This window comes from Caballeronia glathei (assembly GCF_000698595.1).
In the GTDB taxonomy this organism is placed as follows: domain Bacteria; phylum Pseudomonadota; class Gammaproteobacteria; order Burkholderiales; family Burkholderiaceae; genus Caballeronia; species Caballeronia glathei.
Genome location: NZ_JFHC01000013.1, coordinates 1 through 57,671, shown reverse-complemented (window position 1 = coordinate 57,671; position 57,671 = coordinate 1). Strand labels below are relative to the sequence as shown.

At 60.8% G+C, this 57,671-nt stretch carries 54 protein-coding genes and 3 pseudogenes (1 of these 57 running past the window's edge); 20 read left to right on the top strand and 37 right to left on the bottom strand.

The genetic code is table 11. The features are described from left to right. From BG61_RS11285 to BG61_RS40005, 8 genes are all read right to left on the bottom strand, one after another. A protein-coding gene (locus tag BG61_RS11285) for a circularly permuted type 2 ATP-grasp protein (RefSeq protein WP_035938559.1) crosses the window boundary here: on the bottom strand, positions 1 to 947 show its 5' portion. It extends 526 nt beyond the left edge of the window; 947 of the gene's 1,473 nt are visible here — the first part of the coding sequence; it begins with the start codon at positions 945 to 947; its stop codon lies off the left edge, out of view. Positions 948 to 1,872: 925 nt separating this feature from the next. Further along, a complete protein-coding gene (locus tag BG61_RS11280; RefSeq protein ID WP_035938560.1) occupies positions 1,873 to 2,157 on the bottom strand; it encodes a hypothetical protein in 285 nt (94 codons plus the stop codon). A 57-nt stretch (positions 2,158 to 2,214) separates the two neighbouring features. Next, positions 2,215 to 2,433, bottom strand: coding sequence for a hypothetical protein (locus BG61_RS11275; protein ID WP_035938562.1), 219 nt, complete (start codon positions 2,431 to 2,433; stop codon positions 2,215 to 2,217). A 70-nt stretch (positions 2,434 to 2,503) separates the two neighbouring features. Further along, positions 2,504 to 2,776: a hypothetical protein gene (locus tag BG61_RS11270; RefSeq protein ID WP_035938564.1), complete on the bottom strand. Its 273-nt coding sequence runs from the start codon at positions 2,774 to 2,776 to the stop codon at positions 2,504 to 2,506. A gap of 478 nt (positions 2,777 to 3,254) precedes the next feature. Further along, a complete protein-coding gene (locus BG61_RS11265) occupies positions 3,255 to 3,458 on the bottom strand; it encodes a cold-shock protein (protein WP_035938566.1) in 204 nt (67 codons plus the stop codon). 494 nt (positions 3,459 to 3,952) lie between these two features. Beyond that, a complete protein-coding gene (locus BG61_RS11260) occupies positions 3,953 to 4,222 on the bottom strand; it encodes a DUF1488 family protein (protein ID WP_035938567.1) in 270 nt (89 codons plus the stop codon). A gap of 677 nt (positions 4,223 to 4,899) precedes the next feature. Then, the gene (locus tag BG61_RS11255) at positions 4,900 to 5,709 is read right to left on the bottom strand and encodes an alpha/beta fold hydrolase (RefSeq protein ID WP_035938693.1); all 810 of its coding nucleotides are present in this window, start codon (positions 5,707 to 5,709) and stop codon (positions 4,900 to 4,902) included. A gap of 153 nt (positions 5,710 to 5,862) precedes the next feature. Continuing rightward, positions 5,863 to 6,009 carry a DUF3563 family protein gene (locus BG61_RS40005; protein WP_129572294.1) on the bottom strand — a complete coding sequence of 49 codons (147 nt, stop codon included), beginning with the start codon at positions 6,007 to 6,009 and terminating at the stop codon, positions 5,863 to 5,865. A 646-nt stretch (positions 6,010 to 6,655) separates the two neighbouring features. Here BG61_RS40005 and BG61_RS11245 point away from each other — a divergent pair. Continuing rightward, positions 6,656 to 7,282 carry a dihydrofolate reductase family protein gene (locus BG61_RS11245; protein ID WP_035938696.1) on the top strand — a complete coding sequence of 209 codons (627 nt, stop codon included), beginning with the start codon at positions 6,656 to 6,658 and terminating at the stop codon, positions 7,280 to 7,282. 230 nt (positions 7,283 to 7,512) lie between these two features. On the opposite strand, the gene BG61_RS11240 is transcribed toward BG61_RS11245, so the two are convergent. After that, entirely contained in the window at positions 7,513 to 8,175 is a 663-nt protein-coding gene (locus BG61_RS11240; RefSeq protein ID WP_051672430.1) for a VOC family protein, read from the bottom strand. Between the two features lie 156 nt (positions 8,176 to 8,331). Here BG61_RS11240 and BG61_RS41845 point away from each other — a divergent pair, with 156 nt between their 5' ends. Next, positions 8,332 to 8,580: a hypothetical protein gene (locus tag BG61_RS41845; protein WP_129572295.1), complete on the top strand. Its 249-nt coding sequence runs from the start codon at positions 8,332 to 8,334 to the stop codon at positions 8,578 to 8,580. Positions 8,581 to 8,609: 29 nt separating this feature from the next. Here BG61_RS41845 and BG61_RS11235 read toward each other — a convergent pair whose 3' ends face one another. The 3 genes from BG61_RS11235 to BG61_RS11225 form a co-directional block, all read right to left on the bottom strand. Beyond that, positions 8,610 to 9,377 carry a bestrophin-like domain gene (locus BG61_RS11235; RefSeq protein WP_035938568.1) on the bottom strand — a complete coding sequence of 256 codons (768 nt, stop codon included), beginning with the start codon at positions 9,375 to 9,377 and terminating at the stop codon, positions 8,610 to 8,612. A 98-nt stretch (positions 9,378 to 9,475) separates the two neighbouring features. After that, a complete protein-coding gene (locus tag BG61_RS11230) occupies positions 9,476 to 9,730 on the bottom strand; it encodes a hypothetical protein (RefSeq protein ID WP_129572296.1) in 255 nt (84 codons plus the stop codon). Between the two features lie 59 nt (positions 9,731 to 9,789). Continuing rightward, positions 9,790 to 10,032, bottom strand: coding sequence for a hypothetical protein (locus tag BG61_RS11225; protein ID WP_129572297.1), 243 nt, complete (start codon positions 10,030 to 10,032; stop codon positions 9,790 to 9,792). A gap of 418 nt (positions 10,033 to 10,450) precedes the next feature. On the opposite strand from BG61_RS11225, the gene BG61_RS11220 reads away from it, so the two are divergent. After that, the gene (locus BG61_RS11220; protein WP_035938571.1) at positions 10,451 to 12,031 is read left to right on the top strand and encodes an outer membrane protein assembly factor BamB family protein; all 1,581 of its coding nucleotides are present in this window, start codon (positions 10,451 to 10,453) and stop codon (positions 12,029 to 12,031) included. Positions 12,032 to 12,147: 116 nt separating this feature from the next. Here BG61_RS11220 and BG61_RS11215 read toward each other — a convergent pair whose 3' ends face one another. Continuing rightward, complete coding sequence (locus BG61_RS11215; RefSeq protein ID WP_035938572.1) at positions 12,148 to 12,792, bottom strand: hypothetical protein; 645 nt, start codon at positions 12,790 to 12,792, stop codon at positions 12,148 to 12,150. 332 nt (positions 12,793 to 13,124) lie between these two features. Then, complete coding sequence (locus BG61_RS11210) at positions 13,125 to 14,120, bottom strand: LysR substrate-binding domain-containing protein (protein ID WP_206540584.1); 996 nt, start codon at positions 14,118 to 14,120, stop codon at positions 13,125 to 13,127. A gap of 48 nt (positions 14,121 to 14,168) precedes the next feature. Between BG61_RS11210 and BG61_RS11205 the strand changes: the two genes are divergently transcribed. Then, entirely contained in the window at positions 14,169 to 15,824 is a 1,656-nt protein-coding gene (locus BG61_RS11205; RefSeq protein WP_035938575.1) for an alpha-keto acid decarboxylase family protein, read from the top strand. A 247-nt stretch (positions 15,825 to 16,071) separates the two neighbouring features. On the opposite strand, the gene BG61_RS11200 is transcribed toward BG61_RS11205, so the two are convergent. Next, positions 16,072 to 16,359, bottom strand: a complete 288-nt coding sequence (locus BG61_RS11200) for a DUF1330 domain-containing protein (protein ID WP_035938576.1) — start codon at positions 16,357 to 16,359, stop codon at positions 16,072 to 16,074. Between the two features lie 333 nt (positions 16,360 to 16,692). Further along, positions 16,693 to 17,598 carry a LysR family transcriptional regulator gene (locus BG61_RS11195; protein WP_035938578.1) on the bottom strand — a complete coding sequence of 302 codons (906 nt, stop codon included), beginning with the start codon at positions 17,596 to 17,598 and terminating at the stop codon, positions 16,693 to 16,695. 95 nt (positions 17,599 to 17,693) lie between these two features. Between BG61_RS11195 and BG61_RS11190 the strand changes: the two genes are divergently transcribed. The 5 genes and pseudogenes from BG61_RS11190 (at position 17,694) to aroE (ending at position 21,545) form a co-directional block, all read left to right on the top strand. Continuing rightward, complete coding sequence (locus BG61_RS11190) at positions 17,694 to 18,644, top strand: ketopantoate reductase family protein (RefSeq protein WP_035938579.1); 951 nt, start codon at positions 17,694 to 17,696, stop codon at positions 18,642 to 18,644. Next, positions 18,641 to 19,033, top strand: a complete 393-nt coding sequence (locus BG61_RS11185; protein WP_035938581.1) for a VOC family protein — start codon at positions 18,641 to 18,643, stop codon at positions 19,031 to 19,033. The genes BG61_RS11190 and BG61_RS11185 overlap by 4 nt, the downstream gene beginning before the upstream one ends. A gap of 2 nt (positions 19,034 to 19,035) precedes the next feature. Beyond that, positions 19,036 to 19,494 (top strand): MaoC family dehydratase, encoded by a 459-nt coding sequence (locus BG61_RS11180; protein WP_035938583.1) that lies wholly within the window; start codon positions 19,036 to 19,038, stop codon positions 19,492 to 19,494. Next, a pseudogene (locus BG61_RS11175) lies at positions 19,494 to 20,704 on the top strand (CaiB/BaiF CoA transferase family protein). Before BG61_RS11180 ends, BG61_RS11175 begins: the two are co-directional and overlap by 1 nt. A gap of 7 nt (positions 20,705 to 20,711) precedes the next feature. Then, positions 20,712 to 21,545, top strand: coding sequence for a shikimate dehydrogenase (aroE, locus tag BG61_RS11170; protein ID WP_035938699.1), 834 nt, complete (start codon positions 20,712 to 20,714; stop codon positions 21,543 to 21,545). A 139-nt stretch (positions 21,546 to 21,684) separates the two neighbouring features. Here aroE and BG61_RS11165 read toward each other — a convergent pair whose 3' ends face one another. Beyond that, a complete protein-coding gene (locus BG61_RS11165; protein ID WP_035938584.1) occupies positions 21,685 to 22,827 on the bottom strand; it encodes an ACT domain-containing protein in 1,143 nt (380 codons plus the stop codon). After that, positions 22,824 to 22,991, bottom strand: a complete 168-nt coding sequence (locus BG61_RS42780; RefSeq protein ID WP_161783672.1) for a hypothetical protein — start codon at positions 22,989 to 22,991, stop codon at positions 22,824 to 22,826. The genes BG61_RS11165 and BG61_RS42780 overlap by 4 nt, the downstream gene beginning before the upstream one ends. 437 nt (positions 22,992 to 23,428) lie before the next feature. On the opposite strand from BG61_RS42780, the pseudogene BG61_RS43910 reads away from it, so the two are divergent. Then, positions 23,429 to 23,584: pseudogene (locus BG61_RS43910) on the top strand (DUF899 domain-containing protein); the annotation flags it as partial. Between the two features lie 174 nt (positions 23,585 to 23,758). Here BG61_RS43910 and BG61_RS11160 read toward each other — a convergent pair. Both BG61_RS11160 and BG61_RS42775 read right to left on the bottom strand, forming a co-directional pair. Further along, entirely contained in the window at positions 23,759 to 25,960 is a 2,202-nt protein-coding gene (locus BG61_RS11160; RefSeq protein ID WP_035938586.1) for a phosphocholine-specific phospholipase C, read from the bottom strand. 667 nt (positions 25,961 to 26,627) lie between these two features. Then, on the bottom strand, positions 26,628 to 26,801 hold the full coding sequence (locus BG61_RS42775; RefSeq protein WP_161783671.1) for a hypothetical protein: 174 nt from the start codon (positions 26,799 to 26,801) through the stop codon (positions 26,628 to 26,630). A 548-nt stretch (positions 26,802 to 27,349) separates the two neighbouring features. On the opposite strand from BG61_RS42775, the gene BG61_RS39995 reads away from it, so the two are divergent. From BG61_RS39995 to BG61_RS11135, 6 genes and pseudogenes are all read left to right on the top strand, one after another. Further along, positions 27,350 to 27,661: a DUF4148 domain-containing protein gene (locus BG61_RS39995; protein ID WP_075584150.1), complete on the top strand. Its 312-nt coding sequence runs from the start codon at positions 27,350 to 27,352 to the stop codon at positions 27,659 to 27,661. Between the two features lie 771 nt (positions 27,662 to 28,432). Further along, positions 28,433 to 29,704 (top strand): porin, encoded by a 1,272-nt coding sequence (locus BG61_RS11150; protein ID WP_035938588.1) that lies wholly within the window; start codon positions 28,433 to 28,435, stop codon positions 29,702 to 29,704. A 742-nt stretch (positions 29,705 to 30,446) separates the two neighbouring features. Next, positions 30,447 to 31,121, top strand: coding sequence for a response regulator transcription factor (locus BG61_RS11145; RefSeq protein ID WP_035938590.1), 675 nt, complete (start codon positions 30,447 to 30,449; stop codon positions 31,119 to 31,121). 66 nt (positions 31,122 to 31,187) lie between these two features. Then, a pseudogene (locus BG61_RS39990) lies at positions 31,188 to 31,376 on the top strand (IS5/IS1182 family transposase); the annotation flags it as partial. A gap of 68 nt (positions 31,377 to 31,444) precedes the next feature. After that, positions 31,445 to 31,594: a hypothetical protein gene (locus BG61_RS42770; protein ID WP_161783670.1), complete on the top strand. Its 150-nt coding sequence runs from the start codon at positions 31,445 to 31,447 to the stop codon at positions 31,592 to 31,594. 157 nt (positions 31,595 to 31,751) lie between these two features. Next, the gene (locus BG61_RS11135) at positions 31,752 to 32,021 is read left to right on the top strand and encodes a DUF4148 domain-containing protein (RefSeq protein WP_051672427.1); all 270 of its coding nucleotides are present in this window, start codon (positions 31,752 to 31,754) and stop codon (positions 32,019 to 32,021) included. A 430-nt stretch (positions 32,022 to 32,451) separates the two neighbouring features. Here BG61_RS11135 and BG61_RS11130 read toward each other — a convergent pair whose 3' ends face one another. Beyond that, the gene (locus BG61_RS11130) at positions 32,452 to 33,885 is read right to left on the bottom strand and encodes a sensor histidine kinase (protein WP_051672426.1); all 1,434 of its coding nucleotides are present in this window, start codon (positions 33,883 to 33,885) and stop codon (positions 32,452 to 32,454) included. A gap of 696 nt (positions 33,886 to 34,581) precedes the next feature. Here BG61_RS11130 and BG61_RS11125 point away from each other — a divergent pair. Beyond that, entirely contained in the window at positions 34,582 to 35,577 is a 996-nt protein-coding gene (locus BG61_RS11125; RefSeq protein WP_232256412.1) for a LysR family transcriptional regulator, read from the top strand. A gap of 1,303 nt (positions 35,578 to 36,880) precedes the next feature. Here BG61_RS11125 and BG61_RS11120 read toward each other — a convergent pair. From BG61_RS11120 to BG61_RS11060, 11 genes are all read right to left on the bottom strand, one after another. Continuing rightward, a complete protein-coding gene (locus BG61_RS11120; RefSeq protein ID WP_035938593.1) occupies positions 36,881 to 37,564 on the bottom strand; it encodes a response regulator transcription factor in 684 nt (227 codons plus the stop codon). 195 nt (positions 37,565 to 37,759) lie between these two features. Then, the gene (locus BG61_RS11115) at positions 37,760 to 38,440 is read right to left on the bottom strand and encodes a response regulator transcription factor (RefSeq protein ID WP_035938594.1); all 681 of its coding nucleotides are present in this window, start codon (positions 38,438 to 38,440) and stop codon (positions 37,760 to 37,762) included. A gap of 656 nt (positions 38,441 to 39,096) precedes the next feature. Then, entirely contained in the window at positions 39,097 to 40,020 is a 924-nt protein-coding gene (locus BG61_RS11110; protein WP_035938596.1) for a LysR family transcriptional regulator, read from the bottom strand. Between the two features lie 1,528 nt (positions 40,021 to 41,548). Beyond that, a complete protein-coding gene (locus tag BG61_RS11095; RefSeq protein WP_035938707.1) occupies positions 41,549 to 42,250 on the bottom strand; it encodes a pirin family protein in 702 nt (233 codons plus the stop codon). A gap of 65 nt (positions 42,251 to 42,315) precedes the next feature. Then, positions 42,316 to 43,386, bottom strand: coding sequence for a maleylacetate reductase (locus tag BG61_RS11090; protein ID WP_035938600.1), 1,071 nt, complete (start codon positions 43,384 to 43,386; stop codon positions 42,316 to 42,318). 122 nt (positions 43,387 to 43,508) lie between these two features. After that, positions 43,509 to 44,099 (bottom strand): malonic semialdehyde reductase, encoded by a 591-nt coding sequence (locus BG61_RS11085; RefSeq protein ID WP_035938602.1) that lies wholly within the window; start codon positions 44,097 to 44,099, stop codon positions 43,509 to 43,511. Between the two features lie 154 nt (positions 44,100 to 44,253). After that, a complete protein-coding gene (locus BG61_RS11080) occupies positions 44,254 to 45,807 on the bottom strand; it encodes a 4-hydroxyphenylacetate 3-hydroxylase family protein (protein ID WP_035938604.1) in 1,554 nt (517 codons plus the stop codon). Between the two features lie 31 nt (positions 45,808 to 45,838). After that, positions 45,839 to 46,423: a flavin reductase gene (locus BG61_RS11075; protein WP_081868039.1), complete on the bottom strand. Its 585-nt coding sequence runs from the start codon at positions 46,421 to 46,423 to the stop codon at positions 45,839 to 45,841. Between the two features lie 105 nt (positions 46,424 to 46,528). Next, a complete protein-coding gene (locus tag BG61_RS39205) occupies positions 46,529 to 46,975 on the bottom strand; it encodes an HPP family protein (RefSeq protein WP_052040587.1) in 447 nt (148 codons plus the stop codon). 302 nt (positions 46,976 to 47,277) lie between these two features. Beyond that, the gene (locus BG61_RS11065; RefSeq protein WP_063740973.1) at positions 47,278 to 48,201 is read right to left on the bottom strand and encodes an FAD synthetase family protein; all 924 of its coding nucleotides are present in this window, start codon (positions 48,199 to 48,201) and stop codon (positions 47,278 to 47,280) included. Between the two features lie 173 nt (positions 48,202 to 48,374). Beyond that, positions 48,375 to 49,322, bottom strand: a complete 948-nt coding sequence (locus BG61_RS11060; protein WP_035938605.1) for a LysR family transcriptional regulator — start codon at positions 49,320 to 49,322, stop codon at positions 48,375 to 48,377. A gap of 263 nt (positions 49,323 to 49,585) precedes the next feature. Between BG61_RS11060 and BG61_RS11055 the strand changes: the two genes are divergently transcribed. Further along, on the top strand, positions 49,586 to 50,416 hold the full coding sequence (locus tag BG61_RS11055) for an intradiol ring-cleavage dioxygenase (protein ID WP_035938607.1): 831 nt from the start codon (positions 49,586 to 49,588) through the stop codon (positions 50,414 to 50,416). 304 nt (positions 50,417 to 50,720) lie between these two features. Next, on the top strand, positions 50,721 to 51,713 hold the full coding sequence (locus BG61_RS11050; RefSeq protein ID WP_232256413.1) for a SphA family protein: 993 nt from the start codon (positions 50,721 to 50,723) through the stop codon (positions 51,711 to 51,713). 261 nt (positions 51,714 to 51,974) lie between these two features. Here the strand turns inward: BG61_RS11050 and BG61_RS11045 are convergent, their stop codons facing one another. From BG61_RS11045 to BG61_RS11035, 3 genes are read right to left on the bottom strand one after another with little or no spacing between them, the layout of a single operon-like run. Further along, positions 51,975 to 52,676 carry a hypothetical protein gene (locus tag BG61_RS11045; RefSeq protein ID WP_035938609.1) on the bottom strand — a complete coding sequence of 234 codons (702 nt, stop codon included), beginning with the start codon at positions 52,674 to 52,676 and terminating at the stop codon, positions 51,975 to 51,977. Then, a complete protein-coding gene (locus BG61_RS11040; RefSeq protein WP_035938611.1) occupies positions 52,676 to 53,158 on the bottom strand; it encodes a glycoside hydrolase family 108 protein in 483 nt (160 codons plus the stop codon). The genes BG61_RS11045 and BG61_RS11040 overlap by 1 nt, the downstream gene beginning before the upstream one ends. Before the next feature lie 50 nt (positions 53,159 to 53,208). Beyond that, the gene (locus tag BG61_RS11035) at positions 53,209 to 54,618 is read right to left on the bottom strand and encodes a tetratricopeptide repeat protein (RefSeq protein ID WP_035938612.1); all 1,410 of its coding nucleotides are present in this window, start codon (positions 54,616 to 54,618) and stop codon (positions 53,209 to 53,211) included. A gap of 268 nt (positions 54,619 to 54,886) precedes the next feature. Between BG61_RS11035 and BG61_RS11030 the strand changes: the two genes are divergently transcribed. Next, positions 54,887 to 55,579, top strand: a complete 693-nt coding sequence (locus BG61_RS11030) for an aspartate/glutamate racemase family protein (RefSeq protein WP_035938717.1) — start codon at positions 54,887 to 54,889, stop codon at positions 55,577 to 55,579. A gap of 536 nt (positions 55,580 to 56,115) precedes the next feature. Here the strand turns inward: BG61_RS11030 and BG61_RS39200 are convergent. Together BG61_RS39200 and BG61_RS11015 are read right to left on the bottom strand one after the other, a co-directional pair. After that, positions 56,116 to 56,958: a methyltransferase domain-containing protein gene (locus BG61_RS39200; protein WP_051672423.1), complete on the bottom strand. Its 843-nt coding sequence runs from the start codon at positions 56,956 to 56,958 to the stop codon at positions 56,116 to 56,118. Positions 56,959 to 57,203: 245 nt separating this feature from the next. Further along, a partial coding sequence (locus BG61_RS11015; RefSeq protein WP_035941656.1) for an MFS transporter occupies positions 57,204 to 57,671 on the bottom strand: 468 nt, incomplete at its 5' end.

The window sequence follows — 57,671 nt, the reverse complement described above, 5'->3', positions numbered from 1 at the left end:
GAAATCAGGCCCGGCACGCCGAGCGTCGAATCCGGGCGGAACACGAGCGGGTCGAGAAAGTCGTCGTCGAGGCGGCGATAGATCACATCCACGCGCTGCGGCCCCTGCGTGGTGCGCATGTATACGTAGTCGTTCTCGACGAAGAGGTCTTGCCCCTCCACGAGCTCCACGCCCATCTGTTGCGCGAGAAACGCATGCTCGAAGTACGCGGAGTTGTACATGCCCGGCGTGAGCACGACGATGCCCGGATTGTCGGAACCTTCGGGTGCTGCTGCGCGCAGCGCGTCGAGCAGCAGGTCCGGATAGTGCGCGACGGGCGCCACGCGGTTGCGCGAAAAGAGATCGGGGAAGAGCCGCATCATCATCTTGCGGTTCTCGAGCATGTACGACACGCCGGAGGGCACGCGCAGGTTGTCCTCCAGCACGTAGAACTCGCCCTGCCCCGCCCGCACGATATCGATGCCCGCGATGTGCGCGTAGATGTCGCGCACCACCTTCACGCCGTTCATCTCGGGCCGGTACTGTGCGTTGTCGAGGATCTGCTCGGCCGGGATGATGCCCGCGCGGATAATCTCCTGCCTGTGGTAGACGTCGTGGATGAAGCGGTTCAGCGCGTTCACCCGCTGCCGCAGCCCGCGCTCGAGCGCGGCCCATTCGACGGCGGGAAAGATGCGCGGGATCACGTCGAAGGGAATGGTCCGCTCCGGATCGACGCCCGGCTCGTCCTTCGCGCCATACACCGCGAAGGTGATCCCGACGCGCCGGAAGTTCAGGTCCGCCTCCGCGCGCTTGTTGCGGATCTGCTGGTCGCTCTGCGCGCTCAGCCAGTCGATGAACTCGCGATAATGCGTGCGCGGAGCGCCCGTACCGCGAAACGCCGCCGCCGATACGCCGGCTGCCTGCAGATCGCAGCGCTCGAACATTTCGTTGAAGAAAGCTTGCGTCATTAACCGGTCGTCCATGTGAAGTGCATCCCGGGCTGGCGGCCCGTCTTACTTTTGGTTGCACTCGCAATCGCCTCCCGGGTCACACCACCCGATTGCTCTCGCCGCGGCGGCGCACCGGCCGCGTTCCTTCCCGCGTCCTGGCGGCAAGCACCATCGCCCGATCCCCGAGGCCCTCATCACGCGCATGCGCCGTGGCCTGTTTCCCGCCATCTGGCAATTTCAAGCGTGCGATGCAAGTGCCGCGGCGCCACTCCTGGCGTGCGGCAACCAAATGCCATCGCAGCTTACGCAGCTTTCATGCCAATTCTATTTCGTGGCGTTGCGCGCCTCCATCATACGAACAATGCGTCCGCGCAGCGGGCGTAAGCGGCCGATTGACCCAAAGAGGCGCAACAGTGCGGGTGCGGCGAACGGCATGACGCCGAGACGTTTTGGCGCGAGCGCACCAATTCGGGGCGCGAACGCGCGTTCTGCGCGAGTCCGGCGTGCATGCACCGAATAATCGGACATCCATCGAATGGTCACCCGCAAACTTCGTGTGGGGATTGGCATTCTCTTCGCTATCCGCGTTCGGCAGAGCAGCCAGGTCTGTCCGGTCTGCGCATGTAGCGATGTCCGCTGAAGCGCGGATGGCATGTCCGCTCGCAAAATGACCCTACCAGCGGATCAGTTTCAATCACCGACCCGGTGATCCAGCCCGCAGCGTCGATATAGGTGAGAAATAGAGGTCAAGTCACCAGCCGGTGACGTCGGCATCAGAGACCGCTTGCAGCGCCCCGATCGCAAGGCTCATGTGCAGACGCGGTAGTGCCGGGTACTTTGGCCCGCGGTGTTCCGCGGCCAGTGTTCGCTGGCCGGGCTGCCGCTTCAATGCACTGCCGACTTCGTCAACCGATACCCGGTCTCTCCGCCATCGATCGCTTCATTAGATGGCGATGGATTCACCGTCGATCTGGCCATCAATCAAACGCTCTGCGTAACGCGCCGACGCAAGGCGCGCCTCGCCCGCTCCGCTAAATGGAACCCGTGCGGGGACACGAAAAATGCGGCTTGCCGCCGCTGCCGCGTCTTTTCCAGGCCGGGATATCCTGACCGACGCATCGAAGCCTTCGTCATAGTGGATGGTGCCGCCAGGGCTGCGAGGCGTGTGCGGGTAGACCAGCGGATAAATCTCAAGCCCCCGATAGCTCCGCGGGGTTTCGTCGTTCATGGTCGTGTCCTTCGTAAGGCCGTTTCGGAATTGCCATCGTGTCGCGACATCAATTGCTTACCTCGAATGCATCACGCCGGCGCCTGCACCCATTGATCGTCCCGGATGCGCTGTCCATCGCATCGGCACCGTTCTCTGCAATCCATACGCGCCGGCCGCGTCGTCAGGCAGGCCACGCATTCCATCGTCGGTCGCGGCGTCTGCGGCATAGCGCTGATTCTTGCGCTCAGCGAGCTCGCCCTGGCTCACCTCGCCATCGATGATGTCGATTATCATTTTCCTGCTCCAGTTTAGAGGCGGGTTTTTCCCGCCTGACTGCGGTAAGCAGCGCGCGACGGGCGCGGCGTTACAAACCGCGAGCCTGAACCTTGCCGTCGACGATGTCCTTCCCATACTGCATCGCCAGATCGAGTGCCTCGGCGGCGCTGACGGGATTGTCATTGCCGAACTGTGTGCGATAGCGTCTCGGGAGAGCACAGCCCGAGGGAATCGAGTCGATTTGGACGACAGAGGTGAACTGCTTCGGGCCCGTTGCGAACGGATTCTCCGGCGCTGGGAAGACCTGCACAGAAGAGCCACGGAGTTCGTGCCCGCGATATTGCAAAGTGCAGGTTGTCATCGTCCGCTCCTAAGCGCGGCGTCGACCGTCATGGAAATCAGAATGTCGATGCAATTCGGCGGTCAGGTGCATCGGACCTCTCCACAGTGCGCTGAATGGCTCAGGTAAGCAAGCTATATTCCCGGGGGCTTGGATTTAGCATTCGTGCTTACTCTACAACTTTGACTGACCCTCGCCGTCCCGGTTGGCGCAGTAGCGCAAGCTTTGCACCGGCCTTGAGTTTGCCGCCTTCGAACCATTTGCAGAACGGCGCGTCTGCCGCTTCGAGTAGCGTCGAGAAATGCCTTTTTCACGATACCGTCTCGCGTGCCAGGCGCCCTTCATAACAGCGCTAGCCCTCTGCGGCCCGTCCATTCCAGTGATCCTCCGCCTTGACCACCAGACCGGCGGACGGAGGAAAGATTAGTCCTTCGTGGACAATCGAAAAAAATGCCCGCATCAGCGGGCCAGAACTTTTGCAACTCGCGTGCCGCGTAGCTTAAAGCGGCTGGATATTCGATGCCTGCAGTCCCTTCGGTCCGCTTCTCGCCTCGAAACTCACCTTCTGGTTCTCTTGCAGCGACTTGAATCCTTCTGCGCGAATCTCCGAGAAATGGGCGAACAGGTCATCGCCCCCTTCGTCGGGCGTGATAAAACCGAATCCCTTCGCATCGTTGAACCACTTGACCGTACCTGTTGCCATTATCGTTCCCGTAAGTGTGTTGTATCGCATCGCATGTTCCGTTCTTAACGGGCGACCGGGATGCGATGCGCTCGGCCGACCAACGCAGGTAATGCATACAGCGAAGCCGGTCACGGAAACAGCAGTGCGTTTCGGGCAATCCATCGCGGCTTCTTGTCGGGTGCCTGTATCAGCACGATTGTGCCGGTGCTCGACGCATTGATGAGCGTGTTGCGGCGTGAGCAACGCCTACAAACAAAATAGCAACCAAAGCTGTCGACTGCGGGCTCGGCATCGGAATCCAGAACCTTCGCTTCGCATCGTATGCAAGTCCACATGACATCCCCAGTCGATTTTCCAAAGCTTAGTATGGGCCCGCTTCGACCTCTCATCCAACTCTTTCGGAAAACGATCGGCGCCTCGCCATGCCCTGGAATCGTGCAAGCAGCGGGCGAACCGAACCAGCCGCCGACGATGCGCATGCCCCGAATACCCAGTATCCCCGGTTTGCGACCTTAAACGTGAATCGCATATCTGTTCTGGGGGCCGCCGGTATAAGCGCTCTTGGCCAGCCCCAGAATTCGCTCGCGGTTTCGGTCGAACGTCGCGAGCAGCGCGGTTTCGCCCGCCCCCATATCGGGGTTCAGCTTCGTCAGCGACTCGTCGTCGACCAGAAAAGAAATCTCGCGCGAATTGTCGTAGCCCCAGAAACACACGCAATGTCTCGCGGAGTCATAGCTGCGGCTCGGGTTGGGAAAGCTGAGTGTCTCGGTGCTTTTTCTCATCTAGGTGCCCGGACAAACATAACGCCACTTGCTCGCGTTAACATCAAGGCGAGCGTCGCTGTCGAGCCGCTTCTGAGCGCGCTCACTGTCTGCTCGCTCCAGTGCAGAAGCACGCGCCTTCTGAGCAACAGCGAACTCGCTTTGCCTGACAGGCACGGATGAGGACACTTTAGTTTGCGATGACATACTGCTCCAATCCAAGAGGGAAAAATATGGCGACACCGATGCAACGCTCCTGAAGGCGCGTCGCTCTTGCGTCCTTGACTGCGACGTCGAGCATGACGATCTCAGGGCCGTGGCCCGAGGCCGGATCGAAAGAGTTCGGATCAACGCCCGGACGTTCGGGAGGCGAACTGCCAACAGATAAAGCGCTCGGTATAGACGCGCCCGCAGCTTGCAGCCGCGAAGATCGGTAACGAATTGATGTGGTGTGGTGCGCTGCGCCGTCAGCCTGACTGATCGACAAACCGCGGCAAACCAATGTAGAACGCATAGGCGACCACACCGGACCCTATGAGAATGCGCTCTATACGGTCCAGATGCAAGCTCAATCTCGAACGTCCGTTCGCGCGATGTCACCCGACGAGGCCAATTCGATGCGCTGCTCAAGCGAATGAAAGGACTTCCCCGCCCCGTGGCCGCGGCGCAAGCCGCGAGGCGGCATCACAGTGCGATGTTCAAGCCGTCGCATCCGCCTCGGCGATATGCCGCACGATGATCGCGTTGACGTCGTCGGCGTGCGTGACCGGCCCCATGTGTCCCGCACCTTCGACGATCGCAAGACGCGCCGCTGGCAGCAGCATCGGCAGCCGCTCGGCGATCGCGCGCGTTGGGACAGGTGCGTGCTGGCCGCGCATGATCAGCGCCGGCACACGCAGGCTCGTGTACGCGCTTGCGGGCGTGCGTTCGTCAAGCAATGCGCTGAAGTCGAGCGGCGCCTTCGGCGCCCAGCGCGTGAGCGCGGCCTGCACCGAGGGTCGCAGCGCGTCCCACGCGCCCCGGCCGCCCCAGTAATCAACGAACGAAGCCGCCGCGCCCCGGTAGTCGCCACGGCTCACGCCGTCGGCGGTGCGCTTCGAGATCGCCATGATCTCCGCAAGCGCGTGCGCTCCGTGCGCGCCCATCACCTTCAACAGATGAAACGCCGAGGGCTCGTAAAGCGTCAGGCTCGCAATGCGCTCCGGCCGTTCGACGGCCGCGCGCAACGCCACGCCACCGCCGTACGAGTGGCCGACGAGATGCACCTTGCCGCGCGAGGCGTCGATGATGCCGATGGTCCTTGCGGCCTCGTCGGCGAGCGTGAATGCGCGCTCGCCGCTCCACGGGCCCGTGCTGTCGCAACCGTAGTGCTCGGGCACGACGAACGCGTGGCGTGAGCCAAGCGCCTCGCCGAGCTTGCGCCATTGAGCCGCCCCCGAGCCAGAGCAATGCAATGCGATCACCGACGTTGCCGATGCGAAGGTTTGCGATGCGATAGTGCTGTTCATGTCGTTCATGGAACTCAGGAGTTTGGTGCGCGGATGCCGGACCGGGGAAGTCTCCACTATCGGCTCGGCGCGGGTAGCTGGCTATGACCGGAACGCCGGCGCGCATGCCCAGGCGTCCGGACTGATCGATCGAAGGCGCGTTGGCTTGTCACCTCAGCGATCGATCTCCATCGAATACATGCGGCGTTCGAGGTCGCCCATGTCGACGGCGGACGCGAGGTACGCGTCGCGACGGCTGTATTCAGCACGATCGAGCGCCTTTCGCAATAACGGGTACAGATAGATGAGCAAGATGAACACGACGTCCTCCGGTCGGCGACCTGGTCGATTGCGTATCGGGCCGAACGGGGCGCGACACATGGCTTCCAGGCGTGCATCCGGTGCGACGCATCCGATTTCGATGGATGGGCGGGTCGTGCTACGGCTGGGACGCGGTATAGAGCAGAGTCCATGCCATATCGCGCGAAGCCTTGTCTGGCTTGAGCTTCAGCGATTGTGAACGATGCGCAGCGAGCGAAGTGTCGTCGTCTGGCCGACAAATTTTCGAATGAAAGTTGGGCTGCGCCAAACAGGTCTTCAGCACGGTGTCGCGCTGAGCGCCACGTCTCGGAAAGGGAGTATTCGCCAGCGCCATCGTCTGACGATTCGGCCGAAGCGCGCGTTCGCGATGGACCGCTTCATGGGCCACCATCGGAAAGCGTGTTGACTAGCTAAAGGCGATCAACACGTTTTCACGCAGCCTCGACCCAAAGCGAACATCGCATAAGACGTCCGCTCAGGTGAAGGCCAAAATTCATTCAAGCCGACGCCGCTTCGATGCATGGCTTGATTCAGGGTTGGGCGTGGCGCGCCCAGCACGTGTAACCCCCTGCGCTGGTTGTCGATCCACATGCGAATCGTTCGTCGTATCTACGGACCGACTGGGTCTGTCGACTTGGAGAACATTATGCGCAAGCTCATCGTTTCCGCTTTCATCAGCCTGGATGGCGTGATTCAATCCCCTGGCGGACCTGGCGAAGATCCGGGCGGCGAATTCCGCCTTGGTGGCTGGATAGTTCCCTATGCCGACGAACACACGAACCAAGACTTGCAGGACCTGCTGTCGCAGCCGTTCGAGTTGCTGCTGGGGCGTTGCACCTACGACATATTCGCTGCGTATTGGCCGCGCGTACCGGCCGATTCAGGCAGCCGCGCCATCGCTGAGTTGTTTAACAGCGTAACCAAGCACGTGGCCACGCATCGATCCGGTAGCCTTGACTGGCAGAACAGTCATGCGCTGGAGGGCGACCTTGCCGACGCGATACGCACGCTTAAACGTCAGCACGGCGCTAACCTATTGACGTTTGGTAGCGGCGACATGGTGCGCCAACTGCTCGTAGCCGGCTTGGTGGACGAGCTTCGGCTTCTGATTTACCCCGTCATACTTGGACGCGGCAAGCGCCTGTTCGGCGACAACGCACTTGCATCCGCCTTCACTCTGGCGCACTCGACCAGCACGCCTGGCGGCGTGCTGATTACCCGCTACATGCGCAACGGTGACGTTCGCACAGGAGCGTTCGAAGAAGTCGATTAAGGCACGAATTGCAGCCTGACAAACCATTCAGGCCGAACCGGTTTCGCGGGGCGGCCAGATTCTGGCGTTCGGGCCTTGACATCCGATTCTGGCCGAACGCGAAACTTCATGGACGGCAAGCCAATTAATCGGCTTGCCGTCATGCCAGGCGTCGCTAGCTGAATCCTGGCCGCCGCCCTCTCCCCGGCGGCCTGCCCCATCTACCTGCCGCAAATGCTCATGCCGGCAATTTACCCGCCGGCCTGCTCACGCACGATGAACTCGGCATACCAGTCGGGCCAGTTTTCATCGTGCTTGCCCGTTAGTTTCTCGTGCTCGCCGTGCGCGGCCGCAGCACGGCGAAGCGCACTTGCGAGCTCCACCGACGAAGTGAATGTCGTGCCGTTCGTGTCGACTCTTCCGGGGAACCGTTCGGTCACCTCCTGGAATACCCAGCCGTTTCCGTCGGGATCGCTGAACGACGCGAAAGAACCATAGCTTTTTCGCGCCGGATGCAAGCCGCTCACGCGTCCTTCTTCACCGGCATGATGGAAGACGCCGCCGACGTCGTGGAAGATCTCGCTGACGTCGACGCCACGACTCACCAGCTCTGCGCGCGCGGCTTCCACGTCTGACACAATCAGATGGAGTCCCTGCGATGAGCCAGGCGCCTCTGTCGTGACACCCTTGCCGAACAACACCGAACAGTGCGAGCCCGGCGGCGTGAAGTGTACAACCCGAAACTGATCGTCCGTCGCGATATCGACGTCAAGCCTCCAACCTAGCCCCGCGTAGAACTGCTTCGCGCGATCGACGTCCGACACGGGAACGACGACCACCTCGAGTTTCATGTCGACCGTTCCCGGTTTTCCGGTGGTCGACGCTGCCTCGCTGCGCGCCTGCTCAGTGTTCATGTCGAGCTCCTTACGATTGGGTGGGTGGTACAAGGGTGGAAAATGCAAACAGGCACACCACGGGAACAGGCAGACGATTCGATCGCTCCTTTGTATCAGTCGCCCGCAGGTTCAGGCTTCGGTGGCTGGCCCGTCTGATTTTCAAGTGACCGGGCCTTGAAGCCCGATCGAAACGTCGTACAAGATAGCTTACTGCGGATCGCCAATGCTTACGCAACATTTCTGGGAGACCGCTATTCTCGTCAAGAAGAGATGACGCGTTCGCAGGAGCAGCCGCCTTCGGTTCCGGACATGGCGACGACCATTTTCGCCTTGCCAGCAAATGCCGAAAAATCGATTGGGAGCCGTCAGTCATACGCTTCGAAAACCGGGCAGCTTGAGATTGCCGTGGCTCCTGCGAATTGAACCGATCATCGTCAATCTTGCTGCTGCATTCACTGCGAGCTGAGCGAACGTTCGAGAACAAGAAGATTTTGCGGCGCGACCCTGATTACACCGCCGCGCGGGCTGTCGACGTCGGCGATCAACGCGAAAGAGATCGCCACCACCAGTGGCCAGATAAAAAGTATTGCGCCCTTGCCGTCCTGCGTGCGCTTGCCGTAACCGACGAGTCCATTGCAAAGTACCGCAATCACGATCATCAGCGCCCAGGCGCCCGGCGGGATGCGATTACGCCACGCCGCTTCCGTGTAGCCCTCCGCGTTGAAGACATCGTTCATGCCGGATACGACGAGCGCGGAAATTGGTGTCGGTTGTGCCAAGGCCGTCGCGCGCACGGTGGACCACAGATCCGTTTGAAGCTGGGCCGTATCCGAACTGATCTTTTGCAGCCGGTCGACCTCACGCACCGTGTAGAACAACGTGCGTTGATCGGCGTAGCGAATCAGCAGCGCGCGGACTTTGGCTCCATCGGCCGCGGGCAGCAAGTCTGCGCGCGAAAACTCCGTGCCGATCGCGTTGGCCTCCTCTTCCTCGTAAGCCTTGCGCTGGTCATAGCGGCTGACAGCCATCGAAAAGCTGAAACCGATGATCAGACCAAGCAGCGTTAGCGTGGCGGCCCGAATGACAGCATAATCCTCCCGTGCCTCGGCGCTCTGATTGCCACGCCGTTTGGAGAACCTTGAGCCAAGATAGGCGGACAGCCAGAGCAAAACAAACGAAAGGAGAAGAACGACGGGCGGTCTGTCGATGATGATATTCATGAGTTCCCCGCGGCAGGAAGGTGCATGTAATGATGCCATGGACGGAGGTTGTGGCAAACGTCGCGGATGTCTGGCAGAAAAGCCCCCGCCTTCGTCACTCAGGTCTGGAGGGCGCGCTCGGCGTCGGCCAAATGGGCCCGATCGAAGCACGTATGGATCGCGGCGATCTCGCCCGCCGCGATACCGCGGAATTCGATCGGCGCACCCGCTGTCAATTCGGGCACTGACTCCCTGAAATCGAAAGCGAACCTGTCGATCAGGATCGCCACAATCGACCCGGCCGGTCCCGGTCGGACGCTGACCCGGCGCAGTGCTCCGCCATTGACCAGTTCGCGTAGGGCAGAAGTCGACATATAGCCGGCCGCTCGCCCCATCGAGTTTCATCGGCGAAAATCGATCGTCTAGTCGCTGGTCATCGAACGGAGTCCGGATCGGTCAGCAACAGTTGTGCGTCGGGTTGCTTCTCTAACTGTTCTTTAACGTGGTTGAGATCAAGCACCTGCTGGCGCACATGCAGCCGTGCCGTCTTCGCTTCGAGTCCTGAAGGCTTGGTTAGGTCCGCTGTTTCGATCGCATCCAGGTACCGCTGAACGCTCAGTATTAGCGCCGCGTGTCTCATCCCTGAAAACAGAGTGCCGGATTTCGCTTCCCGCAAGCCAATGCTGCAGGGTGAGTGCCCGACTTCGAAATGCTGGTTGCCGCAATCGCCGATGGTCCCTCTTTTGACGTTGAAGCCGATATCGACTTTGGATCGATTGAATGTCGCATTCGCGTGAAGCCGTTATCACAGAGGTCCGATGTCACTGCGGCAAAGCCGTTGATCTAGTGCACCACGAGAGACGTCACGCCAAAAAAAACGTTGTGTGCACCCTGATGAAGTTGTAGTGTGCGTGACTAGGTCGCCGTCCTGCTCCGATATCGCCATATAAACGCAGACAATAAATACAAGATCGCGGACACGACGACCTCATGATGCAGCACCTTTGTGTCAGGTCACACGGCTTTTCCGAGATTCCTTCGTAGCTGTATTGCGCAGACCATTCGCATACATCCATCTATGTCGGAGACATGCCATGCACAAGACCCCTTCCGCGCAGCACGCGGCCGCGCTCCTCCTAGCTGCCGTCCTGGCGATGTCGGCGCCCGTATGCGCCGACGCACAATCCACTGCACCGACCGCGCACACTCAATCGCGATCGCATGATGCCGACGCGACCCATGACGGCGTCGGACCACGAACAGACCCGCCTTTCAGGGCCTCACGAAAACAGAGCGCGCGGACCGCGGCGACGATACCGGGCGCCAGCGCGCTGACCGTCGCCACGGACTGGCCGACCTTCGGGATGAACAACCAGCGCATCGGTTACAACCCGCTCGAAACGGTACTAGGCGTGGGCAACGTTTCACAGATGCGGGCGCACTGGTCGACCGACATCGGAGGCCCGATCAGCACGCAGCCGACGCTGGCTACAGGCATACTGATCAATGACGTGCCGACCGATGTCGTGTACGCCGCGACGTGGCTCGGCAGGACCGTCGCCCTGGACGCCGCGACGGGTGCGATCATCTGGAGCGTGCAGGCGCCCACCGTGCAGACCGACTGTTCCGACTTCGACGCGTCCAATGGCCTGCTCGGCACGATCGGCACGCCGGCTCTCGATCGCGCGACCAATCGCTTATACATGGTCACAGCCGACGGATTCCTGCATGCGCTCGATCTGTCGACCGGTGCCGATTTGATGCAGCCGGTGCAACTGATGGATCCGGAAAACACGCCACCGAGAACATTCGTGTATGGCGGCCCGACGCTCGACGGCACCGATATCTACCTCACCACCGCGAGCCGTTGCGACCTCAGGCCGTATCACGGACAGGTCATACGCGTGTCGACCACGAGTGGAGAGATCCTGCAGCGATGGTATCCGACGGGTGCCACAGGCCCGGACGGCGGCGGCATATGGGGTCCCGGCGGTGTCTCCATCACGCCGCGCGGAGCGTCGGTCTACACCGCGACGGGCAACTCATTCTCGGAACCGGAAAACCTTCCGTATGGCGAGCACGTCGTCAAGCTGACGCGCAGCCTGGAGGTCCAGGCTGCGAACTCGCCCGCGCCTCCGAGTGGCAACGACGTGGACTTCGGCGCGACACCGCTCCTCTTCCAGACCAACAGTTGCCCGCCGATGCTCGCCGCGATCCAGAAGGGCGGCATGCTGTACATCTACAATCGCAACACGCTGGAGAGCGGGCCTACCAACTCTTTTTCGCTCGGACGAGGAGGCTTCAACGGCATACCCGCATTCGATCCGAATCTGAATCAGATCTATGTCAGTACGGGGCTCGTCACCAACGGTCTGGTTGCGCTGTCGGTCCGCTCGGATTGTTCGGTTGCGATTGCGTGGAATCTGCTCGTCAGCGGCAGTTCGATCTCTCCTTCGATTCCGCCCGTGGCGGCAAACGACGTGGTCTACTATGTCTCGGGTGTCGCGAGCGAAGTGGTCGCGGTGGATGCGCGCAGTGGTCAGTTGCTCTGGAGCACCAATCAGCTCCCGGACGCCGATCGCGTCACCGGTGGAATTTTCGCTTCTCCGACGGTCGTGAACGGGCAATTGTTCGTTGCAGGTTTCGACCATAAGATCCATGCCTACGGGCTGTAGCGATGGCGGGTGATGCAGGCGCGAGCGCACAACATGGTGCGCTCGTGCGCGATCGGCGCGCGGCTGCGTTCGTGCAATCGCCTCGCGCTGCTGCGAGCACAGGCCCCGACCGTCGTTCAGGTTTGGTTATTTGCTTCGCAAGCGTCCCAGTACCGCAGCGGATCGCGATGTTGCGGATAGCGCAGGTCGAGCCACACGGACAGTCTGGTCCATTCCGGGTGGTTGGTACCGGTTTGAGCAGACCAGATCGACGACCGCTCAAGGATTTGGCCGTTCGCGCGATCCCGGACAAGCAGGCTGCCCAGTCCGCTTGAACTGTTCGCCTGTGATTCAACCTGATAGCGTGACAAAACCCTCAGTTCAGCATTCTTTGCCCACCCATATAGGGCGCGGACCACACCGGACGGGTCTCGCAACTCTATGGGACCGCTCTCCGGGCGAACGGCTGCCCATCCGTCCGGAAACTCGGCGACCACCTCGTTCGTACCCTCCCTCACCCATCTCACGCGCCATGCGCGCACCATCGCCTCGCGCATGCGAGACACCGACTCGTACCCGGCAGGCAACTCGATTGCCATCGGAAGCGTAATCAGGTTGTCTTTCCAGAGTCTGGCTTCGTCCTCGACGCGCTTGACCTCCTCGAACACACCTGCGTCAAATGGGTTCTCGGGCCGGCTCGATGCTCTGGCTTTCCCGGCGGGCAGACCCTCGAAGAGGCGCTCAGCATCCTGGCGGGTAAGTTTTGTCTTTCCTTTCTTCATTTGTATCTCTGCCGCGTGATTGTTTTGCTAACGCCTGAACACGGACGACCGATGTCAGGCGCCGCCTCCTCTCAGGCACCTTTAAAGGTGCGTACGATCCTATTCTGCGCTATTCGCATGGTTCCGGCTCGTGTGGCGGCAATGGCGCAACTCGTGCCGCAGCCTCAAATGGATCGATTCACACAAGGACCGACACCGAACTTCGGTACATCACCCGTCACAGCCGCTCATCGCATCGTCTTCCAAACGGCCGTTCACAAGATACAGCTGTCTTTAACGGGTTCCCTAGAGGCAGCCGAGCGGCGCGATGTCTGTGACGATCTCGCACGATCTCAGGCCGACTCGGGTTCCTTCATGAAGCCCGGACCGACATCGAAGCCTAATGCCGTTGACGCGATCATGATCCAGGCCTGGCAGCTTCGACTCACATAGCTGCCGGAACGCCGGACGAGTGCAAGCTCGTAGGAAAGCCTGGGATTGACGAGCGGGATCGCGACCAGTTCTGGCGACGCAATCTTGTCCCAAAGCGTTTGGGGAAAGATCGTCACACCCATCCCCGAGCGGACCATTGCAATCACGAGGTCCAGGTGACTGCTGCGGCCCGCAGTCCTGGGTACGAATCCATGGACGCCGCAAGCGCTACGAATCAGATCGTTGATTCTGAAATCGTCCGTGAACGTGACGAATGATTCCGCTGCGAGGTCCGCCACACGTACTTCGCGCTTTCGGGAAAGACCATGCTTGCGATCGACGACCAGCATCAGTCTGTCCGCCGCGAAGCGCTGAATCTCGAACTCCTTTTCGTCGAGCGGAAGCATTGCCGCGGCGACCTCGACAAGCCCTTCTCGTAGCGCACCTTCCATCTGGTTCGTGCCCAGTTCGACGATCTGCAGATCGACATGCGGGCACCGTGCACGAAACGCCGTGATCACCTCGGCGAAGAACGTGGAACCGACGACGGGTGGCAGGCCCACACGCAGCGTACCCGTCATGGCATTGCTCGCGTCGCGCAGTTCGCCGCGAAGGTTGTTCACCTGCTGGAGGATCAGCCTGGCGTGACGGAGAAGAATCACGCCTTCGTCCGTGAGGCGAACGCTTCTGGGCTCCCGAATCAGCAGCCTGTGACCCAGTTCATCCTCCAGCTCCTTGATCCCGCGGCTGATTGCCGGCTGCGTCACATGCAGCGTTTCGGTTGCCCGGCCGAATCCATTGTGGCGAACCACCTCGACGAAGTATCGAAGCTGTCGGATATCCATTTCCCGATCCATAACGAACGGTAATCGCATGGATGATAACAAGGAATTTCCATTATCGCAGCGGGTCGCCAATACTGGGTCCGTGGGTCATCAAACTTCTTTTTGCAATGGAGAGAAATCATGAGCAAGACGGTTATTCAGCACGTTCTTTCGCGCCTGAAAGAGTTGGGTATCAAGGACATTTTCGGCGTCGCGGGCGACTATGCGTTCCCGATCGAGGACGCGGTGTGCGCAGACAAGGACATGCGATGGGTCGGCAGTTGCAACGAGCTCAACGCTGCGTATTCGGCTGACGGCTACGCGCGCATCCACGGCATGGCGGCGCTCAGCACCACCTACGGCGTCGGTGAACTCAGCGCGATCAACGGCACCGCCGGCTCGTACGCAGAATTCTTGCCCGTATTTCATCTGGTAGGCATGCCGGCGAGCGGCGTGCAGACAGCGCGCCGGCTCGTCCATCACACACTTGGCAACGGCGAATTCGAAATTTTCTACGACATGGTCGAACCGGTTGTTTGCGCGCGCGCCATCATGACGCCGGAGAACTGTGTCGCCGAGACCGAGCGGCTGATTTCAGCGGCGTTACAAATGCGTCGACCAGTCTACATGGGTTTCCCGTCGGACTACGCGAATATGCCCGTCACCGGCACGGTCGAACCCGCTCCCGATCACCCTCCCCGCCCCGCGACCGATCCCGTCGCGCTGAATGCGGCGGTTGCGGCGATCGTCGATGCACTGCTTCCAAGCAAGACCGCATGCATCGTCCCCGGGATTCTCGTATCGCGCGCCGGACTGGCCGATCATGCACTCGCCATCGTCAACGCTTCCAATCTCCCTTTCACGACGATGTTCATGGACAAATGCGTCCTTGACGAGTCCCACCCGAACTACATCGGCATGTATGACGGCAAGCTGATGAACGAACAGGTGCGTGTCTTCGTGGAAGGATGCGATTGCGTGATCGGCATCGGAGCCATGCTGACCGACTTCAACTCCGGTTCGTTCACCGCGCAGATTGACCGCTCGAAGAGCATGAATATCATGCTCGACACGGTTCGCGTCGGTAACGCGTCCTATAACAATGTCCGCATGGAAGACGTGCTGACCGAACTGGCCCGAAGAATTCCCCGCAAGGAGGTGTCTGCCCCGCCCGTGCAAGGGTTGGGAGCGCCAGTCGGCAAACTGGAAGGTCCGGTAACCGCCGACTATCTCTATCCGCGTTGGCAACAGATGTTAAGGCCCAACGATATCGTGATCGCCGAGACCGGAACGGCCTCGATGGGGCTCGGCTTTGCCCACATGCCAAAGGGAGCGACCTTCCAGAACCAGACGCTATGGGGTGCCATCGGGTGGGCAACGCCCGCCGCATTCGGTGCCGCAATCGCCGCACCCCATCGCAGAACGATTCTGATTACTGGCGAAGGGTCTCATCAACTCTCCGCGCAGGAGGTCAGCCAGTTCCATCGATTCGGCCTTAAGCCGATCATCTTTGTGTTGAACAACGATGGTTACCTGATCGAAAGGCTTCTTTGCAAAGACCCGGAGTCGTACTACAACGACCTTGCAAAATGGAACTACTCGAAGCTTCCGGAAGCACTGGGTTGTGATGGCTGGTTCACTGCTCGCGTGACAACGTGCGCCGAACTGGATCAGGCTATCGCCGCCGCGGAATCATGCGGTACCGGAGCGTACATCGAGGTAATAGCAGGCCGGTATGAAGCGTCGCCGCTTTCGATGAAGCTTCACGAGTCCGTTGATACGCTCTATTCCGCTTGATGCATCGTGCAGCACCTTGCCCGTGGGGCAAGGTCAGGATCATGCAGCCGTCTGATGCGAATGTCGCATCAGACGGCTGCAACCAGATTCGCATCCGAACGCGAAGGTATCGAATACATGAGCGACGCCTCCCCTCGGATGGATCGACGTGTCTGCTGTCAACGCGGAGCCGACGTCCGAACGTCCGATGACGGGTAGAGGCGAATGACCCTTCGTTTCCCGAAGACGGCCCCGCCGGCGCCTTTCGTCACATGCCTTCGACGAGAACGGCGCGATAGCGCGCGCCCTTGAACCGGTGCTGCGCAACTTCCTGATACGTCGGGCTGTCGTACCACGCACGCGCGGCCGCCGTCGAAGGAAACTCCACGATCACGACGCCCTCTGGCGCGTCGCCCTCAAGGACCTGTTGAGGTCCGTAGGCAGCGAGAATCTTGACAGGATGACCTTTGAAGGTCTCGCCTACCTTGCTTTGATAGATGTCGAGCTCGCCCTGATCCTGCGTGCTTTCCTTTGTGAAGACAATATAAGTCGCCATGACGTACGCTCCTGCGGTGGTGTGGTGTGAAGGTGCACACGATGATGCCATGAAACCGCATTGACCCTCTATGCGCGGGATCGGCGCAGGTGTCGGCCCGTCACTTGGGTGAGAGCCCCCCGGTCCTCGCAAACAGACATTCGCGAGGCGATCGGAGTGGGCAGCAATACCCTGGCCGGTCCCCCTCCTCGCGTCGGAGGCATATCGGCCCCTTGCGGCCTTCCAGCACCAAACCTGCACAATGGCGGGTCCAGAATGGGAAGCGGACCTCGCTTCAGTGCCGTCACTCATCGATGACCGACACCCGAAGACTCCGTTTTCGTATGCGACAGCTCAGCGCAAACTGCTGAACAACTGAGCCACCAGATCGCGCAGCCAGCGATTGCCTGCTTCGTGATGGTACCGGGCGTGCCAGTGCTGTCGCACCGCAAATCCCTCCACGGGAATCGGACAGGGATGGATCGAGAGGTCATTGACCTTTGCCAGCGTCTGGCCGATATGCCGTGGCAGCGTGGCAATCAGGTCGGTCGTCTGGATGATCGCCCCCAACCCGAGAAAGCCCGGCAACTCCAGCACGACGTCCCGCTCGATTTGTTCGCGCACGAGTGCCTGTTCCAGCAGTTGTGCGCCGGTCCCCGCCGCGATGGCGACATGCCCCTCCGCGCGGTACTGCTTCACCCCGAGCCTCGCACGCAGTCGCGGGTGATGGCGGTTGGTCAGGCACACCCAGTCCTGCATGTACAACTGCTGCTGGTAAATGCCGCCGCCCAGCCACGGCACGTGGCCGATCGCGAGATCGGCCTCGCCCGATTCCAGCGCCCGTTCGGTATTCCCGTCGATCCTCGCCGCCTCCAGACGGATACCCGGCGCCTGCGCGCGTACATGCGCAAGCAGACGCGGAAGAAGCGTGACGTGGCTCGCGTCGGTCATGCAGATACGAAACCGCCGTTGCGCCGTCGCGGGATCAAACGCGATCTCCCACGCTGCGAAGCGCCGGAGCGACTCGAGAATCTCGCGGCACGGCCCGATCAAGGCATCGGCCTGCGGCGTCGGTGCCATGCCGCCCGGCGTTCGTATGAACAAGGGGTCCTGCAGAAATTCCCGCAATCGTCCTAGCCAGATACTGACTGTCGGCTGGCTCTGCCCGAGTTGCTCCGCCACGCGGGTGACGTTGCGCGTGTCGTACAGAAGGTCGAAGAGCTGCAGAAGTTTCAGATCGGGGAGCTCGGGCAAAGACATGGAGTTATTGTCCAATGCAATGACGTCATTGTAGCCATTGCATTGCCGATATGAACAGCAACTCGTATCGTGGACTCCAGGTCAAGGAGAAACCATTGAAGATTGCGATTCTGGGTGCCGGCGCGCTGGGCTGCGCCATCGGCGCTGCGCTCACTGAAGCCGGTCACGAGACGTGGCTGCTCAACAGATCGGTCGCGCATGTCGAAGCCATGCGCCGGGAAGGCCTGCGGGTCGACGACGCCAACGGTTCGCGGCGTGTCATGGTCCGCGCAACGACACGCGCCGGCGAGGCCGGTGCGGTTGATCTGGTCGTCGTGCTCGTCAAGTCGTTCCATACCGACTCGGCGATGCGCGGCGCACTGGAGCTGATCGGCCCCGACACGCAGGTGCTGTCCTTGCAGAACGGCCTCGGACACGAGGATGTGCTCGCCGGCATCGTGGGCCGCGAGCGCGTGCTGGCAGGAAAGACCTACGTCGGCGGCGTGATGCGCGCTGCGGGGCACATCCAGTCGGGCGTCGCCGGCAAAGCCACCTACATCGGCGAACTCGATGGCCAGCTCACGCCCCGTGTGCTCGCGATCGCAGACGCATTCAATGCCGCCGGTCTTGCCACCACGGTCAGCGACAACATCGTCGGCACGATGTGGGACAAGCTGCTCGTCAACGTCGCCACCGGGGCGCTCACTGGTGTCACGGGCCTCACCTACGGACAGCTCTATGACGAACCACTGCTGAAAACGACCGCCCTCGCAGCCGTCGCCGAAGCGATGACAGTCGCACGTGCCGCCGGTGTGAAGCTCTCCATGACCGATCCAGAGGAGGCTTGGACGCTGGCCGCCGAGGGACTGTCTCCCGCCTTCAAGACCTCCATGCTGCAAAGCCTGGAAAAAGGCTCGGTCACCGAGATCGACTTCATCAACGGTTCCGTTGTGCGCTGGGGGCAGCGTCACGGCGTGCCGACTCCGGTCAACGCGACGCTCACGGCCTGCGTCAAGGGCATCGAGCGCGCCATGACCGACCGACAACACAAGGAGACGACCGCATGAACGTTCCAAAGGCATATCTGGAGCACGTCGCCATCTGGGTGAAGGACATCCACTGGCACATCCGCTTTTTCGAGCAGGTCCTCGGCATGACCATGCGCGAGGTGGACGGCACGCGCGAAGAGCCGCGGCAGTACTGGACGCTCGGCGGCCTGCAATTCATCCATGACCCGCGCCATGAAGGTCCCGAAGGCCGGCTCGCGCATCTGGGCGTGATGTGCGAAGACCTCCAGGCTGCGCTGGTCGCGGCGCAATGGTTCGATGTCACCGAAATGCCGCAGGGTCGCAATTGGCTTCGCCTGCCGGACGGCCTCGCCGTCGAACTTATTCAGGCCAGGCCCGCCGCGTGCGTCGCGCAGGCGCTGGCGATCGATCCACGCGCGGAGGCGTGACCATGACCATCATCGAGAAATACTGGGACGACGCCCGCGAAGGCGACGAGTGCGTGAGCCCGACCTACACCGTCACGAAGGAGCGCATCCTGGCCTACGCCGACCTCACGGGCGACCACACGCCGGTACACGTCGACGAGGAGTACGCCAACGCCAGCCATTTCGGCTCGATCGTCGCGCACGGCTTGTTCGGCCTGTCGATTGCCGATGGCCTCAAGACGCAGAGCGACTACCGATTCCTGCCGGGCATGTCGCTCGGCTGGACATGGGATTTCCTCTTGCCTATCAAGGTCAACGACGTGCTGCACGTCAAGTTCCGCGTCGGTTCGATGCGCGCGAGCAAGAGCCGCCCCGACTGGGGCATCGTCGCGCTGCCGTCCGATCTGATCAACCAGGACGGCCAGGCCGTGCAGCGCGGCGAGCATCGCCTGATGGTGCCGCGCCGTCCGGGAGCGTTCTGATGCAAGCCCGTCCTCTCGAAGGTATTCGCGTCGTCGACTACAGCCACTTTCTCGCGGGCCCGTACGTGGGCGCTGCCTCGCGGCTCTCGGCGCCGAAGTGATCAAGGTCGAGCGTCCCGGCAGCGGCGATGCAGGCCGTCAGCACGCCACTGTGCTCGATGACCAGCAAAGCGGCTACTTCCTGCAACTCAACATGGGCAAGCGGGGTGTCAGCGTCAACATGAAGGATGCGCGCGGCAAGGAGTTCATGCAGCGCCTGTGCGACTCGGCGGACGTGTTCATCGAGAACTACCGGCCGGGCGCGCTGAACAAGCTGGGGCTCGGGTATAAAGAGTTGTCGGCGCGTAACCCACGTCTCGTCTATTGCTCGATCTCGGCTTACGGCCATACCGGACCGGACGCGCATCGCGCGGGCTTCGGTCTGATCGCCGAGGCCAGGAGCGGCATCATGCAGATGGTGGGCACGCCCGGCGAGCCGCCGCCGCTCTTGCGCATCTCGCTCGGCGACATGTACACCGGCATCCACGCGGTGGCGGCGATCAACGCCGCGCTGCTGGGCCGCGTGACGAGCGGCCGGGGCCAGCACATCGACATGGCGCTGTACGACACGCTGGTGTCGATGCACGAGTACGCGGTGCAGTGCTACACGATGCAAGGCGTGCTGCCCGAGCAGACGGGTCACGACATGCCGACGTCGACGCTCTACGGCGTGTTCCGCGCGGCCGACGGCGATCTCGTGATCGCGGCACAGGTGGACGATGCCTGGAAACGCTTCGCCGCGCTGATCGAAGCGCATGGGGGACCGGCCGGCTTCGGCGCCGACGCCCGATTCCACACCCTCGCGGGACGCAACGCGAATCGAAGCGAGATACTTTCGGTGATCCAGCCCTGGGTTGCCGCCCGCCCGGTGGCGCAGGTGCTGGAACTGCTGGATGGCATCGACGTGCCTTGCGCCAAGGTGCAGCGCATCGACGAAGTGCTCGCCGATCCGCAGATCAAGGCGCGGGGCATGATCGTGGAGCAGGATCATCCGCGCTACGGGACGCTGCGCATGCCGAACCTGCCGTTTCGTTTCTCCGACTGCGACACGACGATCCGCGATGTCGCGCCGGACCTCGGACAGCACAACGCGGAAGTGGCGCAGTCGCTCGGCTTCGGCCCGGCCGAGATCGACGCCATGCAGACCGATGGCGTGCTCTTTTCAAAGTGAGGACATGATGACGGACCAATACGCGGTGATCGGCAATCCGATCGGACACACCAAATCTCCCCTGATTCATGGTCTCTTTGCAGAGGAGACGCAGCAGGACATGGTTTATACGGCAATCGAAGGCCTGCTGGAGCCGGACGAAGCCTTTGCCGACACCGTGCGGGCGTTCGTCGCGGCGGGTGGCAAGGGCATGAATGTCACTGCTCCCTTCAAGCTGAAGGCGTTCGCAATTGCCGACGAGCGCAGTGAGAGAGCGGAACTCGCCGGAGCCGTCAATGCCATGAAGTTCGAAGACGGCCGCATCGTCGCCGAGAACTTCGACGGGATTGGACTCGTGCGCGACATCGAAGTCAACCTGGGTCTGCCGATGGCTGGCAAGCGCGTCCTGATCCTCGGCGCGGGCGGCGCCGCCCGCGGGGCATTGCTGCCGTTTCTGTCGGCGCGTCCGGCTGAAATGGTCATTGCCAATCGCGACGTGACGAAAGGTCGGGCACTCGCGGCCAAGGTCGGCGCGCGCGGCCCGCTGCTCGCCTGCGGTTACGGCGATCTCGAAGCGATGGGGCGCTTCGACCTGGTGGTCAACGCCACGTCGGCCAGCCTTACCGGCGAACTGCCGCCCGTCCCGCCGCGTGTCTTCAGCCCGGAGGGTACGGCCTATGAACTCGCCTACGGCAAACGGTTGACGCCCTTCCTGCGGCTCGCGCGCAATGCAGGCGTGCGCACTGTCGCGGACGGCGTGGGGATGCTTGTGGAACAGGCGGCAGAAGCCTTCGACTGGTGGCGCGGCGTGCGCCCTCAGACTCGCGCCGTGATCGACCGGCTCACGGTGGCGCTGGACTGAAACGGGATAGATATAAATCACAACAGGTTCGGCATGCGCGACCCGATCTCCGGGCTGGATCGGCAGCGTCGCGCACCAGGCGACATCCTTCGCAATCGGGAACCTTGCGATCCAGCGCCAGGAGGCCAGGCGCGCAGGATCAGGCGGGGCCTTCGTCCAGTGCCATGTCGGCCATCATTTCGGCGGCGAGCGATTCGAGCAACGCTCGCAGTGCCTCGATCGACATCGTTTCAGGCACCGCGAGCACCGCCTTGACGCCAAACTGATGCGGCCCGGCAGGCGCATGCGCCAGCTCCGTGCCCAGTTCCTCGATGCTGATATCGTGCGCCGACAGACTGGCCGACAGATCCCGCACGATGCCCGGACGGTCGGGAGCGGTCAGCTCCAGCGACACGCGGCGCCGGCCACGCCCGAGCGGCGGCGGCTCGCTGCGCGCGATCACGACGCGCAGCCCCGCGCTTTCGAGATCGCGCAATGCGGTGGTGAGCGCGTCGGCGTGACGCTGCGCGACTTCGAACTGCACCATGCCGGCGAACTGGCTGCCGAGACTCGCCATGCGGCTGCCGGTCCAGTTGGCGCCAAAGGCCCGCGCGCGCTCCGAAAGCAGGTTGACGATGCCTGGACGGTCTGCACCGATCGCCGTGACGACGAGCGTGGCAAGCGGCCCCGACGGCTCCTCGGCGAGTTCGATGCGCCGGCGGATGATCGGCGCGCGCGTGGCGAATTGCTCGTCCTGAGCGATCGCCGGCAGCTCACCGTGTTCGCGTGCGTGATGGGCAACGCGCAGCAATAGCGCGAGCCCCATCGGCGCCAGCGCGCGCTCCCAGAGTTCCCGCGCGTTTTCGCCTTGCTTGACGAAGCACCAGTCCTGTGCGGCGATCGCGCCGGCATCCCAGCCGTGCGACAGGTGGTATATCGAGCCGCCGGCGATCGGGTCGCCCTCCAGAATGGTCCATTCGACCGCCGCGATACCACGATGGCGAGGCAACAGCGAAGGGTGATAGCCAACGCCGCCCAGGCGCGAACGCGCGAGCGCCTCGTCGCTCACGCGCGCATGCGTGTGCGCGGCGACGATCAAGCCGGTGTCTTCAGGAATCGCGCTGCCTTCGACGAGCCTTGGATTTTCGTGAATCACCGTCGGCAGGCCGGCCTCACGGCCCGCCACGGCAAGACGATCATCGGCGGAAGGCGCCACCACGCCGGCAATCTCGATGCCGTCGTTCCGGAACGCTTCCAGCACCGAAGCGCCGAAATATCGGGAACCCACGATCGTGCATTTCATTCATCTGCCTCCTGTCGTGCGCGGGCATCCGCGCAAGGGCGAAGAAACTGCGCTGCATCTGCGACCGCCAGCAGCAGTTCGTCAATAGAACCGACCTCGATAAAGCGTTCATGCGTCTCGACCAGCTTGACCGCGCGAATGACGGGACCGGGTAGTGAAATCACGGGATGTACCGGACGCAGTCAATGGAGACCATGTAGCGCAGACCTTTCGCGAATCGCGTCCGCCTGCTTACAGAGGTGAGCCGCATGAGAATGCAAAATCCAGGCGAGGCGCACATTGTCAACGATTTGCCGACTGGTGTCGAACGGCCCGTTCTGGCTGCGGATTCAACCGGTCGATGCAACACACTGGCGGCGTGCTGATCGTCCATTTTTTGTTGGACGCCATAGGGAACGCGTTATCGTCTTCAGGCCACTCGCCTGAAACCCGCGCCGGGGTGTCAAGAGAATCGTGCCCTCGCCGGTGTCGCCCTTACGTAAGATCCGGAGCGGGTCGGTACGACCGGCCATCCTGTTTGCCGAAGGGCACCTGCTGCGCGATGACCGACCCCGAACGACTGCCTGCGGCTGCGTTCCGTCAGCGCCCTGCCTTCCGCGCGGACTCGCCCGAGGGCTATCCTGTGACCCCGACCTGCAAGTACCGGAACTGGCACGATAGCTACGTCGCGGACGCACCGCCAGACAAGAAGTGGGTCGAGGTGTCGGACGCCGGAGGGGCGGCGTCCCGGAACCAGCGAACGGACAGGAATCCGTAAGCCAGGTCTATTCCGATGGAGCCCACAAGGGACGACGCCCGGCTTGAGAGGCCCGCGATCCGCCATGGGGCACAAGCGCCCTGCTCCCCAAGCGGGCATACACCACGAAGCGGCAGAGCGGCGGCAAGCGGTGGGATGCTCCGACCGTTGCCGCCGCCGCGCCGATGGGTATGTTCAGGCGACCTTGCCCATTGCCGGATCGGAGATGGAGTCCTTGCCGCTCTCGACACGACCCGCGAAGCGCCGCATGAACGACGGCGCCGCATCACAGCCGACGACGAAGTCATACCAGCCGCCGCTGTCGCCGAGCGTCCAGGTGAACTCGCCGACAGCGCCCGGCGCCACGCGCACGGTCCACGGTCCGTCGTTCCGGTAGGCTTGCGCACGCATGCTGAATGTGCAGGCACCCGCGCCACGGTTGTGCAGCTTGACCTCGACTTGCGGGGGGTCGCACAGCACGTAACACACCTGAATTTCCGGGCCGCCTGCTGGCGACTGCTCGCCCAGATTGCCGACAAACTCGCGGTGATAGCCATTCGGCCCGAGCACCCACAGATCGTACTTGCCCGCGTCGGCGCTGGCGCTCCACGTGCCCTCAAGCGTCTTGCCCGCTTCGACGACATAGCGTCGCGGGATCTGGTCCAGATGGAGCTTGTCGTACACGTGGAAGACGGCGCCCGCGCCATTCAGACTATTGTTGGCGAACGCCAGCGTGACGGCTCCGGCGCGCGCATCGGCACGTGCCGTCGTGTGCAACTCATACGGCAGCGCGCGCGACGGACGCGTGCCGCTCTCCTGCACGGGCAGCATGGCCGTGGCCGGCACGGGAATCTTGGGCAATGCCGCCTGGGCCGCGATCAGGTTGTCGACCGCGACCTTGGTGCTCCTGCCCGCCAGCGTCGGCAGCTTCTCGGTGTTCGGATTGACGAAATTGAAAGCCGACGTCAGATCGCCGCAGATCGAACGACGATATGCCCCGATCTGCGGCTCGCGCACGCCGAAGCGCTTTTCAAGAAACAGCAGCGTCGACGTGTGGTCGAACGTTTGCGAATTGACCCAGCCGCCGCGGCTCCACGGAGAGATCACCCACAGCGGGACGCGCGGACCCGGGCCGAAGGGCTTGCCATCCTGCTTCAACTGATTGGCCGTCGCCGGCTGATAGTTGAAGTACTCGAAGGCCATGTCGGCATCCGCGAGCGTGCTTGCGCCCGCCAGCGTGCCGTCGCTGTTGCGCGAAGGCGCCGACGGCGGCGGCAGATGGTCGAAGAATCCGTCGTTCTCGTCGTAATTGACGAGCAGCACTGTCTTGCTCCACACGTCCGGATTGGCCGTCAGCGAGTCCAGCACTTCCTGCACATACCAGCCACCCTGCGCAGGGCTCGATGGCCCGGGGTGCTCGCTATAGGTCGAGGGCGCGATGATCCACGACACCGCCGGCAGCGTGCCGTTCTGCACATCGTCGCGCAGTGCCTGCAGGAACCCGTCCGGCATCGTGTTGCCAAATCCCTTGGCAAGCGGGCTGAGCGCGTCGTCGATCGCCGGGTCGTAGGCCGGCGAAACGGCCGGCAGCGCAACCGGGCGGCGTCCCGCCGGCATGCCTTCCATCGCGGCTCGCCAGTGGCGGAAACCCATCATCTCGTTGCAGCCGTAATTGTCGGCGAGGCTCTGATAAACCTTCCACTTCACACCGGCCTTCTCGAGCCGGTCTGCGTATGTGGTCCACGTCCAGCCTTGCGAGGACGGTCCGACGTCGTTGCCGCCGTTGAATTCGTTGACCATTGCCGCGACGTTGGCGCCGCTCGGGCCGTTGGTGCCGGTCCAATAGAACAGGCGGTTCGGGATCGTGCCCGTATGCATGGAGCAATGGTAGGCGTCGCACAGCGTGAAGGCTTCGGCCAGCGAGCGCTGGAACGGCACCTCCGCGCCCTCGTAATAAGACATGGACAGCGGTGTCTTCGCAGTCGGCCACTTGCTCATGCGGCCGTGGTCCCATGCCGCCTGCGCGTCGGGCCAGGTGTGCGGCGTGCTGCCCGCGCGTTGAGCATTGCCCTTGCTCTCGTCGAGTCGATAAGGGGTGACCGTGACGCCCGCGGTGTTCGTCTGGTAGAACACGTTCTTCCCGTTCGCAAGAGGAATCGGGAAGCGGTCTCCGTAACCGCGCACGCCCTTGAAGGTACCGAAGTAGCTGTCGAACGCACGGTTCTCAAGCATCAGCAGCACCACGTGCTGAACGTCCTGAATGGTGCCGGTGACGTTGTTCGCCTCGATTGCCAGTGCCCGGCGGATACTGTCCGGGAAAGCAGTCAGCGTTGCCGCTGCGGCCGCGGTGCCGAGCGAGGTGCGCAGAAATTTGCGCTTGGAAGCATCAAAGCTCATCGAGATAGGATTTCTTGTTGGAGTTGGCGGATGTTGGATCGTCTTTGACCGCTCAGGGAGCCGGCGCGCAATGTGCGCTGGCGCATGCGCCCGGAGAGGCGCCGCTGTTGTCGCTGGGGTTCGGAGCCGGGTCACTGCCCCCGCCGCAGGCGGTCAGGAACAGCGCGAGGCACAGCGCGCCAGCTCGCAGCAAGGGGGGCGTGATGCGGGCAGACGGGGGAAATCGCAGGGAGACGGATCTGTTCATCTATAGGAAATTCGAGTTGACTTCGAAGGATGAACTGCAACGATGTGCAGACGAAGGTCGTGCCTGCACGGCAAAGCGCGTCGCCGCAGTCGCCGGAACGAACCCGGCACACACACCGCTGAATTGAGACGCAGGGAACGCCGTCCAATGCTTGCTTTAACGCGGTAATGATTAAGTAAGCGATCGCATTGTTTACGTATGCTATGTCAGTAATATGAAAGCGCTGCTCTTTGAATTCCTTCGGCTAAGGGAACGCGCCCGCCGACCGCGAACGCGCGTCCCGGTTTTCGAACAGCAACACGCCCGGTTTGATATACGCGCCGTAGTGGGGCGACGAGCCGATTCGCGCGCCTTCCGGTAGGCCCGCTACGCGCCCCGCGACATCCGTTTCGGTGAGTTGCTCACTCGCCGTCCTCTTGCTCACGGATCTTCAGGGAAGGCGGCTTCGGCCGTAGTTGGCGCGACCGCAAAGTCGCGCACGGCGGTCGCGTCCCATTGCGACAGCCCCGTCTTGACGACTACGCGGTCGCCGACCGTCATGATCCGGATGCCTGAGAACAGACGCTCGTCCGGCAGCCATCGGTAGTGGCGCAAGTAATACTGTTCACAGCGACTTTCGTTATAGCGCCCTTCTTGATGCGACTAAGCAGCACGCGTGGACGTATCCGCGGTGCCTGAGCGGTTTTGGCGCACCAAGCGACTGCGCTTCAAAGTCGGGACGATGACGAATCGCTCGTAGCACGCGAGGCATATTTGCGACTTCCCGATTCCTACAGCCCAACGAAACGAAGGATTTGGGAGCCGCTCAACGGACTCCAGTTGCTCGAGGGTCATAAGGGCCCGGGAACACCATCCATCAAAAAACTGTAGAGACGTCCTGACACAGGCCGACCTCGACACCAAGACCCGCATGCGGATCGACTACATCGCGGCGGTGGCTTCAAGGACGTGACGGCCCTCGTTCGCGCAGTCTGCGAGCGATGCAGTAACGACACCGAAGACCCACACAGTGAAAAATCCTTCACACCGTCGAAATCCGTTCGTCGTACCGGCATTGCTACCTTGGTTCACATCCATTCCACGAGAGTTCTTCTCGATGTACGTACGGTTCCTTCTTCTTAACTTTGTTATTTCGTATTGCCATGAAAAATAATCTGAAAATCGTAGCTGCCAGCCTTGCGCTGTCCGCCAGTACTTTAGCGTTCGCAAGCCCCCATCTTACCCCGCAAGAATGCAATGGCTATCCGTTCAGGAAGCCCGTAGGCGAGGTAACCCACGCGCAATTGATACAGGAGCTTAGTGAACTTGAATCCGTTGGATATCAGCCATCCGGCGCCGAGCCTGATTATCCATCTGATATCTGGCGGGCCGAGAGAAGGTTGCACGCGGTCTATCAAAGGGATTGCACCTCACCTATGCGAGCTGATAGCTCTCAAACACCCAGCTCTCCCTAACGCCTGCATTTAACAACCGGAGGCAGCGCAGGCGATCGTCGTCCAAGAAGATCGCAATCCCACGGCGATTCGCAATCGCCAACGCGAGACATGCTCGGCACAGATGTGTTTGCCCTGGCAACTTGCAACTCTGACATGCCCTTATGACTCGACAGTGCACCGGCGGCCGAAGGTCGATCGACTCGCCTTTGGAAGCAAGTTCGCGCCGGTCGCACCTTCGATGATTTGTCATCGAAGCGGGAGACTCGCACGCCCGGATCGGCCTGCTTCGCGTCGCTGGCCTTTGCCGTCAAGACGGAAGCGGGAGGTTCACGGTCTTCACGCATGCTGAATCACCGCAGCTTATCTGACCGAGCACCCCGACTATCGAGGCCTCGGTGCATTCGTTCGACTCCCCCCTCGACGTGCCCACGACGATAACTCGTCGGCATCATGCTCATGGCCTCGATCCCACCAACTCCACTCATCGACTTGTCCGAATCTCGGGCGTCCCCCCTGATTGTCTGCGGGTCCCGCAAGTCACTTTCAAGTCGCAACCGATCTTCCTCGACACTTTTTCTGAAAGACAGAGTTTCGCGTGCACACCGCTTCGACAACCTTATATTCACGTGGAAGCGAGAGCTAGCTTGCAATCTGCTCACACCAGCAATCGAGGCAACCAAGGCGACTCGACAAGGTGTCGATACATCGCGTTTATGGCATCACGTTGCTGTGCCGTCGCGCGGCACCACCAGCCATGCTCGCCCCCCTTTCAAATCAGGAGACAATATTGTGAAGAAGCACATCCTCGCCTCGGCGATTTTAAGTTCCGCGTTTGGTCTTGCTCACGCTGACGACGGAAACAGCATCACGCTCTATGGTGTGCTCGACGTCGCCGTCGGGGCTGTCGAACACAGTCCGAACGGCAGCGCGTTCTTCCCCGCTACGGTTAATCCCGTCAGCAAAGTGAGCACGGCCTTCAATCATTCGGTCATCGGCATGTTCAATGGCGGGATTTCGGACTCGCGCTGGGGCATTCGCGGAAACGAGGATCTCGGAGGAAACCTGCATGCCTTCTTCGGCCTTGAATCGGGGATCAACGTACCAACCGGCAACATCAACAATGGGGCAGCGTCAGTAGCAGGGTCGAACAATACAGTCGGCGCTGCTTCCGCGTTGAGCGGCCAGATCTTCAATCGCGGCGCCTTCGTGGGCCTGCGGCACGACACGTATGGGTCCGTTGAACTTGGCCGAACGACGACGCTCGGCTTCGATACGATCCTCAATTACGATCCCGTCTTTGCTGCGCAGCTTTTCTCTCCGCTCGGATTCTCGGGGTCTTATTCGGCCGGTGGCATTACGGAAGGGTCGCGGACGGACAACAACATCAAGTATCAAAACCACACGGGTCCGATCAATTATGGCCTCTCGTACAGTCTCGGCGGGATTGCCGGCAACTACCGAGCCGGCTCCACAATCGGCGCCAACCTGGGATATGAGGACCACAACTTTGGAATTCAGGCAACGTACTACAGCGCACGGGATGCGATACACTCGGGCGCCCTCGTTGGCGCCAACCCGATCGGAAGTCCGCTGACAGGAACCAATGTCGGAGCTCTCACGCTTGCGAACGATGAGGACGTCATGATCGCGGCCAAATATGCGATCGGCGCGGGAACAATCAAGGTCGGCTACGAGCGCTTTGAACTGCGGGCTCCGTCTGATCCCGTCGGGCCGGGTGTCACGACGAACTATTTCGGCTTTTCCGGCACACTGACCAACACGGTCAACCCTACAAAATCAAACGTGTACTTTGCTGGGGGAGATTACAAGTTCACCCCGAGGCTAGATGTCGCTGGCGGCTTTTACGACACGCAGACCGTTCAGTCTACGGGCGTTGCCGGCGGCAACCAGTTGCAATACTCGATCCTTGCCGACTACAGATTTACGCGCCGCACCGACGTCTATGCCGGTTTCATGTTCTCGAAATTCAACGGGGCGGCGTTTAACGGGTTTGAGCCGACAAACTATATTGCAGCGACCGGGATTCGCACGCTCTTCTGAACACCTTCACGGACCCGCGACAACCGCCTAAGTGTGCGTCTCGATAGCGAGCCAGTCGGTCTCGTAGAGACTGCCTACTCGGCCATACTCCATTTGCATGGTCGGTGATTTTCCAAAAACACTCAGCGTCGCCTTCACAACACACCTTCGAGGGCGACCGCTTCGACAAAATTATCCATCGCCACGGCGCGCTCCCTTGAGTCATCGGTCTGCTATTTGCAGACCGTTGATCGTCTGACCACGAGGCATGCGTTCACGCCAGCGAATAGGCGCAGCTTCGCTGCCGTCAGCAATTTTCACATTACCAACCGCATTGGGTATCTGCGCTCGACGCGGCATTTCATACATCGAAAGCCGATCTCGCCATGAACTGCGAATACAAGCTCTCGATGGGGCATCGCGCCAGCTTGTCCGAAGACATGCGAGTGGTCGGGATCGTGAAAAACACTTAATCAACACGCACCTCGCTCTTTAGCCTCGACGAATGATCATGGCCTTTGATACTTCACCAGGCAAGCTTGATATGAGCGAAACCGCAATCCAGGCAGCCCCTCGCGATGTTCGTGGAGCTAGCAAGCTCTGCCATCGACGTGATGGCTGCCACGCGCGTCTCAGGCAGTGAGGATTGGAGATTGCCCGTTACGGATCTTCTCTTCTCTGAAGAACAGATCCGAATACCCACCATCGACGACATCTCGACGATCCGCCGTCAAAGACAACACGCCACTTGGAAAATACTGATATGCCGAATGTATTATCGATAGAAGATGACGAGATGGTCATAAACGAGGTCATCGGAGTCTTATCGATGCCTCGATACCATGTCGAGGTGGCGCGGACGGGGCGCGATGGCATTGCGAAGGTCATGTCTCGTGACTACGACGTGGTTACACTCGACCGTGTTCTCCCCGACCTCGACGGCCTGACCATCGTCGCGGCCATGCGCAACGCTGGTATCGACACTCCCGTGCTGCTCGTTAGCTCGATGTCTGATGTCGATGAACGCGTGCGCGGCCTTCGAGCCGGAGGCGACGACTACCTGGCCAAGCCTTTTTCCCCCGACGAGATGCTCGCTCGGGTCGAGGTGCTCCTTCGGCGCAAGCCGCTATCTCATGCTGCCGAGACGAGCCTGCACGTTGGTGCGCTAGAGCTCAATCTGATCAAGCGCTGCGCGCGATTTGAGGGACAGGAGTTCGACCTTCAGCCTACCGAGTACCGGGTGCTCGAGTTCATGATGCGACACCCTGGACAAGTGCTCACGCGTACCATGATTTTCGAAGCAGTCTGGGGGGGACGGTTCGATCCCGGTACCAATCTCATCGACGTTCACATAGGCCGCCTGAGGAAGAAGCTTGACGGGCTGGCATCGCAACCGCTGATTCGTACCGTTCGCGGGTCCGGCTATCGCCTGTGTTGAATAGACGTCTTCAGACCACCAAGACAATCACTGCATCATCTGGCATCGCCTCTGCGAAACGCAGCCGGGATTGCGACACAAATCGCCCCTCGCGGCAAGCCGCACGGCAGCGGTCCTGGAAAAGCCCGATGGGTCGCTGAACGCGCAATTGCCTGGCTGCATGACTTCACGCGCTTGCGCGTTCGCTTTGAGCGCCTCGCCTTCATCCAGGAAGCGTTCTTGAAATTCGCCTGCTGCATCCTCTGTCGCCGATAGCTCCAGAGTGCATTGTGCCAGCGCTTCCCCTCCCATTGTCGCGGTCTCGAGATGGACCCGTCAGCTATTTGGACGTCGTCACGACGCAGACGACCGAACTCAACACGCAGATTGCGACGCTCGATCTACGCACGCGCCGCCTGAAGGCATCGGTAACACTCATTCAAGCGCTCAGCGAAGGGTGGGAGAACGCACGGGCGTCGCCGCCGCAGGCGTGAGCGACGATGCGTCACGTCGCATTTCAAGCCGTTAAAAACTCTTCATATTCACGTTTCTCGTTTGCTAGGACCACGGTCTTAATCTACTAGTGCCGGGACCGCATTGAGTCACACGCTGCAGCCCGGCCTATCTCGTCCACCGCATCTCAAGGAGTTCATGATGAAAATGTCGATTGCCGTCGCACTGTTCGGCTTCATGGCAGCTACATCCGCCTTTGCACAGTCCTCAACCCAACCGGAAGCTTCGCCGACGACCAACGTCACCACCGTCGCCAGCGTCAACCTCGACCAAACAGGACAATGGGTTCCGCCCGATAGTCTGGCGATCGCTCCCGAGACGCGGGCGCAGGTGTATCACGAACTCGTGAAAGCTGAAAAGGATGGTCAGCTTGCATACCTGGACAGCACGTTGTACGCCCATCACTGATTCTGCGTGTCCCGCAAGCCTCAAGCCACGACGCTTGAATTAAACCAGATCCACTGAAGTGCGAGCTGATCCCCAGGCTCGCAGTCAGCCCTACTTTGAACAAGGAGTATCAAACGAAACTTGCAGCAGCTAGCGCAATTTATGCACGTACGCAGCAAGTGCAGCTCTTGCCTCGGACGGACTGCTTTCCAAAAACGGTAGCGCCACCGGTGACACGGCGGCGCCCGCTATATCTTCAACTGGAAAATGCCCGTCGCGGTAGCTACGCTCATTCCCGTCGCGCCGGCGACTTCGCTTGATCTCCCGATCGCCACGTTGCGCCGGTTGCACCGCATCCAGCGCCCTGGGCGCCCGAAGTACCGGAAACCTCGAACAAGCGCGTATCGACGCTTCCAGTTCCTCACCGCCAAAAACTCACAGCGTTTGGCCTCTATCCGAGGGTATGCAGCCAGCATTCGACCGTCATCGCTGCACCGGGATTTCTGCTGCCGATCTGCAACTCGAAGTCGTGCAGGCGCATGACAGCAGACACGATGCCGAGACCCAATCCGGACCCGGCCACATGGCGAGCCGCTTCGCCCCGAAAGAACCGCTGAAGCACCGCATTGCGCTCATGCTCGGGAATGCCCGGGCCACTATCCGATATGGTGACGCACGGACCGCAGGCGGTGGCCTTGAGCTCCACCCGGATTCGTCCTCCCACGGGCGTGAACTTGATTGCGTTGTCCAACAGGTTGCTGAAAGCTTCGAACAGCAGCGCTCGATCGCCATGGACGGGCGGCACGTCCTCAACGCTGCTCTCGAGAGTGATTTCCTTGTCTTCGGTAAGCGGCTGATATAGATCGCACAATTGCGCTATCAGGTCCGGCAAACACAACATGTCGAACCCGCCGCGGCGCTGTAATGCTCCGATCTCCGAGATCCTCAGCATTGCGCGGAATCGGTCCAACAAGGATTCGGCTTCGACACGCGCCTGATCCAGCATACGGTTCGCCCGCTCATCGCCCCAGTGCTGCGCATGGTCAGCGAGGTTGCCAAGCAGGGTTCGCACATGTGCGAGCGGCGTGCGCAGATCGTGCGCAATTCCATCGCAGGTGTCCTTGATTTCATTCATCAGCCGCTCGACCTCGCCGAGCATGTGGTTCACAAGGCTCGACAGCATGTCCAGTTCATCACGTCCGCCTACCGGAAGCCGCTGTTTGAGGTCACCCCGTGCAATCTGCAACGTCACCCGCTGCATTTCCTTTACTCGGCGCATCTGTCTAAGGCTCAGCAGAGATCCCGTGGCGAGGCTCGCCGCGAGGCTCGCCGCGAGGCTCAAGATCCCACCGACAATGAGTGCTTTGATCAGTTCCGCACGAATATTCTCGACATCCGCCAGGTTGCGAGCGACAACCAACTGGGTGCCGTCGACGCGGCGCTCGCCGATCACTCTAACGATCTCGTTGGACGCGCCCTGCGTAAGCGTTAGCGTGCGACCTTCAAACAGGCTGTGCGCCTCCCCGACGTTGTCGAGCTTCAGGCCTACGGGTATCGTTGCAATGTTCCCTGCGATATGGCGACCATCCGCTCCAAAGAATCCGTAGAAATCTGAATGTAGATGCTCTCTCGCGATTCTCCTCGCCACGATCGAAGCTACCTGCGTGTCCACGCGGGAATCGAAGTAGCGCAGCTCCCAACGAATCGCGCTGTCAGCCTCTCGCTCCATCGCGCCGGTCGCTGTTACTTCAATGTAGCCCAGCAGGCACACACTGGAAACGACGAAGACGGTCGCATAGATGAACAGCCATCGAAAAGCCGAGGTATGCCAGCGGCGCCCGAGTCGCGTAGGAGGGACGGATTTTTTTAAATCTGATGAATTCATCGGGTTTCCTGTGCTTCGCTGCGCGTCGCGAGACTCATGACTGGCAGAGCTGGCTGCGTCGCGGTCAATAAGCTTCGAAGATGGTGAATCCAGGCAATGCATGGCTTTATCGGCAGGCTGCGCTGGAGCTGGCCAGCCGGACGCTGCGTGAGTTCGATACTTCATACGTGTAGATTCGCTGGTAGGCCTGCGCAGGATAACGAGAAGTGCAAATGAAGAAGGTTTCCTCAGAATGAAGATTGATTTATTTAACGAGAAGTCTCGGAACGCAGCAACGGAGACAATAACCACATGGATGTAAAGCGCCTCCTCGGAGGAACCGTTCCAATTCAGCAGGTTCTACACACGGATAAAGCCTATGGGATCGGGGCACTGTCCTTAAGTTAGTTCATGACATCGTGCGGCATCCAAACCAACCCAGGCTCGACCCGGTTCAGGGGCGACGCAGAGGTGGGCGATGAATGCATATCGACTGGAAATCTGTTGAGCATCAGATACCAGCCCCGGCTGGCCGGGGCGATGGGCCGCAGCGTCATGACGCTGTGGAGGGTCAGCTGCGTTGCGTCACCATCGATTTCTCGCCCTCGCACCGCTCAGTTTCACCATGCCTGCACCCTACGAACTGGCCCCGTTAACTGCTCGGCAAAGGCACGATGAGGCGCGTCGTAGCCGGCGGCCAAAGCTAAAGAACGTTTAATGAATGTGTTCGTGCCTCGTTACGGCCACTATTTGATCATGACACGCACTGAATTGCAGGAACCAACAACGATGGACCAGCTTCAAGCCATGCGTGTCTTTCTTTGCGCCGCTGATCTCGCGAGCTTCGGGCTTGCCGCACAACGGTTAGGGATTTCAGTAGCGGCTGTCAGCCGAAGTGTCGGCTTGCTGGAGGCACACCTCAATGTGAAGTTGCTTAGTCGCTCGACGCGAGTGATATCGCTCACCGAGTCGGGCGGGAAATATCTCGAGGAATGCCGCTCGATCATCCGGCGACTCGACGAAATGGAGTCAAGCCTCGTACGTGCCACACGCGAGATCGCCGGGACGCTACGCATTGCTACGTCCACCACGTTCGCACTGTGCGGGTTGAGTCCGATGCTCGCCGCGTATCAGGCGGCATTCCCAAGCGTGAGCATTGATGTCACGTCTTTCGATACCCCGATCAGCATGACCGACGGAGGCTTTCACGTCGGCTTCGCGGTGGGGCGCAGTCTTCCCGATTCGTCTCTTGTCAGCCGGGAGATTGCCACGTTCCCAGACGTCGTGGTCGCATCGCCCGCCTATCTCGCGAAACACGGCACGCCACTCCACCCATCCGAACTCGTAAACCATGCTTTGCTTGCTGTTTCGCACGACTGTGCGCGCAGGTGGGAGTTTCTTGATACACACGGTCTATTTTTTGTTCCAACCGGAAGTGCCTTGCAGGCGACGAGTGCGGCAACCATCAGGGTAGCGACGCTTGACGGTATGGGCATCGCACTACTACCCGCGCCACTCGTGAGCGACGACCTCGCGAGCGGGCGTCTGCTTTCAATTCTGGAACCGTTCTGTAATGCCGCCGTCAACAATAAGCTTTCTATCACGTATCCTGGGCGCATCTATCTTTCCACCAAGGTGCGTCACTTTATCGACTTCGCCGTAAATCATCACCGGCCCCATGACCACGCCGTCGAATCGCGCGTTGCTGCGTGAGGATAATATCCGGGGCGACGCAGCGGTACCGGAACGGCGAGCACCGCACCTCGTCAAGGCCTTCTCCATCGCTACAACCGCCGCTGTACATCACTTGCGGCGTCTCTGCTCGTACGCATGTGAAGAAGCTGTCATTCGGGCCTTCTCATTTTGATAGTGCTCGGCTGTTAACCTGATCAGAACGTTGTGCGACGAATAATGCGTCGCATACCGGATCATCCGGTACCTTTACGATGAATAGGGGAACATGATGCGAGCGCTACGTGCGTTTAGTTTCGCCAGTCGAAGCATGATTTGCTGTGTCTTGATTGCCTTGTCAATGTCGGGTTGCGCTTCCATGCAGGGAAACGCAACAGACGCTAATCAATGTGTCGGCCCTCCGGATTACTGCACGCCGTTCTTCGGATCGTGAAGCCGGGGGGTCCGGCTGGCTGAAATCTTGCCGGACCCGCCCTCATTCGTCCCGTATAAGAAGGACTCGCGTCATCCCTTGGATGCAAATATCGTCCATGGCTTCGCTCTCTCAACAGCGATCAGCCGCTCGCGTGTTCATAACGTCGCGAGACCGATGAAGCATCGCAACACCAGACGATCCGTAGATCTTTTACGAATGGAGAAGATAGTGCGAACGATACCCGCAAGTGGGCTATGTCGTCGCGGCATAGTCTGCTGTGTCGCAATTGCCTTTTTATTGTCGGGATGCGCTTCGGCGAAGAGCGACACCACAAACCCTGACCAATGTGTAGGGCCCGTCTACGTCTGCAACCCGTTCTTCGGATCGTAAAGTCGGTGAGTGCAACGGCCCGGGATCATCGACGAACACCCGCCACATGCTTGGTGCGTGCATCAGATCAGACGAGCCTGCGTCAACGCTCGGGGCTGCATAGCCGTACCGAAAGCCAGAGTATGCGTCGAAGCTCCGCTCGCCTTTACGCACGTTTATAAGTCATCGACAGTGTTCTGCCGCTGGCGCGATGTAAAAGACGTTTCACTGTTGATTTCCCGCTTTGATAGTGCGCAGCCGGTAGCCTGTGCATAACGTCGGACGATCACTCCGGCGTCTCAGCCCGGGCCATCCAGTCGTTTTGCAATGAATAGGGAGGAACATCATGCGAACGCTAACCGCAATTCGTTTGAGCAGTCGCGCCATAATATGCTGCGCCATCGTTTCGATTTTAATGTCGGGATGCGCTTTACCCACAGCAAACTCAAACCCTAACGAATGCGTTGGCCCTCCCGACTACTGCACGCCGTATTTCGGATAGTGAAGCTGGGAAGCGTCCGGCGTTCTCCGCCACGCTTCTTATGCTGGGTTCGGCCGCAGACGGTACCCGTAGTGGCTGATGGTTTCGATGCGTGTTGTGAAACCCTGAAGCTGAAATTTCCTGCGTAGCCGGGAGATGACTACGTTGACCGTCGACGGGGCGACCTCGTCGGCCTCCGCCCAGGCATAACGAATCAGATGATCGCGCGCTACCGGACGATTTGCGCTACGCAGGAGGCATTCGATCACCAGATATTCGCGCGTGGTAACGGCAAGCCGCTGGCCTTGTTCGACAATTTCATGTGTCAACGGATCAAGCCAGATTGGCGACTCGCGAGCGTAGGTCCGCGCGCGACATTGGTTATTCCGGCGCAGGGCCGTGAGCCTTTCCTGCATCTCGATGAGCGAGTACGGCTGTACGAAGCAGGCGTCGGCTCCGGCTCGAAGCATCCGTACGCGCTCCTCGGGCGCAGCCTGGCCGAGCATCAAGATTGTGGATGGCGAATTCGCCAGGCTGGAGAAGACAGGCAAGCTGCCCTGTAATTCCTCCCTTTGCGCATGATTTGCAGCCATGATCAGAATTGCGTCGAACGTGTCCTGCGACGCCAGATATACGGCGTCGCGGACATCATTGGTGAGTTGCAGGCTATGCGCGCTTTCGCGCAAGGCTTTATGTAGATACGCGGATTCCGCGCGCGTCGTCGATACAAGAAGAATTCGCATTCTTTAAACTCTATTCAGCTCGCTGCTTGGTTTTTGATTCGCCATTCTGAGGGCGTGAGGCCAGCACTCAATGGTCGTGACCGATCCGGGGGTTGGCGCTGCCGATACCGTAAAGCCGATAACTGGCCAGTGACGCGGGACTTTCACGGGTGCCTGCATGTCGCGTGAGTGAGCCCGAACTTCGCAAACTGCAATCTACGTCAGGATGTACCCGCGACCCCGAACCGTCTGAATGAGCGGTTCGAGACCCTGCGGGTCGATCTTCCGGCGCAATCGGCCCATATGAACGTCTATCAGATTCGTACCTGGGTCGAAGTGATAGCCCCATACGGCCTCGAACAGCATTGACCGTGTGATCGTCTGGCCCGAGTTCCGGACCATAAATTCAAGGATGCGGTACTCCGTGGGCAACAATGCAACTTCTACCTCGTTGAGCGTGACCCTGCGCGACATCAGATCTACCCTTAGCGAACCCACTTCGAGCGTCGTATCGTTCGGCTGCTGATCCGAACGTCGGCGCAGCAGCACGTCTATGCGCGCCGACAACTCATCGGGATCGAAGGGTTTAGTAATATAGTCGTCGCCACCTGCCCGCAGTCCGCGCACGCGCTCATCGACGTCGCCAAGCGCGCTCAGCATCAACACTGGCGTCTTGATCTCGGCTGCGCGCATCGCTGTAAGAATGGTAAGGCCGTCCATTCCTGGGAGCATCCGGTCGAGGGTAATGATGTCATGGTTGTCCCCCATCGCACGCGCAAGGCCATCACGTCCGTTGTCGACCCATTCCACCGCGAATCCACATTGCTCGAGCTTCGCAACGATCTCGTTCGCGGTCAGCGGATCGTCTTCTACGGTCAATACATGTGATATGGTCATTGTTCCTGCTCCGTGGTTCGCTCCGCACGAAGCGCGCGGCGTAGATCCAAAGCTCGGTGGAGAAGTGAGTTGACAAGCGGCTGGCCGTAGTCGGCACCCTCGAGTGGGCACTGCGTTGCCTGTTCTCGCTGACCACATCACTTGTCTTGGGAACGCGAAATGTCAGAGCGCCATCCAGGCAACGGTCCCGGCTGCCTTGCCGACAGGCATTCCCAAAAGCAGCACCAGCGTTGCGTCGGGGGCAACCGTAGCCAATTCATGGATAACATCCTTGATACCATTCACAGGTCCGCTTGAAAGCGAGGCCCGCAAGTGCGTTCAAGACAACTTTATGGCATTGCGCCTAGAAAGCGGACAATATTTTCATGAAACTTGATTTAAGTTTCCGGCACGAGCCCTTGCTGCGTAAATGCCAAATGGATATCAGCTGATGTAAGCGGGTTCAAAAATGAACCCCATTATCTTGTAAGCAATTCGTCGCGCGGTCGTTGCTATTTGCCGTGAGTTTTATCGACGTGGATGCTCTTCCGTACTCTTCGGGTGCACGGTGTGTCCACTTTTATGACGATTAGCTTTCCGTGTCTTTTCACAAAGAATATCGCTGCTTCAGTCACCGTCCGCTCAACTCTTTTGGGACTAGAGTCATGTCAACAGGATCACGCCACGACGCGTAGTGCTGGGGTATCCTCTGACGCGCGGTATTGCTCAACCGCGTGCTCGACGAAGCTTCTCACCTTAGCGGACAGGGAGCTCTTTCCGGTATATACGATCGATACGGTTCTTGCGCCACTGGCAATTCGGTATCGGCCAAGTATCGGAAGCAGTCTGCCCACCGCAAGATCGTCTTTCACGAGCGGTGCCGGAAGCAACGCGACACCCATGTCGGCAAGCGCGGCCAGTCGGATGGTCTCGCTGCTTGTCGCGTGCACCGCGGCACTCACCGAAACCCGTTGCACACCGAGATCATCAAAGAATTCCCAGAATCGTACGGCCATATCGGTTGCACATAGCAGTCGGTGACCGTCGAGGGAAGACGGACTGGCTGGAGATCCCGCTCTCGCAAGATAGGCCGGTGAGGCCACTGCGATCTCGGAGAATGTGGTGAGTTGGCGGCAGACGAGTCTAGAACTGGCCGGTGCATGCTGGGTCGTGAAACCGATGTCAAATTCTCCTTCAAGCATGTCGACTTCGGTGTCGTAGGTGGTCACGTCAAATCCGATGCGCGGGTGTAGGGCCCGATACGTCGTGAGTAATCGCGTCAGACCAGTATGGGCGAAGACCGTTGACGCGACGATACGCAGCGTCCCACTCATGTCTCGTGGAGCCCGTACGAGAGCTGACTCCACCTCATCTAACTGATCGGTGATGGTTTTGCAAATAGCCGCATAGCTCTGCCCCTCGTCCGTAGGGGACACATTTCGGGTAGTCCGATTGAGCAAGCGCATATTCAGATGTGCCTCGAGCATGCTTACGCTTCTGGTCACGGCAGCCGGCGACATGCCTAACTGCTTCGCGACAAGCCCAAAGCTACGCAGGTCGACGACGCGACTGAAGATCCGCATGGCTTGCAATTGATTCATGATCGTTAGGTTCGTTGGGTAACCTTCGAATGATCAACGTTTCACCATGAACCCACGTAACCGGGCAAATGAACATTCCTTTAACTTCTGGACTCCTCCTTCTTACTAGCCCGTTTAAAAATAAAAGCAGTTTCACGATGCTGGATCGCTTCTTTAAAGGAAGCACACGGAAAGGAGGACATAATTGGAGCAATGTTATCGTCATCCAGGTCGAGCATTCAGACAATGCGAACACAATTCATCAGGAAAGAAGGGTCAAGTACGGTGCGTCTAGAGATTGGAAAGCATTTCGCGGAGTTGAACACGAGCGATGTGGATGCCCTGATCGAACAACTGAGCGCGGTCAGAGCAGTCCTTCAACCAGCCGTGCCCGCGCACGTGTCACGCCGTCGTCAGTATGCAATCGAGATCGATCCTTGCTGGTACGCGGAGCCGCATCCCGCCTCCGAGAGCGTCGTACTGTTCCTAAGGGATACCGGCGCGGGATGGGCGGGATTCGCTATCCCCAGGACCGGCGCCTTGAGACTTCGTGACGGACTCGCGCGTTACATCCATGCGGTGGAAACCCGCCTGGGGTTGCCCAACTAAGTCGTCTGAGAAGTCGTTCGCGTTGTGGTGAAGACGAGGGACGCTGGGGCGTCCTCCACGTGCGTCTCCGGATGCGATGACGGCATCGCAAACCCGCAACCACGCGCAGGATCTCAATACCCGTGCGTTATAGCCCGGACCCTATACTCTTGCTAGAGGTGACAGATGCCACCGGAGTTGACCTTAGAGGTGCTCAATCAATATGGTTCGAGTTCCCTGCTTATCACGATGAACCAATGCAACGTCCTGCTCGATCCCTCTGAGGTCGATGCATTAATCGGGGAATTGATCACCTATCGCACAGAGATGCAGCCACAGGTATCTACGTCTCCCTCACGCACGCACAAGTATGTCATTGAAAGCGCCCCCTCCTGGCACATCGAAGGAAACCAGCTGTTCGATGGCGCAGTGATCTTTTTCAGACACTCGGGGCTCGGATGGACCGGCTTCGCGATCCCTCGAGCTAGTCTTGCGAGGCTCACGCACGCGTTGTCCACATGCGCCGGCGAGCGGTGCCACGAAGGCGTCATTTCCTAGCGGTCAGGGTCGGTCCAGATGTCGGGCAATCGACGACAGCGGACGCTTCATCACCGTCCGGCGCCTCATGCCCGGTTTCGTCGACGACCTTCGCCAGGATGCCCGGCAGCCGCAGCGTGCACGAGCCGGGTTCGTACCGAACGATGCGGCCACGCCGAAAACAAAAACTGGATCGCAGGCGAGACGATCCGCCAAGCAAGCTGCGCCCCCTACGGTCTGATAGAAGCTCACTACAGCATGCGTCTGAAGCTCAAAGGTCCTTGCGCATACTTGAGGCCTGCAAAGTCCTTGTTCGCGCCAGAGTGCCGGCTCTTCATCGTAACGGACTTGCAGCGTCTATTCCTTGCCGGTCTTCCAGCGCATTGAAGTTGTCGATATCGATTGAGCAACGAGGTCCTCCCGCTCATCCTGGCAAATCGAACAGCAGCACCTCCGCCTGTTGTCCCTTCACCAGTTCGATTTGCGTTTCATTCACGATTTTCAATGCATCACCCGTCTTCAGTGCGAAGCCGTTGGCGGTGATGACGCCGCGCGCGACATGCAGATAGACGCGGCGCCCCCGCGAAATCGCCATGCTTGCGGCTTCGTCGCCGTCAAACAAGCCCGCATGAATGCGCGCATCCTGATGCAGAGTGATGGAACCGTCCGATCCGTCTGGACCGATGATAAGTCGCAGGCGTCCACGTTTTTCCTCCGGCGGGAAGTGTTTCTGTTCATATCCGGCGGGAATGCCTCGTACGTTCGGCTCGATCCAGATCTGCAGGAAATGCGTCTGGCGGTCTTGCGTGTGGTTGTACTCCGAGTGCATGACGCCGGTTCCCGCACTCATGCGCTGCACATCGCCTGGCAAAATGACGCTGCCGTTTCCGATGCTGTCCTTATGGGCCAGTTCCCCCTCGAGTACGTAGCTGATGATTTCCATGTCGCGATGACCATGGGTGCCAAAACCAGTGCCGGCTTCGATGCGATCTTCATTGATCACACACAATGGACCGAAATTCATATTGCGGGGATCGACGTGATCGGCGAAGGTAAAGCTGTGACGCGAGTCGAGCCAGCCATGGTTGGAACGGCCGCGGGCTTCGCTTTGATGTAATTCAAACAATTTGATGATCCTCTTGCGCAAATCGCCGGGGGTTGGAAAGCGCCGCGAACCGGCGTCATTCTTGATCAAGCCGCAGGACGCCTGCCGTCGAATGCATCCTGCAAGAGCTGACGGATCGCATTGCGCTCAAGCGGCCGCGGATTGGGATACTGGTTCTGCAGCGCGATGTCGCACGCGCGGTCCAGGTCCTCGGCACGCATGCCAATGTCTTTCAGCGCCAGCCGTGCACCATTGTTGCGGGCCAGATCGAACACGGCCTGCGCAGCGCCGGCGCCGTTGAGTGCGCGAGCGATGCGCGCCATGGCCCGCGGCGACGACGGCGCATTGTAGGCAAGTGCGTGCGGCAGCACGATGGTGTGTGTTTCAGCATGCGGCAAGCCGAAGCTGCCTCCCAGGGTATGGCACAGCTTGTGATGCAAAGCCACTCCGACATTGCCCAGCACCGTGCCACATAGCCACGCGCCGTACAGCGCCTCGGCGCGTGCGTCGCTAACGCCGACGGCGTCCCCGCCCTCCGTCAGCACCGGCAACGCACGGCCGAGGGCGGCGATGCCCTCCTCCGCCATCAAATCCGTGATGGGGTTGCCGTCGATGGCATACAGGCCCTCCGCCGCATGCGCAATGGCGTTGATGCCGCTGGTCACGCTCATGCCGACCGGCAACGAGTAGGTCAACTCCGGGTCGTAGATCACGGTGCGCGGCAACACTCGCGGATCTTTCCCGGTCTTCTTGAGACCGGCTTCAGTGATGCCGTAGATGGAGGTCATCTCCGAGCCGGCGTAAGTGGTCGGGATGGCGAGAATGGGCAGAGTGGATGTCAGCGCAATCGCTTTGCCCAGACCGATCGTGGAGCCGCCGCCCACGGCCACGACGCAATCCGCGCCAAGCCGCCGCGCTACGTCGCGGGCTTCGTGGGCCACCTCCACGGGCACATGCATCACCGCCCGATCGAAGATGCCGGCACCACGCGGGCCCAACATATCGGCCACGCGTTCAGCATCCGCCCGCTGTCCTGGGGCGCACAGCACGAGTCCCCGACCCGCGCCCAAACCATCGATCTCAGCATCGAGACGGCCAATCGAACCCGCCCCGAAGATCACGCGCTGCGGGTGGCTGACGTATGAAAAAGGTTTCACTGCGGCATCTCCATCATGGGGCTTTCATCAAACACTCGCCGCCACTGCGGCCGCATCGGCGGCGAGGCGGTCCACGAGATCACGCAGCTTGCTCGAAAAGCCATGACGCTGCGTAAGCTCGTCTAAACGAGTCCGCACGCCTGCTCGAACGACAGGCGAGGGCTGCGCGCGAATATCTTCGCCGGATCCCCGTAGCCAATGCCGCAGATGAAGTTCGACTTGACCGAGGTGCCCGAAAAAAACGCAGCGTCGATTTTGGCGTGATCGAAGCCCGACATGGGACCGCAGTCCAGGCCGACAGCACGCGCGGCGGTGATCAGGTAGGCACCTTGCAGCGTACTGTTGCGAAACGCCGTGGTCTCGGCGAAAGCCTGCTTTCCTTCGCCTTCGAACCAGCCCTTGACGGCCGGATTATGCGGAAACAGCGAGGGCAGATGTTCAAAGAAGCGGGTGTCATAGCCGACGATCGCCACCACCGGTGCGCTCATGGTCTTCTCGACATTGCCCGGGCTGAGCGCTTCCTTCAGTTGCGTCCTGGCCTGCACGCTGCGCACGAACACGATTCGCGCCGGGGAACAGTTGACCGACGTCGGCCCCCATTTCATATGTTCGTAGATCTCCCGCAGTTGCTCATCGCCGACGGGCCTGGGGAGCCAGCCATTCTGGCTGCGGGCATTGCGAAAGACGGTATCGATGAAGTCATGGTTCGACATGTTCTGGCTTTTTCCTGAGATGAAATCAAAGTGTTTCCGTGATGCTGGGGCGAGCGGTGCTGCATCCCGCGTCAACGCTCGCGCACCTGACCAGCTCCGGACAGGTGGACGAATGCAAGACGCCGCCTTCCGGCCGCAGATATCACGCACGCAGTTAGTTCGCGAAGGCTTCAGTCAGCGCGCGTTGCTCCTGATGACGTGCCGAATCGAGGGCCTTGGCGTAGTCGGCCGTGGCCTTGTAGTCCGTCTGCTCGGCCTCCTCCAGTTCAATCCCGCAGACCTGGCGAGCCAGTTTGGCGTATGGTCCGGCGCCCGAAAACTCCGCCCGTTGCATCGTCAGGGTGCGAATGGCTTGCAGGGGCGTGCCATTGAAGTTCTCGAAGACGAACAGCCGGTTGCCCCAATCGGTCAGGAACAGGTCACGAATGACGCGGCCGATCTTCACACGATCGTGCGGCTTGCCAATCGGTCCGTTGTTCATTCGTTCAAACCACTCATTGAGCTTGCCATCGTTCCACTGCTTCTCGCTGGCGAAGATCAGCGCACTGCGGCCCGACAGGTCGATGAGCTCGTAGATCATCTCGGAGAACCGCTCCAGATAGAGGGCCCGGCCGAAGTCATAGATGAGAATATTTGGCTTGTAGTGGCCTCCCGGCGTATGGAAGCCAAGCTCCTCGCTGGCGATGACGTGGGCCAGCATCGCCTGATGGAAACCGACCAGCTTGGCCACGCGTGTCTGCACTGCGGGAATCTTGTTGGTCCCGATGTGCTCGGTGATCAGCACCGCCAGGCCGGCCATCAATTCGGCACGCACCATCTGGCGGATGAGGGCGTGGTAATGCAGCCAGTCAAAGACGCGCTGGGGATACAGCTTGGCGTGTTCCGAATTGCCGATGTGAAACACGTGTGTCCATGGGATGAAGACCTTGTCGAACACCGTCATGCCGTCGAGTTCATCGCCCTGCGAGGCCAGTGGATGCTCGGTTGCGTCCTCCTTGACCACGCTCTCCCGGCACACGATGGTCACGCCCTTCGTGTTGACCGGCGTGGCGGCAAAGATCACCTGCTCGCCCGGAATCCCCGGCCGGAAGAAGACGCCGATATGGATCCAGTCGGCAAATGCGACCCCGGTGCCGATCGCCTTCACCCCGTCGACCACAATGCCCTTCTCGTTCTTCTCGACGACGCGCAGGCCCGGCGACCTCTGTTGAGCGTCGGGGTTTGAGCGGTCCATCTGCGGGTCGACGAATTGCGGCGCGCAATTGAAATCGTGCTTCCTGGCAAACTTGACGAAATCGACAATGTTGCTTGCCCGCACGCGGCCCTCGGCACCGATGGTCTGCGTTTCCCACGGCTGCGGATCGTCGATGTAGGTCGCCAGAACATAGTTGTTGACGTCCGGCGTGCGAGGAAAGGACGCGCCAGCCAATTCGCGCATGATCGTTTCATGGTATTTGCGCTTCCTGCGCAGCTGCTCCTTGTCGCGATGACTGAACCATTGCATGGAGCGGCGCTCGCCGTCTTCGTCCACGTAGGTAAGAACGTCCTGCAGGTCCGGCCGGTGATGCAGGTCGTAGAAATCCGCATGCCGCTGCGCATAATCGCGGGTCTTGGGGTGGGTGGCGATGTTGTCGATCTTTTCGTTGCCTACCCATACATCGCGCCCGTCGTTGAGCGATTCCAGGTATTGCTTTCCGGTACGGATCATTGAATGTCTCCTAGGTGGAATGAAAGCCTGATTAAGACTCTGTGGGTTGTGTCGTTGCATACATGCGCTGGCAGTAAACCAGCGGATAGCCATCCTCGGCCTGAACCGTCGCTACCACGCGTGCGAGAAAAATGCTGTGCGTGCCGACTTCCATGGCACTGACCACCTGGCAGTCAAGCGACACCAGGGCGTCCTTGCAGGAAGGCGCACCGGTGGCAAGGGCCGCCCATTGACCAGGCGCAAAACGCTCCTCCATCGGGACGGCGCCGACGCCTGCAAAGAGCTGAGACACGCTACTCTGCGCGGCACTCAGCCAGTTCACGGTCAGCACGCCGTTGGCCTTGATGATGCCGTTGGCAAAGCTCTTCCGGTTGACGCAGACCAGCACGGTGGGTGGGGTATCGGATACGGAACACACGGCGGAGCACGTCACTCCTGCCGTGCCGCTCGGCCCGCTCGTCGCGATGACGGTCACCGGGGTCACCGCCCGCGAGAGCGCTTCCCGGAACTCCTGGGGTGTGACGCATCCCGGCTGCAACTCCGGTCCGTGCGATGCGAACTCGCCGATGAACGTTTCGGGATCGCGTACCGGTTTGCGCGCTTGAGGCTGCAACATGACAAGTCTCCTTGTTCAGATTTGTCTCCACCTGATGCTGGCAGGTGGTTGAACGCATTATTGGCTGACCTATTTATTTTTTCTACGGACGGCGCGACATAGAGACTATTCCACGGAGTGATGCGCCCTGCCCTTTGCGATCCGCTTCATGATGGATTGCGCGATGACGGTCAATCCCAGCCCGACACCAAGCACCGTGGCCGTTTCTGGCAAGGGCGCCGTCGAAAGACAAACACACGCGGGCGTAGCGCCGGCTGGCGAGTGAAGACAGTCGAGCGTCAGCATCAGCGCAAAAGTAATGCAGGTGGCGGCAACGATGGCAACGCCTTCGTGCGGCACGAGGGATCGCATGAAGGCTGCGACAGCGAAAGCGCACAGATGGCCGCCAATCATGTTCCTCGTTCTCGCCATCGGTGATTCCGGCTGCCCAAACGCAATGACGCAACTGCCGGCGAGAGGAGCAAACCAGATCCAGCCCCCGTGACAAACGATGATCCAATAGGCCAGCGCGATGACGCAGCAAAACACACACAGGACTCTAAAACTGTCCATTCGCGACTTTGGGAAGGGTGCAGGCATGCGAAGATTTTCTCGGCGAGAGGATGGAAAGGCGCAGGGCATCCGGAATGTGCCGGCTGGCGCCACTCAGAGAATGAAACCCGAACCGAGATCACAATCGGTGACATTGCTCTGGTGAGTGACGCAGACAAGAACACCGCGTCGCTTGAGCGCGCCTTCGCCGTCGGCTACGTGTGCGCCAACAGCCTGAAATGCGTGTCCGATGCGGTCGTGCCAAGACGCGGCGGTTCTGCCCCTTATGCAAGGTGCTGCTGCGCGGGCCTCGGAGCGCTCCGTTACGACGCGGCGTGAGCGACTATGGCACCGTTGCACAGGTCCGGCGAGGACAGCGCCGGGTCGGCCGTACGACCGCCCCGGGAATCGCTTGCCCGCCCCAAAAACCGGAGAGTCATGAGCTCGCCGAAACTGACCGCAAGGCCCTCCGCTGTCACCAGCCGGACCGATCGCCCTTTGGCGACGCGATCTTCACCTACCTGGAGTATCGCGGGCGTCCAGGGCGCGGCGGTTCCCTTTTTCCTCACCGCGCCTGCGTAGTGGTCGGCAGCAGGAGTACACATCCCATCCGGCAAGACGACATCGATCGGATCGCTGATCGTTTGCGCGGAACGGGTAATGACACCGGTCAATTCATGCGGACGTTCGAGCAGGACCGCCGCACTCGTGACATCGCCGATCTGAATGAGGCGCCGGGTTTCGCTCGATGAGCAGTGGTTGAGACTCGTATCGAACGAGGTGCGCAGCGGCACCGGATGCACCGCGAAGCCGAGTTTCGCGCCGAGGGCTCGCAGATGGCTCACGTCGCCCTGGCGGCGCCGGCCACACATGAAGTTCTCGCCAACGACCAGCGCGCGGATGCCGAGGCGCCGCACAAGCGTGTCCTTGACGAAGTCGTCTGCCGTTTGCTCGCCTCTGCTTCTATCAAAAGGCAGAACGAGGCAGTAGTCCAGCGCGCTCGTCGCCGAGAGCAACTCCATGCGATCGGCGAGACTCGACAACAACGGCGGAGCGGAGTCGGGACGGAGCACGGCACGCGGATGCGGATCGAACGTCACCAGTACCGTCGGCACCCCATGGTTCTGCCCGATCTCGCGCAAACGTTGCAGGACGCGTCGATGCCCGCGATGAACGCCGTCGAACATGCCGATCGACACGACGGCGGCCGGTGACACGGGTCCGCTTGCCTCAGTGATGATTTTCATGTGCCTGTCGCCCTTTGTTTTGCCAGTAGCCGACTCGCGAAGGGGCGGCCCGGACGGCTGTGTCCGCGCCCAACGACGACCCTTGGCAAATCCTATGAGCCGCAGTGGCGGGCGTCCATGGCTGGACAGAAATGGGCGCTATAACCGTTTGTCATCGAGCGATCAGGCGCCTGTCAGTCAGGCCGCGATGCGTCTGGCCGAAAAAACAGTTCGCGGAAGACAGACCGGATCCACTGATTGCCGGGCTCCCGATGGACCCGGTCATGCCAGTACTGCGCGATTTCCAGTTTCGGCAGTTCGATGGGCAACTGGACCAACCGGAGATGGAGGTCCTGGGCTATGGCTTCTGCAAGCGTGCGCGGCATCGTCACGACGACATCCGAGTGCTTTGCGATGTGCGCCGCGGCCGCGAACATGGGGACCCGGCAGACAATGTTTTCGCGAGGCACCACGGCCTCGATGATGCGCTCCGCCGCCAGGTGCTCGTGGCCGGTGCCGACCGCGGACACGAGCACATGTTTTTCACTGGCGAAGGCCTCGGCGCTGGGCGAAGGCCCCAGACGCGGATGATCGTCACTGACGACGGCAAGGTAAGACTCAGTCCATAACGGCTGCCGCCGGATGCCCTGGGTGAGCGTCGGAAACGAACCGATAGCAAGATCCACGAGACCCGATTCCAGCCATAGATCGAGGTGTTGGGCGTCGCAGTTCACCGCCTGCACATGAACGGTGGGGGCATGCGTGCGCAGGAAATTGATCAAGGCCGGCAGCATGCTCACCGCGCCCGCATCGACGATGAAGAAGCGGAACACGCGACTGGACGTTCTCGGATCGAACGCGACATGCTCCGAGCGCAGTGTGCGCATCCGCTCGAGGATGGCCCGGACAGGCTCCGCCAGTTCGAGCGCCTTCGGCGTCGGCTCCATGCGCAGCGCGACCCGCACGAACAGCGGATCGCCGAAATACTGGCGAAGGCGTGCGAGCGTTTTGCTGAGCGCGGGCTGCGTCAGGTTGAGGACGCGCGCGGCCTTGGTCAGGCTACATTCGGTCAGCAGAACGTCGAGGACCTGCAGGTGGTTCAGGCTCAGTTCGTCATCATTCCGTTGAGGAATAGTGTCCATGACCGCTCGTCAGTAGTAAAGAAATTCCGTCTAGCCTAGTCTATTTTCAACCCGGGACGTTAATAACGTTCAGAACGCATTCCCACGGGCAACACGTCGGCGACGCGGGCCGGCAACCGGTGTGGGTTGACTGACGGGGATCCGGCGAAGGTCCCGGCGAAGCGGCGCGCCGGTCGCTCGGGCCAGCGCACGCGCCTGTCCAGGCGGGGCCTCAGGGTGACGTAGCGAACTGACCCGCATAAGATAACCTAGGGAATACGAAGATGCGCAATCTCAATCAACACACGATCACGAAGGCTGTCATCGAACGCCTCGCAGACACGCAGGATGAGCGTCTCAAGGAAATCATGACGAGTCTGGTGCAGCATCTGCACGCGTTCGCACGCGAGGTCGAGCTGACCGAGGACGAGTGGTTCAAAGGAATCCAGTACCTCACTGCCACCGGCCAGATGTGCGACGACAAGCGTCAGGAGTTCATCTTGCTAAGCGACGTGCTCGGCTTGTCAATGCTCACCGTGGCCATGAACAACGACAAACCCGCCGGATGCACCGAGGCCACAGTGTTCGGCCCGTTCCACGTGGACGGCGCGCCGCATTACGCGGATGGCGATGATGTGGCCAATGGCGCCGCCGGCATTCCTTGCCGTGTACGAGGCACGGTCAAGGGTCTGAATGGCGAGCCGGTCGCCGGTGCGGTCATCGAAGTTTGGCAGGCCGACGCGCAAGGCAACTATGACGTGCAGTACCCGGGCCTGGACGAGCCGCAGGCACGCGGCGTACTGAAGTCCGGCCCCGACGGGCGTTTTCATTTCAGGACTATCGTCGCCGAGGCCTATCCGATCCCTTCCGACGGCACGGTGGGCGAACTGCTGCGCGCCACCGGACGCCATCCCTGGCGGCCCGCCCATCTTCACTTCATGATCAAGGCGCCGCGCTACGAAACACTTGTCACCCACGTTTTCCGCAAAGGCGATCAGTACCTGGATTCCGACGCCGTGTTCGGCGTGCGCGAATCACTGGTGGGGGACTGGCTCGCGCAACCCGATGGCAGCTATACGCTGGACTTCGACTTCGTACTTAATCCCGGCAAGTAAAGAGCAACTAGACAGGCAACGCCTCCGTCGCATTCGTGGCGCACGGCCGCGCGGTCGTGCGGCGGGCGGGTGTTCGCCCGGCGACGTCGCGCACGGCCCAAATCGGGGGACGGCCAGTGCAAGTCACGGCGGCCGGGAGCATGCGCGGCCCGAAAAGGCAAAGCTGGCATCGCCTGCGCATGACGGGACCACATGAAGCATATCGAACGTCTTCGTCGGACGGATTGACGTCCCTGCCGGCATGAACACCGCTGGCACAGCGGCAATTCCGTTTGTCCGCGGGCGACCATCGAGGAGACCGTTTGTGAACAAGCAGCTTGCCGTGGAGCCATTGCCGAAACATGCCGTGCGTGCTTCGCTGCCGCCACTAAGCCTCAAACTGGCGGTCATCGCGACGCTTGCAATGGGCAGCATCGACGTGCTTGCCACCGAAGGCGGGGGGAATTCGTATCCGATAGGTGTCGAGACGAACTTCAACGCCGGCATGATGCTGCCTGAGGGGTTGCATACGTTTCTCTACTACCAGTACTACACGGCCTCACAACTGAAGGACAACAACGGCAACGACAACCCACGGGTGGCATCCTTCAAGGTTCAGGCCAATGCAGTTGCGGTGCGGTTGTCTTTCGTCTGGCCAGGCGTGAGGATTTTCGGCGCCAACATCGAGACACGGCTCATCCAGGCGTATTCCATGACGGACCTCACACTCGATATCGCGCGTCCCCCGCCCCTGAGTCCGCTCGACAAGGGGGGCCACGGATCGGGCCTGGCGGACACGGTACTGGTTCCGATCATTCTTGGCTGGCACAGCCAGACATACCACCAGACGGTGGGTGTGGACACTCATCTGGCGACTGGCGCATACAACGCGAGCGCGGCCGTGAACATCGGCCGGAACTACTACCAGGTGGCACCTTTCTATGCGCTGACGTGGTTTCCGACTGACAAGCTCGATATAAGTGCGAAGTTTCGCTATGGCTTCAATACCAGAAATCAGACCACGAACTACCAGTCCGGCGACGAGGCGACGATCGAGTTCAGTGTCGGCTATCGCGTGACGCCGGCTTTCGCGGCGGGCGTCAATGGTTATATCTACCGGCAGACCACAGACGACAAGCAGAACGGCGTGGTCGTCAACGGCAATGGCAATCGAGGCCGTGTGGACGCGCTGGGGCCTTATTTCCGTTACAGCTTTACGCCGAAGATCGCCGTGGCAGTGAAGCTGCAGCAAGAATTCCATGCGCGCAACCGGCCCCAAGGAACGCGCGTGTGGGCACAGGCCAGTTTGCCGTTTTGAGGACTATTTGCTGTCGTACAGGCACGAAGAGGACAATCGCTCGCGGCCCTTGCGATCCACGTAGGGCTCATTCCAGTTCGAAGCCAAAATTGCCGTGAACCATGGACTCGACAAGGTGCGTTTCGTCGCCCCCGTGAAAACGGGAGCGCAATTGCACAACCGTGTGATGTTGCCGACCACCAGAACGGGACATCAGGAAAGCGTTCACCAACGGCCGGTGCGCGCGACAGCACATCGCGCACCGGCCAGCCCAACCTCGGATCAGGATCCGCCGGTGAAGATCGGTCCCTGCCCGCCTGGCGCAAACGCCGGGAACATGTCGGCGTGAGGCGCGCTCTCTCCGGCATGCGGCCGGGGCGTCGGTGCCGGTGGCGCCGCCGGTTCCCGCAGCGTGACCGCACTGTCCGCGGTGATCGGTACACTAGGCTTGGCGAGCAGCTCCGTCTTTCTCATCGAACCCGCCGACGTGCCGAAGTAATAGCCGATGATGCTGATCCACGCCGTGCCGAGCGCGCCGATCACCACGTTCACCAAATCGCGGTTTTCGTGAGGCAAGGCCCTCAACGCCATCAGCAGCAGGATGCCGAAGAAGCCGCCGGTCACCGCCATCGCGAGGACCTTGGGTACCCAGTCCCTGTTGGCAATCCCCATCGCGCGCGCATCGGCCCTGTCGCCTGCCTGGATGCGCGCCATGTCGGTCTCATACGCAAGACGGGCCTGCGCTGCGGTCACCACCAGCTGCTGCAACTGCACCGCGTTGGCGCCTTCGGCCTGTCTGAGCTTGTCGAGTGCCGTCGGGTCGTTCAGCGCGGTCTCGATCGCCTGCGGATCGTTGGGCGTGCCCAGCGTATGGGAAATGATCGCGGCGGCGGCCGTCACACCCAGCCCGATCGGGCCGCCTATCAGGCCGGCAAGCAAAGGGGCCGTGCTGCCGATCCTTGACGCTACTTTTGACCAGTCCATCATGCTGCTCCCAGGAGAAGGTTGGTTGCCATACGGTCCGTCCATCCGCGGCTGAAAGTGGGCCACGTATGCAGGTTTCGCAGATACCGAAGCCGATACGCCACAAATCGCAGGACAAATCTCATCGGGTCCGCGCTCTTGACCGCGGCCAGCGTGTCCGGGCCGAAATTGCCGTCTTCCTGAGCGCCGCACGCCTTCTGCATCCACAACACCACGAGGCCGCCGTTATAGTTCGCGTCGAATATCTGGAAGGCGACCCGTGGATCGAGCTCATCCAGATGCAGCGGGTCCCAGTATTTTTCCTTGGCGATCTGCTTTGCGGTTTCGAGCGGCAGGTCCTTCATCGCGCCGGCATAACCGAAGCTACGCGCAACGCGTGCCGTCACGCCCCACATCGTTTCGCCGCCGGGGTCCGCGGGATGGAAGGAATATCCTCCTTCGCTTCCGATCAGGGCCCTGAACGCATCGTCGAAGCTGTTCATTTACCGTCTCCTTGCTGCTACGTGATACTGCTAAACAAAATGCCTTTGCGCTAAGCCGTCAGCATCGCGGTCCATCCGATCGGGCTTTGTGCTGCTTCTGGCTGACGTCTTCCGGGCGGATTCGAATGTGGACGGCGCGCCGCATCCGGAGCCGGCGTATCGGAACGCCTGACCTCCTGATACTCCTTGCCAAGCCGCGCGATATGGTCTTCGTGCGGCGAGCGCACGGCCTTGTCGAGTTTCGATGCCTGCGCATACCGGCGGGCGGCTTCGCTCACCTCGCCAAGGAGTTCGAGTGCACGGCCCCACCCCGCATACGACGGCGCCAGATCCGGGCGAAGCGATACGGCCTGAGAGAACTTTGCGATCGCATCGTTGTAGCGCCCGACCGCGATAAGCGCCTCACCCCAGTCGTGCAGCGTGTAGACCGAGTCCGGCTGCATGCGGTCGGCCTCCCCGAAAGCCTTCAGCGCCTCCGGATAACGATGCGCATGCAGCAACACGTCGCCGAGCAGCCGCAGGTTCTCGGCGGTTCTCGATGATTTCCTGGCACCCGCCCTGAGTTGCTCCAGGGCGTCGTCGATTCGGTGCTGCTGCTCGAGTGCAATGCCGAGGCTGGCCCGCAGGATCGCCGAGTCCCCGTAGCGGCGCAGCGCATCGCGGCTCTGCGCTTCCGCCTCTTTCGCGAGGCCCTGGCTGACCAGCAACCACGCCTTGCCTGCCTCCGCCCATTCGCTCTGCTTCGAAGCCGGCAGCGCAAGCACTTCATCGTAGATGCCGACGATCTCACCGTAGTTGCATTGCGCGAGCGAGCATTTCGTCTTCTGCACTTCTGTGAACAGATGGCTGGCCAGTATGTTCGGCTCGGCAAGCCGCATCGCCTGCGCGGCGATATCGCGCACGAACCTGTCCATGTCGCGTCCCGCAAACGGCACCTCGCCCTGGCGCGAGCGGAACACACCGCCTTCTATCTGCACGTGCGCCACGTAGGAATCCGCGGCATCGCCAAGCTTCGTGATGCCGATATGAACGACCACGTCCTTCCGGTCGACGACGTCTTTCAGAAAGCGCACGGTTGTCGCATAGGACAGGTCCTGACCGGGAATCTGGATATCGGGCTGCGCTTCGCTCACGGTCAGCGCGTCGTGGGGAATAGATCCGGCGTCGCGCCCGATCACCCGCATCTCGGACATGATCCTTTCGGCGAGGAAACTGGACGTGTAGCCGCGTTCGGCCAGAGACGGCGGCGTTTCCACGGGCGGCACCAGCAGCTGTTGCCTGAGCACGCCCTGCACGACGAGATAGCAGAACGCGAGAGTCAGGCTTCCCAGCAGCCACGGAAGCACGTAGGGCAATAACGTTTTGGGCGCACCGCAGATCACCCCTAAGGCACGCAGCCATGAGATGGCGCGCGACCCGTTGCTGCTTGCACTACTGGCTTGTTGCTGAGCACTGGACATGACACACCTCGCACCGCCCGATGTTGGTCAATAGACGACTCTTGACGGCGTCAAATAATGCATCGACCGTGCCATGTACCCCTGCGCCTTTACTGGCGGCGGTATGGACGTTTCGTGCCAGCATGGAAATCTGAAATGTGTTGTTCGCCAGCCAACGCTTTTCGACAGAAAGTTCGGTCGCGGAAAACATCGCACCGAATGGAGGCGCAGCACGTGTACTGCTATATTGGCTGCGGCTCGACAGCGCGGCACGCGCAAGGAAGATGAAATGAAGACGATTGGACTGATCGGCGGCATGAGCTGGGAATCGTCGGCTGAGTATTACCGCCTGATCAACGTGGACATGAAATCGCGGCTGGGTGGCCACCATAACGCGCGCAGCGTGATGGTCACGGTCAGCTTCGAGGAGATCAAGACGCTGCAGCATGCGCAACGCTGGGATGAGCTCGGCGAGCACATGACGCAGGCGGCGCTGCAGGTGCAGACCGCGGGGGCGGAGTTCGTCCTGCTCTGCACGAACACCATGCATCGCGTGGCGCCGGCGCTGGAAGCGGCGCTCGACGTTCCGCTCCTGCATATCGTCGACCCCACCGCGCAGGCACTGCGCGACGCGGGCGTGCGCCGCGTCGGGCTGCTGGGCACGGCCTTCACGATGGAGCAGGATTTTTACCGAGGCCGCATGCAGGAGCGGCACGGCATCGAAGTGGTGGTGCCGCAGGCGCAGGAGCGCGCGCTGGTGCACCAGGTGATCTACGACGAGCTTTGCCACGGCATCGTGCGCGACGCGTCACGCGATGCCTACCGGCTCATCATCGACAACATGCGGGCGCAGGGTGTGGGTGGCGTGATTCTCGGCTGCACGGAGATCGCCCTCCTGATTTCGCAGGAAGATGTGACGCTGCCGGTCTTCGACACCACTGCACTGCACGCGCAGGCGGCGGTTACGCGGGCACTGGAATAGATGCGGGCATCATCCGTCCATCGCGCCCGATGAACCGGGCGCGGGCCCGTGGTTCGATGAAGCGATAGCCGTGCGGCAACACGAGATGGCCTCACGAAGATCCTCCGCGCCGCTATCTGGCGAGAATCGCTGCCTCGACTTGATCGACCGCGGAGAACTGTCCAAGGAAGCCCAGCCGCGTATCGAGTTTGCGCATGAGCGGCTCGCTCACGGTCACCTGAGGCAGCGCCGACGGTCGCGTGTCAGCAGAGGAAGCGCTTTCGCCGCGTGAGTGGACGAACCATCCAAACCCTATAGCCGCCGTCGCAAGTCCGGCAATCACCCACCCCGTGACCGACGACCGATTAACGGAACTTCTGCTGCTGTCTTCCCGTGCCTGGCCGCTTTCCAACTGTGTCTTCGCATCCACTCGCTTTCACCTTCGATAATCTGCTACCTGCTCCATTCAGGCCGACCGCGCCTCAGGAGCAGTCTTCATCGTTCCACGGCGACCGTTACATGACTAAAGGCGTCGCCCTGATGACGCCCCATGTTCGTTAGTCGAGGCGCCGCCCGATAGTTGTATAGAAGTTGCAGGAGGCAAAGAACTGTCCGTTCGCCGACGCGCGTTCGAGCTTGTCCACATACTCGTTCGCTTCCTGCTCCGACATGACACCGGCTTTCGGCAACAGCGTGCGAAACGTGGGAAGGCTGGAGGCCCAGAAATCGGCTCGGCCGATATCGGCGGCGACATAGGCCCGAGACCACTCGAGCCGAAAGCCGTTTTCGTTGAACTGCCGGGGCATCATGCGCATCACTCTGCCCTGGGTGTGCCCTGACACTCCCAGCAGCCGGTCCGTCCCGGCGCCGCCATCAGGCGCGTCCGTCGCATACGTGAGCGACTCGAAGTCGCCATCGAAGACAACGACCCGGCCGTCCGGGCGAAGCAGACGCTGAGCTTCCCGAAGCACCGTCGCGGGGTCGACGACATGACTCAACAGCGTGTGCATGATGACGACGTCGAACCTGCCTTGCGGTTCAACGATCGAATGCGCGTCCCCGACCAGGAAATCGATCTTGTCGGCGACGCCTTCTTTGGATGCGAGGCGTGCTCCCATTTCGACCAGGTGCGCACTAATGTCGATTGCGGTGATGCGCTCCTTGATATCGCAGCGCTTCGCGAGTGCGCGCGCGATCACCCCGGTGCCACAGCCCAAGTCCAGTATCGACTCGTTCCGGCTCAGGGCCAGTACGTCCATGTAGTCGTTAATGACCTGGTCGAAGAACCGGTGCCTTCCTCGCGCTTCCAGTCTTGCCGCAATTGAAGCAAGGGACACTTCGTCGGCATCGAAAGTTCTGGCGTAGACGTCCCGTCCCGTAAAGTCTGCCTGTTTGCTCATTATCTAATCATCTTCCATTGGGTAACAAGAAGGTTCACAGCGCCGCTACGCCTGCAGCGCTGGTTGACCGCGCTGAGACGACCGGGCGCGCAGGCAGGGAACGCATGAACCGGACGCTTCATGCCGCCTGCCTTAGCTGTCATGCCGGGGACAAACTGGAAGCGAATCGATTCGATTCACTATTCGGGTCCTGCTAGTGGGGCTGCCCGCGAGCTTTCCCGGAGAAAGGCGAACAGCCCATCGGGTCACGTGGCCCGCGGTGGGCTATTTCGCCTGTCGAGGTTGCCGGCCGGCTCCGGGCCGCGTCCGCTTTCACGATAGCGATACGCGGCCTCGGACAGCACAAAAGCGACCGCAATCAGGCCCGCGCCAACGATGCTCAGGTAATGCCGATCGATGAACAACAACATCAGCCCGCCGAGCACGGCCGAGCAGGCAAGCCCGGTATAGGTGGCGGTGTTGTTCAGGGCGAGTACCAGCGGTGCTGCGTGCGGCGCGATTTCCACCAGCCGGTGCTGCTGCGGCACGATGAGGCCCCATCCACATATCCCCCAGATCGTCAGGGCAATGGCAGCGCTCATCACATGGATGGAGGTCCACGGCAAAGCGCAAAAATTGACGATGGCAATCCACAGGGCCACGTTGACGATCGTGCGACTGGGGAAGCGATCGACCAGCCGGCCGCACAGCACGTTTCCAATCGTCCCGGCGAT

Bases quoted from the DNA above. Each gene is read 5' to 3' on its own strand.
- BG61_RS11195 (WP_035938578.1), bottom strand. From the start codon at position 17,598: ATGTCTTTGCCCGAGCTCCCCGATCTGAAACTTCTGCAGCTCTTCGAC.
- BG61_RS11045 (WP_035938609.1), bottom strand. From the start codon at position 52,676: ATGGACTGGTCAAAAGTAGCGTCAAGGATCGGCAGCACGGCCCCTTTG.
- BG61_RS11035 (WP_035938612.1), bottom strand. From the start codon at position 54,618: ATGTCCAGTGCTCAGCAACAAGCCAGTAGTGCAAGCAGCAACGGGTCG.
- BG61_RS11080 (WP_035938604.1), bottom strand. From the start codon at position 45,807: ATGATCCGTACCGGAAAGCAATACCTGGAATCGCTCAACGACGGGCGC.
- BG61_RS11075 (WP_081868039.1), bottom strand. From the start codon at position 46,423: ATGTTGCAGCCTCAAGCGCGCAAACCGGTACGCGATCCCGAAACGTTC.
- BG61_RS11165 (WP_035938584.1), bottom strand. From the start codon at position 22,827: ATGAAATGCACGATCGTGGGTTCCCGATATTTCGGCGCTTCGGTGCTG.
- BG61_RS11200 (WP_035938576.1), bottom strand. From the start codon at position 16,359: ATGGCGACTTATATTGTCTTCACAAAGGAAAGCACGCAGGATCAGGGC.
- BG61_RS39995 (WP_075584150.1), top strand. From the start codon at position 27,350: ATGAAAAATAATCTGAAAATCGTAGCTGCCAGCCTTGCGCTGTCCGCC.
- BG61_RS11245 (WP_035938696.1), top strand. From the start codon at position 6,656: ATGCGCAAGCTCATCGTTTCCGCTTTCATCAGCCTGGATGGCGTGATT.
- BG61_RS11040 (WP_035938611.1), bottom strand. From the start codon at position 53,158: ATGAACAGCTTCGACGATGCGTTCAGGGCCCTGATCGGAAGCGAAGGA.
- BG61_RS11060 (WP_035938605.1), bottom strand. From the start codon at position 49,322: ATGGACACTATTCCTCAACGGAATGATGACGAACTGAGCCTGAACCAC.
- BG61_RS11160 (WP_035938586.1), bottom strand. From the start codon at position 25,960: ATGAGCTTTGATGCTTCCAAGCGCAAATTTCTGCGCACCTCGCTCGGC.
- BG61_RS11255 (WP_035938693.1), bottom strand. From the start codon at position 5,709: ATGAACAGCACTATCGCATCGCAAACCTTCGCATCGGCAACGTCGGTG.
- BG61_RS11235 (WP_035938568.1), bottom strand. From the start codon at position 9,377: ATGAATATCATCATCGACAGACCGCCCGTCGTTCTTCTCCTTTCGTTT.
- BG61_RS11055 (WP_035938607.1), top strand. From the start codon at position 49,586: ATGCGCAATCTCAATCAACACACGATCACGAAGGCTGTCATCGAACGC.
- BG61_RS11230 (WP_129572296.1), bottom strand. From the start codon at position 9,730: ATGTCGACTTCTGCCCTACGCGAACTGGTCAATGGCGGAGCACTGCGC.
- BG61_RS39200 (WP_051672423.1), bottom strand. From the start codon at position 56,958: ATGAGCAAACAGGCAGACTTTACGGGACGGGACGTCTACGCCAGAACT.
- BG61_RS11205 (WP_035938575.1), top strand. From the start codon at position 14,169: ATGAGCAAGACGGTTATTCAGCACGTTCTTTCGCGCCTGAAAGAGTTG.
- BG61_RS11180 (WP_035938583.1), top strand. From the start codon at position 19,036: ATGACCATCATCGAGAAATACTGGGACGACGCCCGCGAAGGCGACGAG.
- BG61_RS11260 (WP_035938567.1), bottom strand. From the start codon at position 4,222: ATGAGAAAAAGCACCGAGACACTCAGCTTTCCCAACCCGAGCCGCAGC.
- BG61_RS11270 (WP_035938564.1), bottom strand. From the start codon at position 2,776: ATGACAACCTGCACTTTGCAATATCGCGGGCACGAACTCCGTGGCTCT.
- BG61_RS11275 (WP_035938562.1), bottom strand. From the start codon at position 2,433: ATGATAATCGACATCATCGATGGCGAGGTGAGCCAGGGCGAGCTCGCT.
- BG61_RS11115 (WP_035938594.1), bottom strand. From the start codon at position 38,440: ATGACCATATCACATGTATTGACCGTAGAAGACGATCCGCTGACCGCG.
- BG61_RS11280 (WP_035938560.1), bottom strand. From the start codon at position 2,157: ATGAACGACGAAACCCCGCGGAGCTATCGGGGGCTTGAGATTTATCCG.
- BG61_RS11135 (WP_051672427.1), top strand. From the start codon at position 31,752: ATGATGAAAATGTCGATTGCCGTCGCACTGTTCGGCTTCATGGCAGCT.
- BG61_RS11185 (WP_035938581.1), top strand. From the start codon at position 18,641: ATGAACGTTCCAAAGGCATATCTGGAGCACGTCGCCATCTGGGTGAAG.
- BG61_RS11265 (WP_035938566.1), bottom strand. From the start codon at position 3,458: ATGGCAACAGGTACGGTCAAGTGGTTCAACGATGCGAAGGGATTCGGT.
- BG61_RS11065 (WP_063740973.1), bottom strand. From the start codon at position 48,201: ATGAAAATCATCACTGAGGCAAGCGGACCCGTGTCACCGGCCGCCGTC.
- BG61_RS11145 (WP_035938590.1), top strand. From the start codon at position 30,447: ATGCCGAATGTATTATCGATAGAAGATGACGAGATGGTCATAAACGAG.
- BG61_RS11110 (WP_035938596.1), bottom strand. From the start codon at position 40,020: ATGAATCAATTGCAAGCCATGCGGATCTTCAGTCGCGTCGTCGACCTG.
- BG61_RS11125 (WP_232256412.1), top strand. From the start codon at position 34,582: ATGAATGTGTTCGTGCCTCGTTACGGCCACTATTTGATCATGACACGC.
- BG61_RS11215 (WP_035938572.1), bottom strand. From the start codon at position 12,792: ATGAAGAAAGGAAAGACAAAACTTACCCGCCAGGATGCTGAGCGCCTC.
- BG61_RS11120 (WP_035938593.1), bottom strand. From the start codon at position 37,564: ATGCGAATTCTTCTTGTATCGACGACGCGCGCGGAATCCGCGTATCTA.
- BG61_RS11030 (WP_035938717.1), top strand. From the start codon at position 54,887: ATGAAGACGATTGGACTGATCGGCGGCATGAGCTGGGAATCGTCGGCT.
- BG61_RS11130 (WP_051672426.1), bottom strand. From the start codon at position 33,885: ATGAATTCATCAGATTTAAAAAAATCCGTCCCTCCTACGCGACTCGGG.
- aroE (WP_035938699.1), top strand. From the start codon at position 20,712: ATGACGGACCAATACGCGGTGATCGGCAATCCGATCGGACACACCAAA.
- BG61_RS11220 (WP_035938571.1), top strand. From the start codon at position 10,451: ATGCACAAGACCCCTTCCGCGCAGCACGCGGCCGCGCTCCTCCTAGCT.
- BG61_RS39205 (WP_052040587.1), bottom strand. From the start codon at position 46,975: ATGGACAGTTTTAGAGTCCTGTGTGTGTTTTGCTGCGTCATCGCGCTG.
- BG61_RS11085 (WP_035938602.1), bottom strand. From the start codon at position 44,099: ATGTCGAACCATGACTTCATCGATACCGTCTTTCGCAATGCCCGCAGC.
- BG61_RS11240 (WP_051672430.1), bottom strand. From the start codon at position 8,175: ATGAACACTGAGCAGGCGCGCAGCGAGGCAGCGTCGACCACCGGAAAA.